Annotated in this window: 43 protein-coding genes and 1 riboswitch (2 of these 44 only partly in view); of the genes, 30 read left to right on the top strand and 13 right to left on the bottom strand. The window is 39.5% G+C overall.

What is annotated here, in order from left to right; genetic code table 11:
• A protein-coding gene (locus ABIB30_RS06740) for a CehA/McbA family metallohydrolase (RefSeq protein ID WP_354300462.1) crosses the window boundary here: on the top strand, nt 1-1,861 show its 3' end. Its footprint begins 3,338 nt before the window's first position; the window shows 1,861 of its 5,199 coding nt (coding positions 3,339-5,199); its start codon lies off the left edge, out of view; the stop codon is at nt 1,859-1,861.
• A gap of 13 nt (nt 1,862-1,874) precedes the next feature.
• The gene (locus tag ABIB30_RS06735) at nt 1,875-2,795 is read left to right on the top strand and encodes a PorP/SprF family type IX secretion system membrane protein (protein ID WP_354300460.1); all 921 of its coding nucleotides are present in this window, start codon (nt 1,875-1,877) and stop codon (nt 2,793-2,795) included.
• 74 nt (nt 2,796-2,869) lie between these two features.
• Here the strand turns inward: ABIB30_RS06735 and ABIB30_RS06730 are convergent, their stop codons facing one another.
• Nucleotides 2,870-3,601, bottom strand: coding sequence for an RDD family protein (locus tag ABIB30_RS06730; protein ID WP_354300459.1), 732 nt, complete (start codon nt 3,599-3,601; stop codon nt 2,870-2,872).
• Nucleotides 3,602-3,684: 83 nt separating this feature from the next.
• On the opposite strand from ABIB30_RS06730, the gene ABIB30_RS06725 reads away from it, so the two are divergent.
• The 6 genes from ABIB30_RS06725 to ABIB30_RS06700 are packed head-to-tail and all read left to right on the top strand — an operon-like array spanning nt 3,685 to nt 9,827.
• Nucleotides 3,685-4,644, top strand: a complete 960-nt coding sequence (locus ABIB30_RS06725) for a stage II sporulation protein M (protein WP_354300458.1) — start codon at nt 3,685-3,687, stop codon at nt 4,642-4,644.
• On the top strand, nt 4,637-5,512 hold the full coding sequence (locus tag ABIB30_RS06720; protein ID WP_354300456.1) for a hypothetical protein: 876 nt from the start codon (nt 4,637-4,639) through the stop codon (nt 5,510-5,512). The genes ABIB30_RS06725 and ABIB30_RS06720 overlap by 8 nt, the downstream gene beginning before the upstream one ends.
• A gap of 1 nt (nt 5,513) precedes the next feature.
• Entirely contained in the window at nt 5,514-6,314 is an 801-nt protein-coding gene (locus ABIB30_RS06715) for a DUF4129 domain-containing protein (protein WP_354300454.1), read from the top strand.
• The gene (locus tag ABIB30_RS06710; RefSeq protein WP_354300452.1) at nt 6,314-7,492 is read left to right on the top strand and encodes a DUF4350 domain-containing protein; all 1,179 of its coding nucleotides are present in this window, start codon (nt 6,314-6,316) and stop codon (nt 7,490-7,492) included. The genes ABIB30_RS06715 and ABIB30_RS06710 overlap by 1 nt, the downstream gene beginning before the upstream one ends.
• Before the next feature lie 2 nt (nt 7,493-7,494).
• Nucleotides 7,495-8,472 carry an AAA family ATPase gene (locus tag ABIB30_RS06705; RefSeq protein ID WP_354300450.1) on the top strand — a complete coding sequence of 326 codons (978 nt, stop codon included), beginning with the start codon at nt 7,495-7,497 and terminating at the stop codon, nt 8,470-8,472.
• Nucleotides 8,473-8,483: 11 nt separating this feature from the next.
• Nucleotides 8,484-9,827, top strand: a complete 1,344-nt coding sequence (locus ABIB30_RS06700; RefSeq protein ID WP_354300448.1) for a DUF58 domain-containing protein — start codon at nt 8,484-8,486, stop codon at nt 9,825-9,827.
• Here ABIB30_RS06700 and ABIB30_RS06695 read toward each other — a convergent pair.
• The gene (locus tag ABIB30_RS06695) at nt 9,824-10,777 is read right to left on the bottom strand and encodes a bifunctional helix-turn-helix transcriptional regulator/GNAT family N-acetyltransferase (RefSeq protein WP_354300446.1); all 954 of its coding nucleotides are present in this window, start codon (nt 10,775-10,777) and stop codon (nt 9,824-9,826) included. The genes ABIB30_RS06700 and ABIB30_RS06695 overlap by 4 nt on opposite strands.
• A 179-nt stretch (nt 10,778-10,956) precedes the next feature.
• Here ABIB30_RS06695 and ABIB30_RS06690 point away from each other — a divergent pair, with 179 nt between their 5' ends.
• The 5 genes from ABIB30_RS06690 (at nt 10,957) to ABIB30_RS06670 (ending at nt 17,918) form a co-directional block, all read left to right on the top strand.
• On the top strand, nt 10,957-11,889 hold the full coding sequence (locus tag ABIB30_RS06690; RefSeq protein WP_354300444.1) for a universal stress protein: 933 nt from the start codon (nt 10,957-10,959) through the stop codon (nt 11,887-11,889).
• Between the two features lie 213 nt (nt 11,890-12,102).
• Nucleotides 12,103-12,211: riboswitch (SAM riboswitch) on the top strand.
• A 133-nt stretch (nt 12,212-12,344) separates the two neighbouring features.
• On the top strand, nt 12,345-15,512 hold the full coding sequence (locus ABIB30_RS06685; RefSeq protein ID WP_354300443.1) for a SusC/RagA family TonB-linked outer membrane protein: 3,168 nt from the start codon (nt 12,345-12,347) through the stop codon (nt 15,510-15,512).
• Between the two features lie 5 nt (nt 15,513-15,517).
• Entirely contained in the window at nt 15,518-16,951 is a 1,434-nt protein-coding gene (locus ABIB30_RS06680) for a SusD/RagB family nutrient-binding outer membrane lipoprotein (protein WP_354300441.1), read from the top strand.
• A 105-nt stretch (nt 16,952-17,056) separates the two neighbouring features.
• Nucleotides 17,057-17,464: a guanyl-specific ribonuclease gene (locus tag ABIB30_RS06675; protein WP_354300439.1), complete on the top strand. Its 408-nt coding sequence runs from the start codon at nt 17,057-17,059 to the stop codon at nt 17,462-17,464.
• Nucleotides 17,465-17,468: 4 nt separating this feature from the next.
• Nucleotides 17,469-17,918, top strand: a complete 450-nt coding sequence (locus ABIB30_RS06670; RefSeq protein ID WP_354300437.1) for a barstar family protein — start codon at nt 17,469-17,471, stop codon at nt 17,916-17,918.
• Between the two features lie 70 nt (nt 17,919-17,988).
• Here ABIB30_RS06670 and ABIB30_RS06665 read toward each other — a convergent pair whose 3' ends face one another.
• The 3 genes from ABIB30_RS06665 to ABIB30_RS06655 all read right to left on the bottom strand — a co-directional run bounded on the left by ABIB30_RS06665 (nt 17,989) and on the right by ABIB30_RS06655 (nt 25,063).
• On the bottom strand, nt 17,989-20,244 hold the full coding sequence (locus tag ABIB30_RS06665) for a GH92 family glycosyl hydrolase (RefSeq protein ID WP_354300435.1): 2,256 nt from the start codon (nt 20,242-20,244) through the stop codon (nt 17,989-17,991).
• A 92-nt stretch (nt 20,245-20,336) separates the two neighbouring features.
• Nucleotides 20,337-21,947 (bottom strand): SusD/RagB family nutrient-binding outer membrane lipoprotein, encoded by a 1,611-nt coding sequence (locus tag ABIB30_RS06660; RefSeq protein ID WP_354300433.1) that lies wholly within the window; start codon nt 21,945-21,947, stop codon nt 20,337-20,339.
• A gap of 23 nt (nt 21,948-21,970) precedes the next feature.
• Nucleotides 21,971-25,063, bottom strand: a complete 3,093-nt coding sequence (locus tag ABIB30_RS06655; RefSeq protein WP_354300431.1) for a SusC/RagA family TonB-linked outer membrane protein — start codon at nt 25,061-25,063, stop codon at nt 21,971-21,973.
• A gap of 203 nt (nt 25,064-25,266) precedes the next feature.
• Here ABIB30_RS06655 and ABIB30_RS06650 point away from each other — a divergent pair, with 203 nt between their 5' ends.
• From ABIB30_RS06650 to ABIB30_RS06635, 4 genes are read left to right on the top strand one after another with little or no spacing between them, the layout of a single operon-like run.
• Nucleotides 25,267-25,899, top strand: coding sequence for an RNA polymerase sigma-70 factor (locus ABIB30_RS06650; RefSeq protein ID WP_354300429.1), 633 nt, complete (start codon nt 25,267-25,269; stop codon nt 25,897-25,899).
• A 53-nt stretch (nt 25,900-25,952) separates the two neighbouring features.
• On the top strand, nt 25,953-27,020 hold the full coding sequence (locus ABIB30_RS06645; protein ID WP_354300427.1) for a FecR family protein: 1,068 nt from the start codon (nt 25,953-25,955) through the stop codon (nt 27,018-27,020).
• A 43-nt stretch (nt 27,021-27,063) separates the two neighbouring features.
• A complete protein-coding gene (locus ABIB30_RS06640) occupies nt 27,064-30,393 on the top strand; it encodes a SusC/RagA family TonB-linked outer membrane protein (RefSeq protein WP_354300425.1) in 3,330 nt (1,109 codons plus the stop codon).
• Complete coding sequence (locus ABIB30_RS06635; RefSeq protein WP_354300423.1) at nt 30,390-31,988, top strand: SusD/RagB family nutrient-binding outer membrane lipoprotein; 1,599 nt, start codon at nt 30,390-30,392, stop codon at nt 31,986-31,988. Before ABIB30_RS06640 ends, ABIB30_RS06635 begins: the two co-directional genes overlap by 4 nt.
• An 8-nt stretch (nt 31,989-31,996) precedes the next feature.
• On the opposite strand, the gene ABIB30_RS06630 is transcribed toward ABIB30_RS06635, so the two are convergent.
• From ABIB30_RS06630 to ABIB30_RS06615, 4 genes are all read right to left on the bottom strand, one after another.
• Complete coding sequence (locus ABIB30_RS06630) at nt 31,997-32,506, bottom strand: UpxY family transcription antiterminator (protein WP_354300421.1); 510 nt, start codon at nt 32,504-32,506, stop codon at nt 31,997-31,999.
• 38 nt (nt 32,507-32,544) lie between these two features.
• Nucleotides 32,545-32,757 (bottom strand): hypothetical protein, encoded by a 213-nt coding sequence (locus ABIB30_RS06625; protein ID WP_354300419.1) that lies wholly within the window; start codon nt 32,755-32,757, stop codon nt 32,545-32,547.
• 290 nt (nt 32,758-33,047) lie between these two features.
• The gene (gene tkt, locus ABIB30_RS06620; RefSeq protein WP_354300417.1) at nt 33,048-35,057 is read right to left on the bottom strand and encodes a transketolase; all 2,010 of its coding nucleotides are present in this window, start codon (nt 35,055-35,057) and stop codon (nt 33,048-33,050) included.
• Between the two features lie 194 nt (nt 35,058-35,251).
• Entirely contained in the window at nt 35,252-36,205 is a 954-nt protein-coding gene (locus tag ABIB30_RS06615) for an endo-beta-N-acetylglucosaminidase H (RefSeq protein ID WP_354300415.1), read from the bottom strand.
• A gap of 310 nt (nt 36,206-36,515) precedes the next feature.
• Here ABIB30_RS06615 and ABIB30_RS06610 point away from each other — a divergent pair, with 310 nt between their 5' ends.
• Complete coding sequence (locus ABIB30_RS06610) at nt 36,516-37,376, top strand: glycoside hydrolase family 97 N-terminal domain-containing protein (RefSeq protein ID WP_354300413.1); 861 nt, start codon at nt 36,516-36,518, stop codon at nt 37,374-37,376.
• A gap of 6 nt (nt 37,377-37,382) precedes the next feature.
• The gene (locus ABIB30_RS06605; protein ID WP_354300411.1) at nt 37,383-38,486 is read left to right on the top strand and encodes a glycoside hydrolase family 97 catalytic domain-containing protein; all 1,104 of its coding nucleotides are present in this window, start codon (nt 37,383-37,385) and stop codon (nt 38,484-38,486) included.
• Here the strand turns inward: ABIB30_RS06605 and ABIB30_RS06600 are convergent.
• Nucleotides 38,476-39,828, bottom strand: a complete 1,353-nt coding sequence (locus tag ABIB30_RS06600) for an aminopeptidase P family protein (RefSeq protein ID WP_354300409.1) — start codon at nt 39,826-39,828, stop codon at nt 38,476-38,478. The genes ABIB30_RS06605 and ABIB30_RS06600 overlap by 11 nt on opposite strands.
• Nucleotides 39,829-40,279: 451 nt before the next feature.
• Here ABIB30_RS06600 and ABIB30_RS06595 point away from each other — a divergent pair, with 451 nt between their 5' ends.
• The 5 genes from ABIB30_RS06595 (at nt 40,280) to ABIB30_RS06575 (ending at nt 48,805) form a co-directional block, all read left to right on the top strand.
• Nucleotides 40,280-40,888 carry an RNA polymerase sigma-70 factor gene (locus ABIB30_RS06595; RefSeq protein ID WP_354300407.1) on the top strand — a complete coding sequence of 203 codons (609 nt, stop codon included), beginning with the start codon at nt 40,280-40,282 and terminating at the stop codon, nt 40,886-40,888.
• A gap of 68 nt (nt 40,889-40,956) precedes the next feature.
• Nucleotides 40,957-41,916 (top strand): FecR family protein, encoded by a 960-nt coding sequence (locus ABIB30_RS06590; protein WP_354300405.1) that lies wholly within the window; start codon nt 40,957-40,959, stop codon nt 41,914-41,916.
• A 136-nt stretch (nt 41,917-42,052) separates the two neighbouring features.
• Nucleotides 42,053-45,397, top strand: coding sequence for a SusC/RagA family TonB-linked outer membrane protein (locus ABIB30_RS06585; protein WP_354300403.1), 3,345 nt, complete (start codon nt 42,053-42,055; stop codon nt 45,395-45,397).
• 19 nt (nt 45,398-45,416) lie between these two features.
• Complete coding sequence (locus ABIB30_RS06580) at nt 45,417-46,940, top strand: RagB/SusD family nutrient uptake outer membrane protein (protein ID WP_354300401.1); 1,524 nt, start codon at nt 45,417-45,419, stop codon at nt 46,938-46,940.
• 14 nt (nt 46,941-46,954) lie between these two features.
• Nucleotides 46,955-48,805 carry an alkaline phosphatase gene (locus tag ABIB30_RS06575; protein WP_354300399.1) on the top strand — a complete coding sequence of 617 codons (1,851 nt, stop codon included), beginning with the start codon at nt 46,955-46,957 and terminating at the stop codon, nt 48,803-48,805.
• Nucleotides 48,806-48,868: 63 nt separating this feature from the next.
• On the opposite strand, the gene ABIB30_RS06570 is transcribed toward ABIB30_RS06575, so the two are convergent.
• Entirely contained in the window at nt 48,869-49,240 is a 372-nt protein-coding gene (locus ABIB30_RS06570; RefSeq protein WP_354300397.1) for a hypothetical protein, read from the bottom strand.
• Between the two features lie 57 nt (nt 49,241-49,297).
• Between ABIB30_RS06570 and ABIB30_RS06565 the strand changes: the two genes are divergently transcribed.
• The 3 genes from ABIB30_RS06565 (at nt 49,298) to ABIB30_RS06555 (ending at nt 52,152) form a co-directional block, all read left to right on the top strand.
• Nucleotides 49,298-49,705 carry a cysteine peptidase family C39 domain-containing protein gene (locus ABIB30_RS06565; RefSeq protein ID WP_354300395.1) on the top strand — a complete coding sequence of 136 codons (408 nt, stop codon included), beginning with the start codon at nt 49,298-49,300 and terminating at the stop codon, nt 49,703-49,705.
• A gap of 383 nt (nt 49,706-50,088) precedes the next feature.
• Nucleotides 50,089-50,922: a TlpA family protein disulfide reductase gene (locus ABIB30_RS06560; protein WP_354300393.1), complete on the top strand. Its 834-nt coding sequence runs from the start codon at nt 50,089-50,091 to the stop codon at nt 50,920-50,922.
• A gap of 123 nt (nt 50,923-51,045) precedes the next feature.
• Nucleotides 51,046-52,152, top strand: coding sequence for a C1 family peptidase (locus tag ABIB30_RS06555; RefSeq protein ID WP_354300391.1), 1,107 nt, complete (start codon nt 51,046-51,048; stop codon nt 52,150-52,152).
• Between the two features lie 75 nt (nt 52,153-52,227).
• Here the strand turns inward: ABIB30_RS06555 and ABIB30_RS06550 are convergent, their stop codons facing one another.
• Nucleotides 52,228-52,470 (bottom strand): isoleucyl-tRNA synthetase, encoded by a 243-nt coding sequence (locus ABIB30_RS06550; RefSeq protein WP_354300389.1) that lies wholly within the window; start codon nt 52,468-52,470, stop codon nt 52,228-52,230.
• A 228-nt stretch (nt 52,471-52,698) separates the two neighbouring features.
• Here ABIB30_RS06550 and ileS point away from each other — a divergent pair, with 228 nt between their 5' ends.
• From ileS to ABIB30_RS06535, 3 genes are read left to right on the top strand one after another with little or no spacing between them, the layout of a single operon-like run.
• Nucleotides 52,699-56,091, top strand: a complete 3,393-nt coding sequence (gene ileS, locus ABIB30_RS06545; RefSeq protein WP_354300387.1) for an isoleucine--tRNA ligase — start codon at nt 52,699-52,701, stop codon at nt 56,089-56,091.
• 5 nt (nt 56,092-56,096) lie between these two features.
• Nucleotides 56,097-56,480, top strand: a complete 384-nt coding sequence (locus ABIB30_RS06540; RefSeq protein ID WP_041885291.1) for a TraR/DksA family transcriptional regulator — start codon at nt 56,097-56,099, stop codon at nt 56,478-56,480.
• Nucleotides 56,480-57,082, top strand: a complete 603-nt coding sequence (locus tag ABIB30_RS06535; protein ID WP_354300385.1) for a lipoprotein signal peptidase — start codon at nt 56,480-56,482, stop codon at nt 57,080-57,082. The genes ABIB30_RS06540 and ABIB30_RS06535 overlap by 1 nt, the downstream gene beginning before the upstream one ends.
• 125 nt (nt 57,083-57,207) lie before the next feature.
• Here ABIB30_RS06535 and ABIB30_RS06530 read toward each other — a convergent pair whose 3' ends face one another.
• Nucleotides 57,208-57,671 carry the 3' portion of a hypothetical protein gene (locus ABIB30_RS06530; RefSeq protein ID WP_354300383.1) on the bottom strand. Its footprint extends 199 nt past the window's final position, so 464 of the gene's 663 nt are visible here — the last part of the coding sequence; the start codon falls outside the window, past its right edge; it ends in the stop codon at nt 57,208-57,210.

Genomic DNA, 57,671 nt, shown 5'->3' with positions numbered 1-57,671 from the left:
TTTTTATGCTTCCGAAGATTCAGCAGCAAAGGTCACTTTCTTATTGAATAAAGAGCAGGTAGGTAGTGTATTTACAGGGGCAGGGGCACCGGAAATCTCTGTGAGTACCGCAACTACAAGTCCTGTTTCCAGTATTAAATTACTTTATGGTACACCAGGCAGTGGAATTAATCCTGTTCAGGTAACCAGCAGCAGTTCGGGAACTTTAAGTTTCAAGCATGATACTTTAGCTAATTTGACCACGGGTTATTATTATGCGGATATTGTAGAGGCGGATGGCAGCAGAATCATTACTTCTCCTATTTGGTATAGCCGTGATGACAGTTATGTTAAAAAAGCACAGACCATCACTTTTGCTCCCCAAAGAAGTGCAACTTATGGAGATCCTGATCTGGAGATTGGTGCAAGCAGTGATCATCCAGCTATGAAGCTAACTTATACAACAAGTGATGCTAAAAAAGCGACAATCACTGATGGAAAAATACATATTCTCAATGCGGGCAAAGTTATACTGACTGCGAATCAAAAAGGTGATGCTTACTTTAGCGCCGGTACCGCACAGCAAGTACTGACTATCCTTCCAAAACCTATTCTTGTTAAAGCAGACCCTAAACAAAAATTAACTGGTACTGCAGATCCGGTATTCACTTATACTACAACTTCAACTTTATTGGATTCAGTTGCTTTTACCGGAAGTCTGACCAGAGAACCGGGAGAAACTCCAGGAAATTATGCGGTCCAACAAGGTACACTTGCTTTAGATTCTAATTATCTGATCAATTATACACCAGCAGCTTTAAAAATCCTGGAAAGACCGTCAGGTCACATCAGTGGTGATCTCAATACCAGTGTCAACGCACCATCCCCTATGGTTATTTTCACGGCAGCAAAGGGTACCGCGCCATTTACATTTACTTACCATATCAATAGTGGAGCGGATTTGACAGTGACGACCACTGGAAATACAGCGACGATCCCTGTTCCGACTGCAATCGCAGGAAGTTATATTTATACGCTGACCAAAATTGCAGATGCAAATAGTGCCGAAACACAAAATATGTCGTCAACAGTCATTGTGCACACTTTACCAACCGCTCAGATTTCTGGTACTGGTAATGTATGTATCAATGGTAAAGCGCCAATAATCACTTTTACAGGAAATAGCGGAATTGCTCCTTATACATTTAATTATACTTTGAACGGTAGCAGTAAAACGATTACAACCAGTTCAGCTGTTGCGACTTTAGAAGCGCCGGCAAACTATTCTGGTGTTTTTACCTATGCGCTGTTAAGTGTTTCGGATGTATATGGAACACAGGCTCAAACTGGAAATGCAGTAGTTACAATCAATGATTTACCACTGATTCAAATTGGCAGTAACAAGGGAGAAAGTATTTCTAAAGGAGATGTTTTACAACTTACAGCAACCGGAGGTACAAGGTATAGCTGGACGGGCAGTGAAATCTTAAGTGGACAGCTTAATGCAACTTTAACCATCAGACCAAAACAAAGCGGCACCTATAAAGTAACGGTCACTAATGCTAGTGGTTGTACGGCAGATCAGGCTATCAATATCACTGTTATAGATGATTATAAACTGGAAGCCGGAACTTTAGTTACCCCGAATGGTGATGGTATCAACGATAAATTCGTGATTAAGAATATTGACTATTATCCAAACAACACGCTTAAATTATTTGATAAAGCGGGCCGCGTATTTTACACTAAAAAGTCTTACGCAAATGACTGGGATGGTACGGTGAACGGTAGTCCGTTAACGGAAGGTACCTATTACTATATCCTGGACCTCGGCCCTGGTTTAGGGACATTGAAAGGTTACATCAATATTTTAAGAGACTAATTACGCCACAAACATGAGATTAATTATATATATAAAGCAAATCAGCCGTATAACTATCTGCTTATTTGCCGGAACGACAGTTCTATTTCTAAACACTGCCAAGGGTCAGATATTGCCGCTTAATGCGCAGTATTTCCAAAATAAATATTTCGCGAATCCATCCATGGCAGGGATTAACAGCGGGCTGAACATCAATGCCAGTTTACGCAAACAATGGTCTGATATTCCGGGTGCGCCTTTAACCCAGGGTATTACTTTAGACCAGCAATTAGACAAAGTTGGCTTGGGTGTTAATGTATACAATGAAAAAGCCGGAGGGATACAAATCACCAAAGCAGTGGCTACTTTCGCTTATCATTTACCGATCAATGGTGAAGATCAGCAATTGAATTTCGGGGTTTCATTCGGAACCAGCCGTGAGCGGTTCGACAGGGGCAGCATACAAAATAGTGATAGTAATGATCCCGCTATAGCCCGCTTCAATGACCGGGGATATTATCTGGACGGTGATTTTGGTGCTTCTTACACTTCTAACGGGCTTAATGTAGAGGCAACCTTACCTAACATGCGGTCTGTTCTGAGAAAGGACGACTCGAATTATGCTGATAAACCGACTTTCTATACGGCCATTAGTTATAAAATGGCTTTTGGTAGTGGTATGGATGGTGTCAATCTGGAACCTAAAGCAGTATACAGAGGAATAAAGAACTATAAAAACTTATGGGATGCAGGGTTAAATGCCAATTTCGCTGACGATAAGTTAACTGTAATGGGCATGTACCACAGTACTGAAAATGCAACGGTAGGCTTTGGTATCAATTACCTGAAAAGCTTATACATTATGGCCTATTACAATACAGCAACTTCTGCCTTGAAAGGTTACACAGGTGGGGATTTTGAGATTAACCTTCGTTTTAATATCGGAAAGAAGTAAAAAATCCAATAAAAAACCGGCTGGACAGTGATCCGGCCGGTTTTTTCATGAAACAGATTTATTGTGCGCTAGTTTTACTGCGCAACAGAAGTTACATGATTATAATCTTTGATAATTGTATTTAAGAAATCCAGTTCATGCATCCCTGCAGGTAAACTCACTCCCAGACGTGCCTTGATTTTATCGGCCATTGCATAAACCAGTTCGTAATGTGCGGTCTTATAATAAGTAGTCAGCACTTCATGGACCAGCTCAACTTCCTGATCATTGAGCAGATGAACATTGGTAAAAACAGGTATATATTCCTCTGCTTCAGGCACGAAGGCAATTTGATCGAGTGTGGTGCGTCCAACAGTTTTGATTACTGTAGTTCCTGCAACCAGGTCTCCGATCCTTTGTTTATGTTCAGATAAGGTTACACAAAGTAAGCCCCCTATTTGTCCGGTGAGCCAAAAATCGACCAATCTGAATAGCCAGCGAATAAAGTACTGGCCTATACCAGCCTGTCCGCCATCCAGGTTGATGACTTTAATTTTCATTAATTTTTTTCCGGGACTCTGGCCATTGAAGAAGATCTCAAAGATCAGATGGTAAAACACAAAGACGATACCATAAAGAACAAACAACCCGATAAATACCACATTCCACTTGGGAATAGAAATAACGCCAATAAAAAAGACAATCAATAAAAGTACTGCGATCAGCATACCAAAATCTATCATTCTTGCCGCTATACGTTCGCCTAAACCAGCTACAGGATAGTCAATATCCACATGCTGAGTAGTGTTCACCTTTATTGTTTCCATAAAAAACAAATATAATATTGATATTTAATTAATTATTGCAAAATCACTTTTTGTCAGTATTTTAACCGAAAATTAGATTCGCTATGAGGGAGGCCTTGTTCGTTAAACAGAATTCCGAAAAATGGAGGGCCTATGAGCATTCACCTGCTACTCATCCGGATGAAATCGCGGACCGTTTTATAGAGATCACCAATGATCTTTCTTATGCGAGGACCTTTTACCCTAAATCTAAAACGACCAGTTACCTGAATGGGTTAGCTTCAACACTGCATCAATCCATTTACAAGAATAAGAAAGAAGACAAAAACAGGTTTGTTGATTTCTGGAAATATGAACTGCCTGTACTTTTCTATACTTACCGGATGCAGTTGTTATATGCCTTCTTTTTTTTTGCAATTTCAGCTGCTATAGGGGTGCTCTCTGCAAAATATGATGATCAGTTCATCAGACTGATCCTGGGTGACAGTTATGTTAACATGACCAATGAGAACATTACTAAAGGTGATCCTTTTGGGGTATACAAACAGACTTCCGAATTCCCGATGTTCTTTTCTATCGCAGCAAATAATATTTATGTATCTCTGTTGATGTTTGTAAGTGGTATATTTTTATCCATCGGCCCGATTTTCTACCTGTTGCAAAACGGGGTCATGCTGGGTTCTTTTGAATATTATTTCTTTAGCAGAGGTCTGGGTATAGAATCTATCCTGGTCATCTGGATTCATGGAACTCTGGAAATTTCGGCCATCATTATTGCAGGAGCTGCAGGACTGGTACTTGGACATGGCTTGCTTTTTCCAAAAACATATACACGCTTTCAAGCTTTTAAACAAAGTGCTAAAGATGGAACCAAGATCGCATTGGGCATTGTCCCGATCCTGTTGGTGGCTGCCTTTTTTGAAGGTTTTATTACACGGCACACGGAAATGCCGGTATGGCTCAGTACTGGTATTTTGGCCTTGTCGCTTATTTTTATTATCTGGTACGTCATTCTATATCCATTAATCCTCTCCAAACGTAATTACGCCCACAAAAATGTCTGAAAAAGTAGAATTCAAAAAGCTCCGTGAATTCGGAGAGATTATTAACGATACCATCCGGTTCTTCAAAGAGAATTTCAAACCCTTGTTAAAAGTGTTCGTCTATTTTTGCGGGGTGTTTATTATAGCTGGAATGATTGCAGCAATTCTCCAGCAGATGGGCATGCAGCGTGCAATCAGAAATTTTGGTTCGGTAAGCACGTATGCCAGATTAACCGGCCTGCTCTCTGTCACTTACTTTTTTGTCGTGCTGATCGGAATGTTTGGCTATACAGCTTTAAATGTTTCTATCTTCAGCTTCATTGCTTTATACATAGAGAAAGGAAATGTCGCTCCTACAGTAGAAGAGGTCTGGGGTTATTTCAAGTATTATTTTCTTCGGGTATTTGGCAGTAACTTTTTGCTTGGTTTACTGTTGATAGCCGGGTTTTGCTTATGTGTGGTTCCTGGTTTCTATTTATTCCCGATTATATCACTGATGATTCCAATCATGATTTTTGAGAATGCAAGTCTGGGCTATTCATTCAGCCATGCCTTCAAGTTATTGAGAGAACAATGGTGGAATACCGCAGCAACGTTATTTGTGCTTTGGATCATTACTTATGCAAGTTCCTCTTTTGCTTCTTTACCAGCAATCATTTTAACTATGGTTAGTGCAATGACTAATGGGCCAAAAGGATTAGGTACGAGTGTAATTATTATTTCTACAGTCGTTCAGTATCTCTGCCAGGTTTTTATGATCATTCCGATTATTGGTCTCTCTCTTTGTTATTTTAATCTTTCTGAACGCCAGAACAGTACTGGCTTGATGGACCGTATTCAAAAAATGGGACAAGAACAAAACCCCTTCCCTAACCAAGAAGAATATTAAAATGCCGAAATACCTGGTTTCTTTTCTTTTGCTGTTATTCATTGTACAGTCTTTTTCTGTTCAGGCGGCTCAGCCCGTCCGGAGCGCTAAAGCTCCCGGGGCGGCTCCGCTTATCCGGAAAGATCAGGTTGTTCTGGTGAAAACTAATCAAACTGTTCCGGCAAAAGTCAAATTGCTCCGGAGTGATAGTAGTCAAATACAACTCAGAAATTTTGATGCGCAAAAACTAAAGTCGTATAGCCAGCAAACAGTTTTTAAATATGATCAGACACCAACGGTTGATAACAGCTTATGGAATCAGTTCTGGTCATGGTTCTGGAGAAAGCTTACCGGAGTTGCAAGAATCAATTATTCCGGAAATTTTTTCAGGTATCTGATCATCTCAGCTTTCATTGTATTCATTGTCTTTGTGGTCATTAAATTTACTGGCGTCGATTTTAAACTCTTTATGGGAAAATCGAAAGCGGTAGTTATTCCTTATACAGAGTCCACAGATAATATCCATGAGATAGATTTTAACACGGAAATAGATCAGGCAATTCAAAGTGCCAATTACAGGCTTGCGGTAAGATTGATGTATTTGCTTTCGCTGAAAAAGCTGGATAGCCGGAACCTTATTAACTGGCAGCCGGAAAAGACCAATCAGACTTATATCAGAGAAATTGCTGATTCACAGCAAAGAGAACAGTTCAGCTTGCTGACTACGCAGTTTGAGTATATCTGGTATGGTGAATTCTTCATTGATCAGGAGAATTTTAAGCAAGTACGAAATAGTTATGACCAGTTTAATACCGCGCTCTGATGAAAGAGATGAGATTATATCTTATTGGTAGTGCCATGGTATTAATTTTATACCTGGTTGCACAGTATTATAAACCAAAACCAACCGATTGGAGCCCTACCTATCTCAAAGAAGATAAGATTCCTTATGGACTTTATATTTTAAATCAGGAAAAGGAAACTATTTTCCCGGGAGTCCAGCTTAAAACAAGCCGGCTACCTGTATACAATACTTTGAAGGATCAGCATTATCAAAAGACAAATTATCTTTTCATAGCAGGGAGTCTTAAATTTGATAAGCTCGATTATCAGGAGCTGGTGAAATTTATGAACGCAGGAAATCAGGTATTCATTGCGGCTTTTAATCTCGGAAAAGTATTGAGCGACACCCTTAAACTGGAAACAAGCACAAATTTTTCTACCCGGATAAAGCCCTATTCTATCAACTTCGTGAACCCTGCACTGAAAGCAAAAAATGGTTATGTTTTTGACAAAGGATTAGGGGATCAGTTTTTTATCACTGTTGATACTTCCCGCTGTACAGTTTTGGGAAAAAACAACAATGGGGATGTGAATTTTGTAAAATATACTTTTGGCAAGGGAGCACTCTATGTATTACCTGATCCACAGTTATTAACTAATTATAGCTTATTAAATCCTGCGGGTGCAGCCTATGCTTCCAAAGCACTCTCTTATCTGCAACCTGCTAAAACACTGCTCTGGGATGAAAACAGCACCAGAGGTACGGAAGAAAGCGGATCTATCTTAAGGGTCTTTTTCAAACATGATCAGCTACGCTGGGCTTATTGTCTGGCACTGGCCGGCCTGTTGGCCTTTGTCTTATTTGAGATGAAACGCAGACAACGGATTATCCCTGTTTTATTACCTTTAAAAAATTCCTCTGCTGAGTTTGTGACGGTTGTTGGAAAAGTATATTATCAGCAGCGTGACAATAGTGACATCGCACAAAAGAAGATCAATTATTTTTTAGAATATATCCGGTTAACATACCGGCTTAAAACTTTAAAAACAGACGAAGAGTTCGTTTCCTCTTTAGTACTGATATCTGGTGCACAAGAAGAAACGACCAGACAGTTATTTACAGTTATCAATACCGTTCATCATGGGAGTAAAGTTACCGACGGCCTGCTGATTGAACTGAATAAATTAATAGAGAAATTTTATAATCAAGCGAAATAATAATGGAAGCGGAAACAGCTAATCAAAGAACCGACCTTACACAGCTTAATTCGGCAGTTGAACAGATCAGAGAATCAATTGGACAGCTCATTGTGGGTCAAAAAGATACGATCGATTTCCTGATTGCCGGTATCCTGGCCGATGGGCACCTTTTGCTGGAGGGCGTTCCGGGAGTCGCTAAAACACTTAGTGCCAAACTCATAGCAAAAAGCATTGATGCTGTCTTTTCAAGAATTCAGTTTACACCCGATCTGATGCCTTCAGATGTTTTGGGAACTTCTGTTTTCGACCCGAGAACAGCATCTTTTGAGTATAGAAAGGGGCCGGTTTTCGGAAACATCATTCTGATTGACGAAATTAACCGTGCTCCCGCAAAAACACAATCTGCGCTGTTTGAGGTGATGGAAGAGCGGCAGATCACTGTAGATGGCCAGACTTATCAGATGGATGAACCTTTTATGGTACTGGCTACACAAAATCCAGTGGAACATGAGGGGACATACAGACTGCCGGAAGCACAGTTAGACCGGTTTTTATTTAAGATAGAGATTAAATATCCTACGCTTGAAGAAGAGATCATCATCTTGTCCAGACAACATCAGCATAGGCTGGAGGATGACCTGAAAGAAGTTAAAGCCGTTTTAAGTATAGATCAGATCAAGACTTGCCGCGCACTGGTTAAAGCCTTACATGTAGAGCCTGAATTAATTGACTATGCGGCAAAGATTGTCCACGAAACCAGGAATAATAAGTCGCTGTACCTGGGGGCTTCGCCGCGTGCTTCTTTAGCATTGATTAATGGAGCAAAAGCCATAGCTGCAATGCAGGGCCGTGACTTTGTGACTCCTGAAGATATCATTAAAGTAGCAGTTCCTGTACTCGCGCACCGCATCATGCTCAGTCCTGATAAAGAAATGGAGGGCTTGACACCCAGTGATATCGTTGCTCAGATTATTCAAAAAATAGAGATCCCAAGGTAAACTGCAAAAGATTGAAACACTTATTCATCAAATATTATAAAGACCTTTTTCTGGGTAAAAGATTGTTTGCCGGTTTAGGCTTATGTATTAGCTTATTCCTGTTTGCTTTTTTTTTGCCATGGTTAGGTGACTTGCCTTATATCTGCTTCTGGGCATTACTGCTGCTGGTCTTTATTGACCTGGTTTTATTATTTAGAGGTAAGGGCGTGTTTTCACGCCGTGATCTTCCCGAAAGACTAAGTAATGGAGATGACAATGAGCTTCATATTTATGTAGAGAGTTTTTTCAACTTCCCTATTGCAATTGGGATTATAGATGAGATTCCTTTTCAATTTCAAAAAAGAGATTTATGGTTCAAAAGCAGGTTAAAACCCGGGGAACATAAAACAATCACTTATACCTTAAGGCCAGTCAAAAGAGGCGAATATGTATTTGGGCAAACCCGCTTGTATGTAAAGTCACCATTAGGCCTGGTTTCCCGCAGATTTAATTTCGGAACTACTTATGCTATTCCCGTTTACCCTTCATTTTTGCAGTTGCGCAAATATGAACTGATGGCGATCTCAAACAGGCTGACTGAGATTGGAATTAAGAAAATAAGACGTGTTGGACATAGTATGGAATTCGACCAGGTAAAAAATTATGTTCAGGGTGATGATTACCGCACGGTAAACTGGAAAGCAACTGCCAGAAAAGGTGAACTGATGGTAAATTCTTTTGTAGAGGAAAAAGCACAGCATATTTACTGTATCATTGACAAGTCGAGAGTGATGAAAATGCCTTTTGATGGATTGAGTTTAATGGATTACGCAATTAATGCAAGTTTAGTGCTGTCTAATGTGGCCTTATTGAAAGATGATAAAGCAGGGTTGATCACACTTTCGGAAAAGGTAGGGAGTATAGTGCCTGCAGACCGCAGACCTGGACAGCTGGGCAAAATAATGGAAGTTTTGTATAAGGAAAAGACCCAATACCTGGAAAGCAATATTGAAGCGCTGCACCTGGCTATCCGCAGTGTCATTAAGCAGCGGAGCCTGATTCTGTTTTTCACAAATTATGAAAGCATGTCTGCTCTACACAGACAGCTTCCTTTTTTAAAACATATCGCTAAATTTCATTTACTGATGATCGTCTTTTTTGAAAATACAGCTGTCAAATCCATGCATGACTTACCCGCCCGCGATGTGGAAGGAATCTACATTAAAACCATCGCAGAGAAGTTTGTCTACGAAAAGCGGCTCATGGTCAAAGAATTGGCAAAACATGGCATTCTCAGTATCCTGACTTCACCAGAAAATTTAACGGTCAATGTCGTGAACCGTTATCTGGCTATTAAAGCACAACAGAAAATCTAACTTAACACCAGTTCCATTTGTATATTACAACGTTCGTATGGAGTAATCCGGCCAGCTACTTTCACAAAACCTAATTTATGATATAAATTGATAGCTGGTTTAAGAACGGTATTACTTTCCAGGTATATTTTCTGAGCGCCCAATTCTTTTGCCTTCTGAGCGATCGCACTTCCCAATAACCAGCCAATACTTTTCCCCTGTACAGCCGGTGACACAGCCATTTTAGCCAGCTCATAATCATAATCCGGATCATTCATTTTGATCAGCGCGCATACGCCTGCAGGCTCACCTTCGTAAAGCGCAACTAATATATAACCTCCCTTATCCAGAATATAACCCTGAGGGTCATCAAGTGCGTTATAGTCTGCCTGCTCCATTTTAAACCAGGTGGAAATCCATTGCTCATTTAAGGCTCTGAATGCCTGCTGATATTCTGGTGTGTAATTCACGATAGTCACTTCTTTACTTTCGCGCTCTTTTTTAATTTCCTGCATACGACGTGAAATTGTTTTTTGTGCTAGTAAAAACTCCCATTCTTCCATAGCTTTCCATAAATCATTTCTGCATTGTGCCGCAATATCTTCTACTGCTTTATCCAGATCAACGTACAGACCTTGTATTTTTACATTGATTTTATCTCCTTCTGGAGAAAGACTGACCATATTTTTCCTGCCATCGGCTTCGTCTTTTTTCTCATCAACTAAACCTTTTTTTGCCATCTCTCCGATAATCTTACTCACCGAAGGATGAGAATGACCAATTTCTTTAGCGATCGCAGTAATGGTCATTGCTTCTCCCTGTGAAAGCACATAGAAAACCGGAAACCACTTTGGCTGGATATCGATATCATAAAATTGATAAATCTGAGCTGCATCTTCTGTAATCTTCTCTGTCAACATCCGCAACCTGCTTCCTATTGCCTTTTTACCTACCTGATTGAAAAACTCCATTGTATATACCTATTTACGTAACTGATTACGTAAATGTAGTAAGTATTTTTATAATTCAAAATATTCAGGTGAATTTTTTTGATCCTGATGACGAATGTCATTAGATAATATGACGGGCGTCACAGCTAAACAGCCTGTTTATCACCACTTTTACTCTGGTAAAATAAACATCCTTTGCTATGAACACGATAACCGTACTGACCGATTTTTCCGCCAATGCAGAAAATGCCGCACGCTATGCTTTACGCCTTGCACAACATCTTCATGCAAATCTTACACTTTATAATTCCTTTTTAGTACCAATGGCCGAACCTTTAGGAGGGCAGGTTTACTGGTCAATGGAAGATTACAATATTTTACAAAAGGATAGTGAAGAACAATTACGTGCGCTGGGCATAAGACTAGAAGAAGAACTCTCCACTTTACCGATTAATGCTTTCAGGCCCGTTATTGATTACAAGTGTCAGGAAGGACCTTTATACCGGTACATCAACAAACTATCAGCAAACAGAGATCTGATGCTATTGGTGATGGGCACCCACCGGAAGGGGCTGGGCTCCTTAATTATGGGTAATCATATGCGGGAAATTATAGGCGCTGTGCCCCTGCCTGTGCTGATTGTACCAGAAAACCAAAGTTTTAAGAAGCTGGATAAATTTGTTTTTGCAACAGATATGGATGATAGTGATCTGGATATTATTCAGGCGCTTACCGAATTTGCAAAACCATCTCATGCAGAGATTACGCTGGCGCATATACAACATCCGGAGATGCCAGAAGCTGATACTAAAAAATTAGTCACTGGCTTTCTGGAAGATGTAGCTAATAAAATAAATTATCCTAAAATCTATTACCGCGCAGTAGAACATGCTCCTGTTAAAGCAGGCTTAAAATGGCTTGCAGAAAACGTGACTTGTAATGTTTTTGTAATGGTACATCGCCATAAAACTTTTCTGGAGCAGCTTTTCAATTTAAGCAATACGCAAAAGATGGCGGCAAATACCAATTTACCGCTGCTGATCTTCCCTTGTGCAGAAAATGTTGCGCTGGGATTGAACGCAAATCTGGAATCTGGTTATCAGGAGAATATAATCGCTTCGGCGATCAGCTAGCTATAGCGCATGCTATACGTTAAGCCAATTTCTTAAGTCAATCCAAAGGCCATTCTCTAAAACAGAGAAATGGCCTTTTTTATGCCTCCAATCTGAACAAAATAATAGACGAATTGTCTGCCAAATCTCAGAATATCCTACTAATGAAATATATACTATAGATTTAGTAGTTTATTTATATATTTGCCCGACAATTAGCTGTTCATTGATTTCTACTTATCAAGAAAGACCGAGGGAAAGGCCCTATGAAGTCTTAGCAACCTATACACCCAAATTGTAAAAGGTGCTAACTCCTATCCACTTTAAGCGGAAAAGATAAGTGACAGATATACCTATAAAGTAAATTGGTCGCTGTCATCTCTTCCCTTAATATTCCTGATAAATAGAGCTGTTCAAAGAACGTTATGCGTAATAAATTGAATTAAACACACCAATTATATAACTAGACCATTAATATGTATAAAACTTACAAATACTTATTTGGGATCCTGCTATCCTTTATCATCGTACAGACTGCTGCGGCACAAACCGCTAAAATTACCGGGGTGGTCACCGAGAAATCTAACGGGCAACCCGTTCCTGGCGTAAGCGTTTCTGTTAAAGGAACAAATGCTGGTACACAAACTGATGGAAATGGTAAATTCTCTATCATCGCCAAACCAAATGATATTTTAAAAATTGTATCCATTGGCTATGCGACTCAAGAACTCAAAGTAACTTCAGCAAGTACGATAGCTATACAATTAGATGAATCTTCTAATGAACTGAGTGAAGTTGTGGTTACAGCTTTGAACATTCCTAAAGAGAAAAAATCATTAGGTTATTCAGTACAGGAGTTAAAATCAAAAGATATCTCTGAAGCGAAAGAGACCAATCTGCTGAATTCCATATCTGGTAAGGTAGCAGGTGTACAGATCACCAATAGCCAGGGAGATATGGGTTCTTCCAGGATCATTATCCGTGGGGAGACTTCTATATCAGGAAATAATCAGCCACTATTTGTAATCGATGGAGTACCGGTAGATAATTCACAAAATTTAGGTTCAGGCGGCTCACGAGATTTTGCTAATACGATTTCTGACATCAATTCGGAGGATATTGAATCTATGAGTGTCTTGAAAGGCCCCAATGCCGCTGCGCTTTACGGTTCCCGTGCTGCGGCAGGTGTGGTACTGATTACCACTAAGAAAGGTAAAAACTCTCCTGGCTTAGGAATCAGCGTGAACTCCAATGCAACCTTCTCTACTTTGTTAACTATTCCATCTTATCAGAATTCATTCGGACAAGGTGCTAATGGCCAATTCAGCTATGTAGATGGTAAAGGTGGGGGGCTGAATGATGGAGTAGATGAAAGCTGGGGCCCAAGATTAGACGGCCGTTTAATCCCTCAATTTAATTCTAACGGAGTAGCTGTTCCTTTTGTCGCACATCCAAATAATGTACGTGACTTCTTTAATACGGGTTATACTTTGAATAATGGACTTGCGATTTCAGGTTCAGGAGATAAATATGACTTACGTTTCTCTTATAACAACCTGGATCAGAAAGGTGTGATTCCGAACTCTTCTCAATCAAAAAACTCATTCTTACTGAACACAACTTATAAAATAACACCAAAGCTGACTTTCAATGCCTCAGCTAATTATGTAAACACAAGTGCAAACTTACCTGGTTCAGGAGGAAAAAGAGCAAGCAGCACTATGTTGCAGTTTACCTGGTTTGGCCGTCAGGTTGATGTAGACCAATTAAAAACCTATAAAGATGCGAATGGAAAAGATATCAACTGGAACAATAGCTATTATAGTAACCCATATTTTGTTGCCTACGAAAACACAGTGGGTCAGGTTCGTAACCGGTTGATTGGAAGTGCAGAATTGAACTACAAAATAATAGATGGTTTATCAGCGAACTTCAGAACGGGTAATGATTACTACAATGACCGCAGAAAGATAAAAATCGCTTATGGAACAAATGGTACACCTTTTGGTTCGTATGAAGAAGATGCTTATACTTTCAATGAGAACAATACGGAAGGAAGACTGGATTTCACTAAAAAGTTAAATGCTGATTTCAACCTTGATCTCTTATTAGGTGGGAATATCAGAACGACTACTTTTGAGAGCAATGATCAGAAAGCTCCTAAATTGGCTGTTAATAATCTTTACACGCTGAGTAATTCACGCGATCCGTTGATCTCTTCCAATATTTACAGCAAACAAAGGGTATACAGTACATTTGGTTCTGCTCAACTTGGTTTTAGAAATTATGCGTATTTGAATCTTACAGCCAGAAATGACTGGTCCTCGACGCTGCCTGCTCAAAACCGTTCTTATTTCTATCCTTCGGTCAATGCAAGTTTAATCCTTACCGAAGCATTTGACATCAAAAGTGATGTGCTGAACTTTGCCAAGCTTCGTGGCGGATGGTCTCAGGTTGGTAAAGATGCTTCCCCTTATCAATTGATTAATAATTATTCTTTCACTGCTCCATTTGATAGTAATCCGCAACAAAATCTAAGCGATACAGACTTGAATCCGAATCTGAAACCAGAAACGACCAAATCTACGGAAGCAGGTTTTGAAGTTGGCTTGTTCAAAAACAGAGTTCGTCTTGATTTCAGTGTATACAATACTAACAGTATCAACCAGATCTTAAGTCTGGATGTAAGCCCGACTACTGGTTTCCTTAAGAAATTGGTTAATGGAGGTACAATTAACAACAAAGGACTTGAAGCGCAATTAGGGGTAACACCTATTAAAACGAAAGACTTCACCTGGGATATCACTGTGAATTATTCAAAGAACCGCAGTAAAGTAAAAGATCTTTATCAAGGTGTACAAAGTTACCAACTGGGATCGGATGGATCAGTTCAGATTCTGGCTGCTGTTGGACAACCTTATGGTACAATTTTCGGAACTGCATATGATAGAAATGCTGCCGGAGATATTATTGTGGGCGCAGACGGAACACCACAAGCAAGTCCTTCTAAAAGGACGCTTGGAAAATACACGCCAGACTGGTTAGGCGGAATCACCAATAGTTTCACTTACAAAAGAATTAACTTAAGTGTATTGGTTGATGCACATATTGGCGGCAAAATTTACTCTGGAACCAATGCGACCGGTACTTATACAGGGGTATTAGCTTCTACCCTTCCAGGTCGTGGTGCTGAAAATGGCGGACTGACTTATTACAAGAATGCTGCTGGTAAAGCCGTACAAATTACTCCTGGTGCTGGAGCTCCTGCAGGTGCAACAATCTATGACGATGGTATGATTTTCAAAGGCTCTTTAGCAGATGGCTCACAAAACAATACGATCATCTCTGCCAGTCAATACTATAAATCGTTGAATAATATTGATGAAGCATCTGTTTACAGTGCAACTTATATCAAACTGAGAGAAATCAAATTAGGCTATACTTTACCTGATCAATGGATTAAATCTATTGGCTTGCAAAGCGCAACGATCTCGGCAGTTGGCAGAAACTTATTTATCCTGCATAAAAATGTACCTAACATAGATCCTGAGTCTGCGTTCAACACAGGTAATGGACAAGGTCTTGAAGATCTTGGACTGCCAACTGTACGTACTATCGGTTTCAATCTTAATTTCAAATTCTAATTCCCATGAAGACAAAATATATACCCCTTTTACTATCCGGTTTATTATTGATCACCGCGGCTTCTTGCAAGAAAGATCTGACAGACACCAATGTAGACCCTAATGCCTCAAAGAACGCACAACCTGAATTCCTGTTAACGGCTGCAATTAAAAACACAGCTGACACTTATTGGGGCACTACCAATAATATGAATTCAAGTTTGTTGTTTGTACAACATTGGGCTAAAATTCAGTACACAGATCCGGACAGGTATATTTTCAGTAATACAGCTTTTCAGGAGTTATGGACAACTGGTTACCGCCAGGGAATTGTGAACCTGAACCAGCTGATTAAACTGGCAGATGCGCAAGGGAATACCAACTACAAAGGTGTTGGTCTTGTATTGAGATCATGGATATTCGCTTTGGAAACTGATGCTTATGGCGATGTTCCTTATTCACAAGCTGGTGATATCACTGAATTCCTGACACCAAAATATGATGCACAAAGAGACGTATATCTGGGTATATTAAGCGATTTGAAAGCTGCACAAGCAAGTTTAGATCCTGCTGGAAAAGCAATTTTGGGCGATGTTATTTATGCGAATTCGATTGCTAACTGGAAAAAATTCGCCAACTCTCTGCGTTTAAGAATTGCTTTGCGTATTGCTGACCGCGAACCAGCATTAGCTAAACAGGTTATTGCAGATATACAGACAGAAGGTGGAACTTATATCAGTTCCAATGCTGAAAATGCACAATTGAACTATAAGACATCTCCAAATCAAAATCCAATCAGCAACCTTTTTGACACGCGTGATGACTATAGAGTCAGTAAGACCATAGTGGACCAGTTAACTGCTTTAAACGACCCTCGCCTGCCTGTATATGCAAGCAAAGCAGTAAAGACACAACTTTATACTGGTGTACCTAATGGCTTGCTTACTGGTGACGCTGCCGCGCTTGGTTTAACAAGTACTTCAAAACCGGGTGCTTATTTTATTGCGCCTACTGCCCCTGCTGTAATCATCAGTTATGCAGAAATATTATTTGACCGTGCAGAAGCTGCTGCCAGAGGATTTACAGGAGAGAATGCAGCTGCACTTTATAATCAGGCAGTAGAGGCTTCTTTATTGCAGTATGGTATCTCTACGACTGATATTGCGACTTATAAAGCAAGAGCAGATGTTCAATATGATGCCTCAAATTATAAAAAATCAATTGGAAACCAGAAGTGGATCGCCTTGTTTGGTCAGGGTTTAGAAGCTTTCGCAGAATGGAGAAGATTGGATTACCCTGTACTTACCCCGCCTGTTGCAGGTGCATTGAACGGCAAGATACCGGTAAGGTTTATCTACCCGGGGAACGAGCAGTCTTTAAATCCTGATGGATACAAAGCTGCGGTAGCACACCAGGGAACAGATGCTTTAACCACAAAACTTTGGTTTGATGTAAATTAGGGATCACTTTATAGATGTTTTATTGGGATTATCATTTTATTAAATCTTCAGAATCTTATAAATTTATCACATAAATCACTGATATTTAAGGAGACCGTTTAAATTATGAGAATTATATTTGCTTTAATTACCTGCTGTCTCCTGCTTTTTTCCTGCAAAGGATCTCATGCTGTAACAGACCAGGCTGCAACCCAACAGGAAAAAATAACTGCTGATAGTCCGTCTTCAACAGACGCAGATACTGAGGATAATGTGAAGGTAGCGGGTGTTCCGCAAAAGGCTTATACCGTTGCTGCTTATGTAGCTAAAAACAGCAAAGCTCCACAGGGTTATGTTGGCGGAACAGTCTTTAAGAACCGGGAAGGGCTATTACCGCAGGGAGTAGCTTATAAAGAGTATGATGTGAATCCCAAAGTCAAAGGACAGAACAGAGGGGTTGAACGAATTATAATTGGAGCAGATGCTACCCGGTATTATACTGGAGATCATTATAAAACATTTACAAAATTTTAAAGACATGAACGGATTTTGCCTCTTTGAAGCTGGAAAAGAAAAGGACTTGATTAAAGACAATGCACGTATCGTCAATATTAATGGACGTGAAATTGTTACTGTAGATGAATTTATTCACGAATTAGCCAGACAGCTTGACTTTCCTGATTATTATAGCAGCAGCCTGGATTCACTGGAAGAATTACTGAATGATTTAAGCTGGCTGAAAGAAACCCGGTTTGCTATTGTAGTCCGTAATTATTCCTTTTTCTTATGTGAGGAAAAGAACCCGGCCAGAAAAACAAATTTACTGGGTTTATTGAATGATGTAGCTGAACAGTGGGATAATGTGCCTAACTATCCCGGAGAAGAAGACTTCAGAAATAAAGCGGTCTTTAACATCTATATAGAAAAAGGGGCTGTTGCGGCGGCTGAACTGGAGAAACTAAATATCAGCTATAACGAGGTGAAATAAATTGTATTTAAAATAACATCTGATAAAAAAACCGGCCTTTTAAAAAGGCCGGTTTTTTTATGTGTGTAACTTATTCAGCTCCGGCAGATTCAGGCCGGTCTTCTAAATTCACTCCCCATGTAGCAGAAGGCTGATCGCCCATGTATAGGGTAAGCTCTCCTCCTGCAACAATAGCTGCATGTCTGAGATAATTCTTAGTATAAGGTTTGCCATTTAAAACAGCCTTCTGAATGTACTTGTTTTTCGGACTGTTGCCAATCACTTTAAGTTCAAATTTCTTTGCTCCCGGCAGGTTAATTACGGCATGATCGACCAGTGGAGAACCAAATACATATTCTCCGTTAGCTGGATTCACCGGATAAAATCCTAAAGCCGAAAACACATACCACGATGACATTTGTCCTAAATCTTCATTACCGCAAAGGCCATCAGGTTTAGAGGTATACAATGAATCCGTGATTTGACGTACTACTTGCGCTGTTTTCCATGGTTTTCCAGCATAAGCATATAGGTATGGTGTGTGGTGATTAGGTTCGTTTCCTTGTGCATACTGACCGATCAAACCACTGATATCAGGAGAACCACCTGCTTCTACAACAGAACTGATGCTGAATAAAGAATCCAGTTTCCTGGTAAAACCTGCTTCGCCACCAAATAAGTGTATTAAACCTTCAGGATCTTGTGGAACCAACCAGGTATACTGCCAGGCATTTCCTTCTGTATAATCATCTTCGCGGTGTTTAGAAGCTACCGGATCAAAAGGTTTGCGCCAGCTGCCATCTGCCAGTTTACCACGCATAAATTCTACCTGCGGATCAAAATATTCTGCATATAACTTAGCTCTTTTGCTGAAATAAACATAATCTTCTTCTTTATGCATTGCTTTTGCCATACGGGCGATACACCAGTCATCAATTGCATACTCCAGCCCTTTTGCAACAGCTTCATTTACTTTATCAGCAGGGATATATTTCAATTTTTGCGCATATTCTATTCCGTCTTCTTTTTGCATTGCAGAATGCTTGATCGCTTCGTAAGCAAGCTCCACATCATATTTTCTGTAGCCTTTTAAATAAGCATCTACAATAATTGGTACGGCATGGTAGCCTATCATTGTATTTGTTTCATTACCCATTAAGTGCCATACAGGTAATTTGCCCTGTTGTTTATAAATAGCCAGGAATGAACTGATAATGTCTGATACTTTATCTGGATGAACAATCGTAAACAAAGGATGAAAAGCACGGTAGGTATCCCAAAGTGAAAAGGTGGTATAGTTATCAAATCCGGGCTTATGATAAACTTTTTTATCTGTTCCGCGGTAATCTCCATTTGCGTCATTAAATAGCGTAGGCGCAATCATGGTATGGTACAGGGCAGTATAAAAAACTTTTTTGGTCTCTTTACTTCCCTCGATTTGAATTTTCGCCAGTTCTTTATTCCATTTAGCATCGGCCGATGCCGCAACTTTAGCAAAATCCCATGCCGGAATTTCGGCAGTTATATTGGCCAGTGCATTTTCATAACTAACCGGAGAAATACCCACTTTCATTTGCAGGACATTTTTCTCAATCGCTTTGAAATTCAACACAGCTTTCATCTTTCTGCCTTTTCCTTCGATACCTTTAGCAACCTGCGTGCTGTCATAAAGTGACATACTGTTTAAAGGTTGTGATAGTTTAACGGCAAAGTACAAGCGCTGATCTTTGGCCCATCCAGTTGATAAACGGTAACCAACCAAAGTCGTACTGTTTATTTGTTTGATATAAGTTTCCACTGGTTTATCCCAGCCTATTCCATCACTTAAATCCAGCATGACATGCGGATTATCTTGTTTTGCAGGAAATGTGTAACGGTGAAAGCCAACTCTTTCGGAAGCGGTAAGCTCCGCTTTGATTTTATATTTATCCAGAACAACGCTATAATATCCTGGTTTAGTAACTTCATTGGCATGAGAGAATGTAGAGACATAGCCGTTCTTCTGGTCAGTTTTAGTCCCTTTGTCTAATTCCACTTTACCAGTAGCCGGCATAATCAGCACATCGTTCAGATCACCAATTCCGGTACCGCTTAAATGTGTATGGGTAAACCCTACAATTGTATTGCTGGAATAGTGATAACCACTGCACCAGTCCCAACCATCAAAAATGTTTGTGGGGCCTAATTGAACTGCTCCGAAAGGAACATTCGCACCCACAAATACGTGTCCATGTGCATCCGAACCAATGATCGGATCTACGTACTGACTCAATTTATTCTGCGCGTTCAGATGAAGACTAAAAATGAAACTGCAAATAAAGATCAGACCTGTTTTTTTTCTACTCATTTTACTCATATAATTTGTAAAAATAAAAAAACACCGGCCTTTCTATGTCTGAAACAGACGATAAAAAGACCGGTGTGTGTAATTTTATTGTGTTAGAAATTACCTTTGGCTAAATCCCACCATACTCTCACACCACCATTATCTTGTCCACCAATTGATTGTATTGCCTTTGCAAGCTCCACACCATTGGAGGTCTTCTCATTCGAAGGATAAGGTAAACGGCGGATCTGAATTTGTGTATCGATCAACCCATTACTTGTATTGTTAACTACAGGGAATAACTTTGGATAGCCTGTACGACGGAATTCTGTCCATGCTTCTTGTCCTTCAGGAAAAACAGCCAGCCATTTCTGAGTCATGATACGTTCTAATTTCACTTCATTAGAAGCAGCATCATCCCATTTAATGGTCATCGTTGAAACAGCCTTAATATTATTTACAGTATTTTTCGGATCTACATAATCAGCCTGTTTGCTAGTTGCATCATTGATATATGCAGTTGCATCAGTAACTCCCCATTGTGACATAGATACTGTAATACCCTTTTCATAATTTGCTTTTGGATCACCTGCATTAGCCCAGCCTCTTAAACCTGCTTCTGCTTTTAAGAACCAGATCTCAGCAGCTGTCATTATTTGCTGAGGAGCCATAATTTTAAACGTTTTATCTACATTTAAACTTGCATAAGTGATATAGGCACTTTTAGAAGGAATATTAGAACCTATTCTGATTCCAATATATTGACCAGCAAAAGCGGGATCTGTCGCAGGGCTTGCAAACGATGTTAATCTCGGATCCTTATAACCCAAAAGATACGTTGCAAGTGTCGCACCTAAACGGCTGTCACTATAATCGTTAGTCAATTGAAAAAGATCATTAACTGAACCTGGAGCAACTGCAATAGCTGCATTGTCAGTAACATCTGTTAATAAACCACCCGCCGCACTCATTGCTTTCTCTGCTTGTAACTTCGCAGTTGCAGGATCTGCTTTAACAATATGCATCGCTAAACGCAATCTTAAAGAGTTTGCAAACTTGATCCACTTCGAGTAATCTCCATTATAAATCCTGTCATAAGCGGTGAATGGCTTTGCCCCAGGGTTTGCAGTCTGAAAAGTTTGCAGGTTGTTAACCGCAGTATCAAGCTCATTGAAGAATTGATTATATACACTTTGCTGACTGTCATAAGGTGTATTGGTTAATGTTTTACCAACAGCGCTATATGGAATCGGGCCAAATTTATCAGTAACCCTGTGCATCGCTTCTACTTTTACGATTAAAGCAATAGCCCATAAATCAGGATTAGCAGTTCTTAATCCTAATCTTGCCATTTTATTAACAGGAGCCATTACATAAGTGTACTGGTCATTAAAACCCGCCTTATCCCAATCATCAACCGGAGAATAATTCAGGTCATAATTAGCCTTAAAAGGATTTGGAGACATCATATATCCAGAGAAACCATCTGCACTTAAATTCTGTGCGATCTGATAATTCCTAAAGATAGCAGATTGTAATGGCGGAAGTAAAGTAGGTAATTTAATTTCACTGTCAGGGATACCTGTCCCATCAGTTGCATTTTTTTCAAAATTCTTTTTACAGCCTACCGCAGTAAGCATTAATAACCCAGATAAAATGACCGCACCAGAACGGGCAACTTTAGTCAGGCTGCTGTTATTTATTAATTTATGACTCGTGTTCATTTTTTTAATTTTAATAAAGGTTCTTAGAAAGTAACATTAAGGTTGAAACCAAGACTGCGGATAGCAGGCTGGTTAAATACATCAACACCTGAAAGTCCGTTTCCAGTAGAAAGTGTAAGTTCAGGATCATACGGAGCTTTCTTATAGAAATACAGTAGATTTCTTCCTGTTACTGCCAGTCTTAAGTTTTTAACAAACTTATCTTTAATCGGGAAGGTATAACCTAAAGACGCCTCGCGCAAACGTACTACCGTAGCACTGTACATATATTCACCTGTTACACCACTTCTGCCACCAATGGTTTTATACCATACCTGAGGATCAATCTGAGTAACTGCTTTTCCATTTGGATCAACACCATTTATAGCTACAAAACCACGGTCACGTGCTTCGCCGCTTACTTTTGAAACACCGTATTCGTCCAGCATTGCCTGAGTGATTGACATCACATGGCCACCAAATTTTCCATCTACAAGAAGACTCAGGCTGAAATTTTTGTAATTAAAATTGTTACTCCATCCCAATTGGAATTTAGGATTAGAATTACCTACATAACTAAAATCACTATTAGTAACAGGCGTGCCGTTTGAACCAATCAAAATACGGCCCTGATCATCACGTTTTAACGTTTTTCCAAAAATATCACCATAAGACCCACCAGTAGTAATGTGAGACTCATAACCATTGTTATAATTTCCGGTCATTATAAATTCATTGATTCCATCTTTAGAATCCACATCTATAATCACGTTTTTGTTCCTCGAACCATTGAAAGATGTATTCCATTCAAAATCAGAGGTTTTAATCGCATTATAGCCTAGCATAAATTCAAAACCTGTATTCTGTACGTTACCCGCATTTACATAACCAATAGAATAACCCGTAGCTACTGAAGGTGCGATCTGGATAAATTGGTTGTAGGTGTTTGACTTGTAATAACTGAAGCTCAAGCTTAATTTATTCTCTAAAAATCTCATATCAGCACCAAATTCCCACGATTTAGTCTTTTCAGGTTTTAATTTTGGAAATGGAGCTACTGTACTCACCACGATTGAACCACTATCATCAGTGTAGTTAACCGGGTTGGTCACATATTGAGGAACACTGTTACCAACCTCTGCATAACTACCTCTTACTTTAGCATAAGAGATTACATCTGGCAGATGAAACATCTGGTTCAGAATAAAAGTAAGACCAACAGATGGGTAGAAATAAGATCCGTTTGGTGTAAATGCAAGGTTAGAAGACCAGTCATTTCTACCTGTTACCGTTAAAAATGCCCAATCTTTATAAGAAAGGTTGGCATTACCGAAGATTGATTGCAACTGATTATCATTTGCAGGCAAAGTTTTTGCATTACTCACTGTTGAATTCAACACCGTATTTTGAGTAATAAATAGATTCGGTGTATTTAAACCTTGTCCAGCTCCGATATTAACTCCGGTTGTACGGATGTCTTTAATACTCGTACCCAAAATTCCGTCAAGCTTAAAATCACCCATTTTAGGCGCTGTGAAAGTAGCCAGGAAATCACCATATTTTTGTTCTACCGTCTGGTTATTCAAGATCATTTGTCCGTTCTCTTTAGAAAGAACCCCAGTTGTACCTGAGTAAAGATCTTGTTCGTAACTATCAGCAGTTCTGTCTAAGTTTCCTCTTACTTGCAAACTTAACCAGTTGTTCACATCATATTTAACGCTACCGTTTAATAAAATACGGTTTCTGTTACTGAAGTTTAAGTTACGATTAGTGATCCACCATGGATTTTGCTGCACATCATTCTTTGATATAAACCAATTCTGTCTGTTGTAACCTTGCTGGTCACCAAGTTCATATTGATTTTTATAAGGAGTGATATCATTTCCTCTAGGGAACAGGTATAAACCTGTAAGCGGATTGAAATATAGTCCAAGCCCTGGAGTGTTATCAATTTTTTGCGCGATATAATTGATATTTCCATCAACAGTCAGTTTATTATCCAGGAAACGAGCTGTTTCGCGCATATTAAAATTATGTCTGCTTAATTTATTTCCAGGTTGAATGCCTCTGGCAGCTGTATTTGCATAAGATACATATGTCTGCGCATTTTCAGTTCCTCCTGATAAGTTGATCGAATTCGTGAAGTTTGTTCCCGTCTGAAAAAACTGTTTCAGGTTATCCTGACCTCCATTAGAAATCTTCGGGCCATAACTATCAGTTGATCCTGCTGAGGTCTGTCCATAGTTATTTTGAAACTCTGGCTTGAAGGCAGCATTGTCTACTTGTAAAGAGCTGGAGTAATTGATAATTGCTTTTCCAGCTTTCCCTTTTTTAGTCGTGATCACAATTACACCATTTGCTGCATCACTTCCGTATAAAGCAGAAGCAGAAGCACCTTTTAGTACACTCATGCTCTCAATATCGTCAGGATTCAGATTGGAGATTCCGTCACCACCGTCTACGTTGGTATTTCCACCCATGGTATTTGTTGGCTGACTGTTACTGTTAGCACCATTAGACATTGGTACACCATCAATCACATATAAAGGTTGATTGTTTCCAGCGATTGATCTGTTTCCACGCAAAATTACTTTTGCAGAACCACCCACACCAGAAGCGCTTGGCGAAATTGCCACACCAGCAATTTTTCCGTTTAGTGAATTCATTAAGTTATCACTTTTCACCGTTGTCAAATCTTTATTAGAGATTTGCTGGGTAGCATAAGTAAGTGACTTTTCTGATTTCTTAACCCCCAAAGCTGTTACTACTACCGTATTCAATTCTTGTGCACTAGATTTCAACACAATGTCAACAGTAGCCTGAGTACCAACTGTGACTTCTTGTTTATCATAGCCTATATAAGAGAAAACGATGATATCGCCCGCTTTAGCAGTTATACCATATTGTCCGGACGCATTGGTTTGCGTAACCAGCTTAGTTCCTTTGACCTGCACTGATACTCCTGGTAAAGTTGTTCCGGTTGCATCACGCACTGTTCCCTTCACCTCATCGGCAGCAGAGAAACCTGGAATGTTCATTAAAGGAGTTAATAGTTTAGGATGATCTGACTTTACCGTTGCAAAAGCATGCGACGAAGCGTAAAGTAGTAAACACGTCAATTGTAATGTTTTTTTCATTTTTGCTGATTACAGTTAAATATTTTGGTTAGCTCTTTTGTCTTCAATAATCCGTGAGGACAAACCCGGTATTTTGATAAAAAAAAATACGCGTTAAGGTAGAGACCCCTTTTTAACAGGAATTGCCTACAAGAAAATTGTTTTTATTATTTAACTTGCCCCTTCTTATTACTATTCTATTAATCAATTAACTACTAAAGGCTTTGAAACCTGATTTATCTCCTTTATGGACAAAGGTTTGCGTGGAGGATGATGTTAAAGCTTTTGAAGTTTTATATTATCTTTTATTTAACAAGCTGATCAAATTCTGCATCTATTATGTAGGCAGAAAGGAAGTAGCCGAAGAGATTATCTCCGACATCCTTGTGAGATGCTGGGAAAACAGAAAAGCAGAAACTGTTATTCTGAACCTTGAAACTTATCTTTTTACAGCTGTCAGGAACCAGTCCCTGAAGTATATTAAGAAAAACGCCAATGTTCATTTAGTAGAAATTGAACCTGCCAATGAATTCAGGCTGATGGACAATACTGATCCTGAAAAACAGTTGGAAAATAAAGAATTGCATCATAAATTAGATCAGGCAATTGACAAGCTTCCGCAACAGGCCCGGATCATCTTTAAGCTCATTAAAGAAAACGGGATGAAATATAAAGAGGTCGCGGAAATTCTGGAGATTTCACCAAGGACAGTACAAACACAATTATTCAGGGCAATAGATAAATTAAGAATAAGTCTTAAGGCTTATCACCATATTTATACAAAATATAAGCCTGACGATAATACAATCGATTTAACAGTTTTAATATTTTTTTTACATATTTTTCATTTCTTGTAAGCAATTTTAACAAAAAAGGGTACTACTATATATAAAGCAATAAATAACGTCCAATGACTGATCAAAAATTCACTGAATTACTTAGCGAAAAATTATCGGGTGAAATCTCCGCCGATGATGATCAGGGTTTTATGGCGATGCTTGCAGCAAATGAAGATTACAGGCGTGAATATGAATCTTTAAGCGCCTATTTTCAAAGGAAAGAACAACCTTACGAGAACATAGATATCTTATTTCAACAGATCAAAGAGCGGATCAATGTGGTTGGCTCAAACCCTAAACCGATTTTCAAACCAGCATCAGAAAAACGCTCATTTAAGCAATGGTATCGTATTGCCGCTATTTTCATTTTTGGCCTTTGCACTTTTTTCGCTTACCAGTTTTTCAAGGCAACAAATGTAGCCGGGCCTCCTGCAACTATGGCCTGGAAGAAATCAGCTACCCCGGGCAGGCAAACCTCTACTATTTTACTTGCCGACGGCAGCAAGGTTACTTTAAACGCCGCGAGTGAGGTTAAATATCCCGCATCATTTAAAGGCAAAACCAGAGAAGTCTATTTAACCGGTGAAGCATTTTTTGATGTCGCCAAAGATCACCAGCATCCATTCATTGTACATACCAAAAACATTAGCGTCAAAGTGCTTGGTACTGCCTTTGATGTAAAGTCTTATCCTGATGAAAGTGCAACAGAGACTACATTGCTTAGAGGAAAAGTAGAAATCACACTGAACAAAAGACCTGAAAAGCATATTCTGTTAAATCCTGCAGAGAAATTCACGTTAAAGCAAGCCGCTGACCCCAGCATTGAGCATTTGAACGGAGACATTTACAGCATTACACCGATGACTTATTACAAAGATGATAAGAATGCAATTCTGGAGACGTCATGGATGAACAACAAACTCCTTTTCAGAAATGAAACGTTCGCTGAGCTAAGCCTGCGTTTATCGCGATGGTACGGGGTAGACTTCGTCTTTAAATCCGATAAACTGAAGGATTATAAGTTTACCGGAGAATTTGAGAAAGAGAGTTTATCAGAGGCCTTAAAAGCGTTACAGTTCATTACTCCTTTCGAATATAAAATACAAGGAAAAACTATCTATCTTTACCCTGTGAAGTAATATCGCTAAAGCGATATAGCTAACAGAAGCGTAAATGTTATAGATGAAGACCGTAGTAAAACTGCTGATTTTTTTTGCGCTGCAGGTTACCCTGAATGCCTATTCACAGATTAAGGTAACACTGAAATTAAAATCTGCTGGTTTTGAACAGGTCATTGATGCCATACAAAATCAAACTCCCTATCATTTTATCTATAGCGAAGCGAAGATTCCGACGAAAAAAGTCACGCTGAAAGTTCGCGACAAGGAAGTCTTTTCGGTACTTGATCACTTGTTAAAAGGAACTGACTTCACCTACAAATTACTGGAAAATAATCTGATTGCAATCCGGCCGTTAGCAGAAGCGAGGATCTATACGCTGGTTAAAGGTAGAGTAACTGATGAAAATTCGGCTCCTATTACCCTAACTTCCGTTAAAGTTAAAGGTACAAGACTCAGTACTAAAACAGATCAGAATGGTGAATTTTCCGTCCTTACTGCTCCAAACTCAGTATTGGTATTCAGCCAGGTCGGTTATCAGTACCGGGAGTTCCCCCTCAAAGACCTGACCTCAGTGCAGGTCTCTATGCATCCGTTGCAGAATGATCTTGATGAAGTGATGATTACTGCTTTGAATATTCCGAAAGAAGAACGGAAAATCGGCTATGCCATTTCTGCCATTAGTGGCTATTCTTTAACAAAAGCAAGAGAATCGAATATCGTCAATGCGCTGGAAGGACAAGTTGCCGGTCTGAATATCAGCGGTGTAAACGGGGGGCCAAGTTCATCTGCAAGAATATTACTCCGTGGAGCAGCAAGTATGACTGCCGGATCTCCTTTATTTGTTGTAAACGGGGTTCCGATTGACAATACTCAAAGGGGGAGTGCCAATGAATATGGAGGGCCGGATTATGGAGATGGGATCAGCAATATCAATCCGGACGATGTAGAAACGATCACCGTTTTAAAAGGTTCAGCAGCCTCAGCACTTTATGGAGCGCGTGCAGCAAATGGTGTGATCCTGATTACGATTAAAAGTGCCCGGAAAAACTCCGGTATGGCCATAGAGTACAATACCAATCTATCTTTTGATAAAGTGATTAACAATACTGATTTTCAATATGTATATGGGCAGGGTACACAAAATAAGCGGCCTGAAACTGTTGCTGCTGCCGTAGCTTCTGGTCTGTACAGCTGGGGGGAGAAACTGGATGGCCAGCCAACGATTCAGTTTGACGGTAATATGCATCCTTATTCCGCAGTAAAAAATAATATTCAAAACTTCTACCGGATAGCACCGGCTTTTACCAATACCATTTCAATAAGTAATGGCAGCCAGAATGGTTCTGTTCACTTGTCAGCCTCCAATCTTAACCAGCAATCCACGATCAGAAATAGCAGTCTAGACCGGAAAACAGTTAATCTTTATACTACGCACGACCTGACTAAAAATTTAAGTATAACTTTTAACGGAAATTATATCCGCGAGTATAATAAAAACAGATCTTATCTAAGTGACGGTCCTTTGAATGCAAATTATGGTATTGCTGCACTGGCAACAAACATAAATCAGGCAACGCTGTCTCCCGGATATAATCTGAAAACGGGTGCTGAAACTCCATGGAATGACGATGAATATAAAACCAATCCTTATTTTATCCTTAACAGACAGGCAGATTATTCAAGCCGTAACCGCTTTATCTCCTCTGCTTCTGCAAAATATAAATTCAACGATTGGATTTACCTGCAGGCCAGGCTGGGTTATGATAAAAGTGATGATGATATTCTGAGTGTTATCCCAACAGGAGCCGCCTTTTCTGTAAATGGCGAAGGAGGAATCAATTCTTCGAAGAAATCCAGTATTTCTGAATTAAACAGCGACTTTTTACTGGCAGCGAACAGAAGTCTGAGTCATGATCTTAATCTGGATGTTTCTATAGGAACCAATTTCAGGAAAAGGGAAGTCGAATCGGCAGGCTTAATGGGTTCCAGATTCATTATTCCTTATCTGTATACTGCTTCTAATCTGATTACCGTCATTAACAATAATACCTATGCTAAAATAGTCACAGAATCGGCCTACTATACAGCAGATTTAAATTATAAAAACTACATGAATTTATCTGCAACAGGCAGATATGATGTCTATTCTACCCTTCCACGTAATAACAGAGGCATATTCGTTCCAGGTGTTTCGGCAAGTTTCGTTTTTTCTGACCTGCTGAAATTAAAGGGGCTGAATTATGGTAAATTAAGGGCAAGTTTTGCAAAAACCAGTGGAGAACCCATACAACCTTATACCACACAAACTTATTATTCAACTACCAGTGATGTCAATGGAGTTCCATTAGGTAATTTTTCCAGAGATCTGCCTAATTATAATCTCCGTCCGTTCACCTTGAATGAATTTGAAACCGGGATTAATTTAAAAATGTTGAATAATCGCCTGTTCTTTGATTTCAATTATTTTCACCGGATTACGAACAATGAGATTATCAATGCCAAACAATCTGTAACATCGGGCTTCACTTCTGCCTATGTCAATTTAGGGACGACCCGTAACACCGGAGTTGAAATACTTTTACAGGGGATTATAATTGACCACAAAGATTTCAAATGGAGAACAGGCTTTAATGTGAGCCATATTGATAACCGTTTACTATCAATTGATGGTTCAAGTAAGTATGCTTTAGCTGGTACTTACAGACCTTTAAATGCGTATACAGCTATGGTTGTTGGAAAGCCGATTACACAGATTATGGCTTATGACTATCTGCGTGATGCAAAAGGAAATATGATCATTGGTTCTGACGGTATACCCATGCGTGGGGATCTAAAAGCGATGGGCAGCACACTACCCAACGTTTATGGCGGTTTCAGCAATAATATTTACTATAAGAATTTCAACTTCTCCATGCTGATTGATTTTAAATACGGGAATAAGATTTTGTCAGCAACAGAAAATTATTCTTACGTGTTTGGATTGAATAAAGCAACGCTCGAAGGAAGAGAAACAGGTATTGTAGCGCCCGGTGTACATCCTGATGGTACAGTGAATACAACGAATGTTCCTGCCTATAATTATTATCCGCAGCTGGCAACTAATATCTCTGCATTGTCTGTACTGAATGGTAGTTTCATCAAGGTCAGACAAGTTACGCTGGGTTATACAATTCCTTCGAATAGTTTAAAAAGAACACCTTTCAGCGCTATCTCTATTGACCTGGTTGCCAGAAACTTATTTACATTGGTCAAATACACGAAAAATATCGACCCTGAGTCTGAGTTCTCTTCCAGTTTGAATTATGCTGGTATTGAAGGGGCTTCTTTTCCCGCTACCCGGACTTTCGGTATCAATGTCAATTTCAAATTTCAACAAGGAAAAAAACCATGAAGAAATACGCTAGCCTCCTGTTAAGTTTTTTAATCGTTACCCAGTTTGGTTGCAGCAAGGCACAGCTGGATAAAATCAATACTGACCCAACAAAATTACCAGGAGAATTGTATAATCCTGATGCATTGCTTTCGACAGCACAATTCAAATCTTCTAATAAAGGATATTATCAATTGCTTTATCAAAGTACAATGATGCAGCTATTGGCCTCTACTTATGTTTATTATAACAATGGGGATAAATATGTGAATGCGGGTAGCTTTACAGATTATCAAGGTAGAATATTTGAAGAAGGTTATGCAGATGCTTCTACCATCAGAGAGATGCAGCGTCTTGCTAAAGAAAAAGATCCTGTTGCCTATTCAAATCTGATTAACATCGGTGATATTATGTTTGTCCTGATCTTACAACGGATCACTGATACTTATGGTGATGTGCCTTATTCACAGGCTTCAAAAGCAAGAGAAGGAATTAAATACCCGGTATATGATCGGCAAGAGGATGTTTATAAAGCTATGTTAGCCGACCTTGATAAAGCGATCAATGGTTTAGATCCGGCAAAACCGAAGCCAACAGCAGATCTGTTTTATCAGGGAGATATTAGCAAGTGGAAGAAATTTGGTTATTCGCTGATGCTAAGAGTGGCCATGCGTTTGACAAAGGTTGCACCTGATCTGGCAAGGCCCTGGGTGGAGAAAGCGGCAGCAGGAACATTTTCTGATAGTCATGATAATGCGATAGTCATCACTGATGAGTCAAATCTCGACGGTCAGAATGGAACGTCTCTGGCTTTACGAACGGTCTCTGATTATAGAGAGGTACGCTGGAGTAAAACACTGATTGAGGAGCTGAGAAAAAATAATGATCCCAGATTGGGAGTCATTGCTGAAGTTCCGCAAAATGGTCTGGCGAATAATATCAACGAAAATCTTGCGGGGAATACTGATGTAGCGGCACAAATTGGCTTACCTAATGGCTATGATTTGTCTGGTGGCGCGTTTGACATCAGCAAATATGCAGGATATCCGGGTGGAACTGGAACGGGTGCTGATTTTGCTCCGCTTGGAAAGTATTCAAGACCCCGGACTGCAGTCTACTTAAAGTTGGGAGGGCCGAATTTTGTCATGACCTATGCGGAGGTTGAATTATTGAAGGCCGAAGCAAAGGTAAGGGGCTGGAATATTTCAGGGACTGCAGCCGGACATTACGCAAATGGTCTAAGAGGTAGTTTAGAGGCGATGGCACAGCTGGATCAGGTTGCTGCAATACCGGATGGGGTAATTAGTGCGTATGTAGCAAAGCACCCACTGGATGAATCAAGTCAGGAAAAGTCTTTTGAAATGATCAATACGCAGTATTGGGTGAGTACAGGTACTTGTTTTAATTTTATAGAGAGTTGGCTGAACTGGAAAAGGTCAGGTTACCCTGTACTTCTTCCAGTTAATTATCCGGGCAATGTGACGAATGCAACGATTCCAAGAAGATTGATTTATTTATCTACAGAAATATTGAATAATACAGATAATTATCAGGAAGCCGTGAGCAGATTACCGGGAGGAGATTTACTGACTTCAAGAGTTTGGTGGGACAGATAATCACTTGATTAATTGCTACAGATATATTGATCCTGAATATAGGGAATGATTATGTTTCTCTCTATTACGCCGCCCCGGACTAACATCTTTTTTCTGCCCATTATTTGAATTATTTCGCAAGACAAACCTTTGAGTGGCCCCTGTTGAATGTTTATTTTCTGGCCTGGTTTAAAATACATATCCGACACTTCTATATCAGTTTCATTTTTCAAGACTAATTTTAAATCCATAATCACATTTTCACAAACTTTTACCGGTTCCTTTCCCATTCTTACATAGGATAAAACACCCGTTATATTTTGTCCACGGAATAAGTCCATTTTATCGTTCAGATATATAAATACATAGGAAGGAAAAAGTGGTGTATCAACATACTTTTTCCGGTCGCTCCATATTTTAAGTTTTTTAGTTACCGGGAGAAAGAATTGAATGTTCAGACTTTCAAGAGAATCGCACACCTTTTTTTCATAGCGAGGTTGCGTATAAATCACATACCAACCATTGGTAAAATTTTTCATAAGGTTGTTCTTTTAAGAAATAGGAGATCAATAAAATTTTAATTTATTTTGCCTGCCGCTCTACTGTCTTTTGATGGTTGGAATAAAAAGACGAAATAAAGCATTTTTTCGAGCAGTAACTTTTGAGATTTTACTTTCATAATCAGGAAAGACAGGGGTAATGTATCATTCAATTTATCACGCTCAGTCAGGGTCGTTTTTCTTTTCTGGTTTTCTGATAATTGTTCATAATACATATCAATCTTTAGCATTTATGATAAAAAGATAAAAAAATAATGCTTTAAACTAATTTATTACACAAAAAGCAATATTAGTTACACCAAATGACTTTTTGTAAGGATAAATCATGTTGAAATAGTAATCACTGATACAGAAAGAATATTTATGTCCTTAAATTGAATCCAAGCAACATTACTTTAATCGCTCCATAATCTTTAACACTTAATTAACAACAGGAATAGTTGCTACTGACAGATCATCCCATAAAAAAAGCCCCTCAATTATCATTGAGGGGCTTTTTTACAGTTTTTAAACGCTGTTTTTATTTACCTAGCAGCGCTTTTGCTTTAGTCACTACATTATCAATCGTAAAACCGAATACTTTGTAAAGTTCTTCTGCAGGAGCAGATTCTCCGAAAGTATGCATAGCGATGATATCTCCTTCGTCGGTTACATATTTATGCCAGCCTAATGGCGAACCAGTTTCTACTGCCAAACGCTTACGAATAGCTTTTGGGAACACTTTTTCCTGATAAGCGGCATCTTGTTTTTCAAAGAGCTCCCACGACGGCATACTGACTACACGCGCAGCAATTCCTTCTTCTTTCAGTTTTGCCTGTGCGTCCAGGATTAAAGCGACTTCCGAACCGGTTGCGATCAAGATAAGCTCTGCTATACCTTCAGCCTCAGAAAGAATGTAAGCTCCTTTTTCAAGGTTTTCTGCTTTACCATATTTCTCCTGGTCCAACACAGGTAAACCTTGTCTGGTAAAAACTAAAGCAACTGGCCCATCTTTATGTTCAAGTGCTACCCTCCACGCCTGAGCCGTTTCATTGGCATCTGCCGGACGGATTAAAGTTATGTTTGGTATAGATCTTAAGGAAATGAGTTGTTCCACAGGCTGATGCGTAGTCCCATCTTCTCCCAAACCGATGCTGTCATGAGTATATACAAAGATAGGTCTGATTTTCATGATGGCAGCTAAACGGATCGGCGGACGCATATACTCCGAGAACATCAGGAAAGTTGCCCCAAAAGGAATCACCCCTCTGGTTAAAGCCATTCCTACTAAAGCTGAACCCATCGCATGCTCACGGATGCCAAAATGGAAGTTACGTCCTGTACGGTCTTCCGGTGTAAAGGAAGTATATTCTTTAAGATTTGTATCCGTAGACGGGGCTAAATCTGCCGAACCTCCTATTAATCCAGGTAAACTGGCAGCGATTGCATTCAGCACTTTTCCTGAAGCCTGACGAGTTGCCATTTTATCTTTAGAAGGAGCAAATACAGGCAAGGATTTTTTCCAGTCTTTTGGCAATTCGCCTTTAAACGCTTGTTCGTAAGCTTCCGCAAGCTCAGGATGCGCCACTTTATACTGGGCAAATAACTCATCCCATTTTTCGTTAGCCTCAGTTCCTTTTTTTCCGGCAGCCTGATAGAACTCCTCAACTTCTGGTGGCACGAAGAATGATTTTGCAGGATCAAAGCCAAAAAACTCTTTAACCAGCTTAATTTCATCTGCCCCTAGTGGAGATCCATGGGACCCTGAAGTATTTGCTTTATTAGGGCTGCCATAAGCAATTTGTGTACGGACTTTAATTAATGACGGACGATGAACTTCCGCTTTGGCATTCCTTACCGCATTGATAATTGCTGTAATATCATTTCCATCACTTATTTCCTGTACATGCCAGTTATAAGCTTCAAAACGTTTGGTCACATCTTCTGTAAAGGCAATATCAGTATCTCCTTCGATAGAAATATGATTGTCGTCATATAGATAGATCAGATTACCTAATTCCAGATGGCCAGCTAAAGAAGCAGCCTCAGAAGTTACCCCTTCCATCATATCACCATCACTACAGATGGCGTAAATTTTATAATCAAATAAATCAAATCCCGGTCTGTTGAATCTTGCTGCAAGGTGTCTTTGGGCGATTGCGAAACCTACACCATTTGCAAACCCTTGTCCCAATGGCCCGGTAGTGACATCAACACCGTCAATTAAACCATATTCAGGGTGACCAGCAGTTTTACTGTTCAGCTGCCTGAAATTCTTAAGGTCATCAATAGTTACATTAAAACCAGTAAGGTGCAATAAACTGTACTGTAACATACAACCATGCCCTGCTGAGAGAATAAACCTGTCCCTGTTAGCCCAATCCGGGTTTTTAGGATTATACTTCATATAATGCGCATACAATACATGTCCCATTGGCGCAGCACCCATAGGCATACCCGGGTGTCCGGAGTTCGCTTTCTGTACAGCATCAATTGATAAGGTACGTACAGTATTAATTGCTAATTCTTCAATGTTAAGATTCGAATCCATTTTTAAGTATTTATTGTGATACTTTTACTACGATCGCTATGCCCGATTTGTTTTAAACAAATGCATTTTTTACAGAATACCGATAAACAAAACAGGGTACTGATTTTTAATCAGTAATACTCAAAACCTTAAACAAAAAAAGGAGCGCTATCAGCGCCCCCTCTTTCATTCTTGGTGTGTGTGTTACAGAAATACTATGGAGTATAGGTTGTAGCCTGACCACCGTATAATGCTTTTGATATACTTGATAAATAAGTGCTTTTATTAGTACCTGTCAGATTATAGTACAGATAAACACCATAGCCCTCGTTTACAGTTCTGGTTGCATTCGTAGTTGCAGTATTTACGCTGGTGGCCTGGATATCAGTTGCCGCAGGGCCTAACTGGCTTTTAGTCAAACCTGGAATATTAGGAACAGAATAAGTACTGTAATATGGGTTCCATGCATAGTTCACTTTAGAACCAACCGTTACGCCATTGTAAGATAAGTTAGAAGCTGAAGGTCCGATATTATAGAATGATATAATTTTATTTGGCATTAACTGACGAAGCGCAGTAACCAGGTATACAAAAGAACTTGAATTTGGTTGTCCCGTTCCATTGTTACCATATTCTGAATATTCATCATCAAAGTCAATCCCGTCTAAACCATAAGTAGTCACCGCATTACTCAATTGTTGTGCAAATGCCTGTGCAGCTGCCTGATTAGGGAAGTTAGCAAAACCAGCTCCCTGGTGATTACCTAAAACAGAAAGCATTACTTTAATGCCTTTATCTTGCAACGGTTTAATTTTAGTGGCTTTGTTATTTAATACACTGGTAACTTGTGGGTTAAAAAACAACTCTGCTTTTTGTGTAGTCGTGTTATAATTAATGTTGGCAGCGAAAATTATTCCGATATCAAATAACTGTTTGCCATTTGCCAGTTTGTATTTACCAACCTCTAACATATCATTGCTGTTTACTTCTACATAACAAACCCCAACAGGGCCGGCCTGGCCTATGGCATTAGTTTGATTGGAAGAAAGGTTCTGATCAGGAGTTTGATTTACTGGTTGATCCTTTTTACATGCTGAAGCCATTAAAAGGACAAGACTTACCGAAGTAATTGCAGTCTTCTTTAAGATTGCATTGATTTTTTTGTTCATACGAATTAATTTGGTAGATGATTAATTGTTGTTTAAATATTTGGTTATTGTTGAATAAAATCTGCCGGAACGTTCGAGTAGATAAAACGTTTAAGCATAGCTAAGTTAGGAGATTGATTTGAACAAACCAATAGCCTGATTTTCTTTTACCACAGGTACTGAATGAGCAGTAAAAGAGACCGTTGAACAGTTGCTTTTAAACATTTCTGACCTTCGAATAAATAATTATATTTATCTAATAATCAACACAATAAGCTAATATGTTTTAGTGACATCTAACTATTTACGCATCTCAACAACCAACTCCGCTATGTTAAAAACAATTCAATTATTATGCTTTGCGCTGTTCTTTCAGACAGCGGCATTTTCCAAAAACTACGTTTTAAGGTCGCCTGATAAAAAAATCACTATCAATATTTCGGTTGGCAAAAACATTACCTGGTCAGTGCTCAAAGATCAGGAGATACTGATTAAACCCAGCGCAATGAGTATAATTTTAAAAGATGGCAGAAACCCTGGCATTATACCTGTGGTGTCTAAAACTATCAGTAAAGCTGTGAATCAAACTATTGTCTCTATTATACCGGTCCGCAACAAGCTCATCCCCGAAGTATATAATGAACTGAGGCTTCAGATGAAGGGCAATTATGCTATCGAATTCAGAGCTTATAACGATGGTGTTGCCTATCGTTTTGTAACTGAATTGGGCCCGAAGCCTATTGAGGTCAATTACGAAGAAGTAGCTTTCAACTTCCAGGAGAACTGCCAAGTCTATCTTCCTAAGGATGATAATCCCGAATTGCAATCCCATTATGAAGGGGATTTTAAGCCTGCAAAACTTCAGGAAATTCCCGCTGAGCAATACGGTTATCTGCCTTTGTATGCCGCTACCCCGGCAGGGACAAAAATGGTCATTACAGAGGCCGATCTTCATGATTATCCCAACCTCTTTTTGTATGGAACTGGTACAAAAACCTTAACTGGCCGTTTTCCTAAAGTTATTCTGGAGGCCAGTCCAAAGCCAAACTCAGATCGTGCAGAGGTTATTGTCAGAAAAGCGGCCTACCATGCAAAAACGACCGGAAACAGGACTTTCCCCTGGAGAACAATCATCATCACTTCTTCTGATAAGGAATTACTGGAAAATGAAATGGTTTACAAACTTGCCTGACCGAACGTGCTGGCCAATACAGCCTGGATCAAACCGGGTAAAGTAGCCTGGGACTGGTGGAATGACAACAATATTTACGGTGTAAACTTTAAATCAGGTATGAATACTGAAACCTATAAATATTATGCAGACTTTGCTTCAGCTTACGGCCTGGAATATATTATTCTTGATGAAGGCTGGTCAAAAGCTACTACCGACCTGCTTGCACCAAACCCGCAGCTGGATATTGAAGGGCTGGTTAAATATGCTGCCACCAAAAATGTAGGGGTAATTTTATGGGCACTATGGAAACCACTCGATCAGAATATGGAGGCCATTCTGGATCAGTATCTGAAATGGGGTGTTAAGGGCGTAAAAGTAGATTTCATGGCAAGAGCAGATCAGTATATGGTCAATTTTTACGAGAGAGCAGCTCAGGAAACTGCTAAACGAAAACTTTTGCTGGATTTGCATGGAGCTTATAAACCAGTAGGGCTCAACCGGGAATACCCCAATGTTATTAATTATGAAGGGGTCAAAGGCATGGAAAACAACAAGTGGGAAGAAACCATCACTCCTGTTCATAATACAACCCTGCCCTTTACAAGAATGGTCGCCGGGCCGATGGATTATACACCAGGGGCCATGCTAAACTCGAATAAAGATGAATTTCATGTCAGCATGACTTCTCCGATGAGCAGAGGAACCAGAGCGCACCAAACTTCGATGTATGTTTTGTATGACAGCCCATTGCAGATGTTATGTGACAATCCTTCCAATTATTTAAGAGAGCCTGTTTATACCCATTACATTGCCCGTTTCCCTACAGTTTGGGATAAAACAATTGCATTGGAAGGTAAAATATCGGAGTATGCAGTTGTCGCCCGCAAAAATGGAAACAACTGGTATATTGGCGGGATGACCAACTGGGATGCAAGGGGTTTTGATATCCCCCTGACTTTTCTGGATGGTAAAAAGTATAAAATTGAAATCCTTCAGGATGGAATTAATGTCGGCAAACATGCTGCCGACTATCAAATCATCAGTAAAGAAGTAGCTGCCGGAGAAATCCTGCACATCGATATGGCAGCAGGTGGCGGATATGCCGCTATTCTGACTCCTATCGGTTAGCGTGCAACTCTTCTACAGTTTTGATCAGCGGGGGGCCTAAAAGACGGCTTCCCGTTGCTGTAATCAGGAAATCATCTTCAATCCTTATTCCACCAAAATCTCTGAACTGCTTCACTTTATCATAATTAATAAATTGAGCATGCTTGTTTTCTGCAGCCCATAAATCTATTAATACGGGTATAAAATATAACCCTGGTTCAACAGTAACGACAAAACCCGGTTCAAGCGCTTTACCTAAACGCAGCGACTTTAACCCAAAGTCTTTACTCTTTTTCAGTTCAGCTGTATAGCCTATATATTCTTCTCCCAGATTCTCCATATCATGCACATCAAGCCCCATCATATGCCCCAGACCACATTGAAAGAATAAAGTATGTGCTCCTTCTGCAACTGCCAGTTTAGGATCACCTTTCATCAGGCCTAAATCAGTTAGTCCACGGACTAAATGCTCACTTGCCAGCAAATGCACGTCTTTATAAAGTACACCGGGTTGAAGTGCTTCTATTGCTTTTAACTGTGCATTCAGAACAATATTATAAACATCTTGCTGCAATGGGGTGAAAGTTTTACCTACCGGAAAAGTACGTGTTAAATCTCCCGCATAAAACAGATCATTCTCTGCTCCACAATCACATAAGACCATTTGTCCATCCTTCAAAATAGTATTACCCGCATGGTTATGCAGAATTTCACCATTTACGGTAAGAATGCTTGGGAAAGAAAGCTGACCGCCATTCGCAATAGCTACTGCTTGTAACTGCGCTGCAACTGCATTTTCAGTAACCCCCGGACGCGCGATCTCCTGTGCTTTCAACTGCATCAGGGTACTGATATGAATCGCCTTTTCTATTTCTTGTATCTCCTGCTCACTCTTGATCGAACGTTGTGCTACAATTGCTTTAATTAACGGTACCGAAGCTTCACCGGTTAATCCCCAATCCATCAATTTCAGAGAAGTTTCCGCTCTGTAAACTGGAAGAAAATGAACTTTCCTGTTACCAGCCAAAGCATTAATAACTTCAATTTTCTTTCTTGTAAAAGCAATACCCGCCTTTTCCGCCTGAGCTTCTATAGTTTCCAGTGCACCCGTCCATACGATATCGTCTACCGTAAGTTCATCCCCGAATAAAATCTCCTGGTCGTTATCAATGTCAATGATCAGGCACAAATCCGGCCTGCTGATCCCTGTAAAATAAAGAAAACAACTATCCTGACGAAAATGATAAGTATTATCCCTGAAATTCATCCCGCTTTCCCCATTCCCAGGCAGAAGGATAATTCCTTCCCCTATCTCTGATTTAAGCTTATTTCTTCTTTCCTCGTAGACTTCTTTAGCGAACATATCTGATTGTTTATAAGGTCAAATTTATCAAATAAAAGTTAATCTTTTGCTATCCGACTATTACATCGGCCGTTTGATAGATTTCTGAAAGCTATTAGAGTTGCTCTCTGATTCCTTCAATAATAGGTACCTTAAGTACTCTCCGTATATAACAGGCATCTTCCGTGCTGTTGTGGCTGAGTTTGACACGGGTTTCAAACCCGCTTCAAACTCAGCCACAACCTGGCCAGAACCCTATCAGAATAAAAGGTAGTCATGAAGCTAAAATTGTCTGTTATAGGATTCGTCAAAACTCTTCTTTATCTGACAATAACAATCCTCTTTCTCCTTTAACAAGTCACAATCTCTGTCTCCTCCACGCACAACCACGCACTTTTTACGCACGTTAAAAACAAGCATAGTATATTTTTGAACTTGTTACTGTTTCTGGGAACGCCGGCAAAAATATATTATGCTTGTTTTTAAAGTAACATTAAGACAACACCCCCAGAATATCTTTGCGAAAAAATCACAACCAATGGATCTGATGACTTCCTTAAAACAAGGCGATCAAACCGCAATGGACACCATTTATAAGACACACTGGGAGCAAGTATTTGACGCTGCCTACAAACGTGTTGGTACAGAAGACATTGCACAAGACATCACCCAGGATATCTTCATCTCCTTGTGGGAAAAACGTGAAACCCTGGAAATCAGGGAAACCCTTTCCGCATACCTGTTAACCTCCGTAAAATACCGTGTCATTAACTACTTCAAAGCGAACCTGACCAAAGAAAAATACACAGAAGACCTTTACGCCCTGATTGGCAACACCTCTCCCCTTCACCCCACTAACGAACTGGCAGTCAAAGAAATTCACAAAGAACTTGATCAAGCAATAGCTGAACTACCTGAGCGCATGCGCCAGATCTTTTCCATGAGCAGGAAACAGGAAAAATCAAACAATGAGATCTCCGCAGAACTTAACCTTTCCATACAGACCGTTAAAAACCAACTCACCGCAGCATTAAAAATTATCAGAAAAAGACTGGCCTATCTGACTCTGTTCTTCTTTTAACAAAACCGTAACCTAACCTTAACACCATCACCCGGTACCACTGCTCACTTTAGCTGACTTGTTGGTAGATGGAAGACAAAAAGCTTGCAGAGCAGCTGCTCAAAAAATATTTAGATGCTAAAGCGACCCCTAAAGAAATTAAACAGGTTGAAAACTGGTACAATTCCTATGAGGAAAAAAACAAAACACTAAGTCAAAACCAGAAAGCCATTATAGAACGCCGGATGCGTATTACCCTGCAACAGCACATGCAGCAAAAGCCTGAAACTAAAACAGCCTTCATCCGCAGCAACACTTTCCTTCAAATTGCCGCATCCCTCCTGCTGGTTTGCAGCATTGGGTTGGCCTGGTGGAAAACCGTACCCCATCCACAGCAAAAAACACAACTAATCCTGCGCATTGCCAGTACAAAAGCAAATGAGAAAAAGACGATCACCTTAGCAGACGGTTCAGAGATTACGCTGAGTCCATCCAGCAGGTTATCTTACCCGGCAAAGTTTGCCGCTTCTTTCAGAGAGATCGTTTTAGAAGAAGGAGAAGCATTTTTTAATATCACTCATGATGAAAAACGTCCATTCAACGTACAGTTACCAGGAAAACTTTATACAAAAGTGCTTGGTACATCCTTTACTATCCGCGCATTTAAAGCTTCCAATGCCCTGAATGTTTCAGTAAGCACCGGTAAAGTAGCTGTAGGAAATAAAAGCCAAATATTTGGTACACTGACCAAAGGTCAGCAAATCACTTACGACAAAAACAAAGAAACAGCGATCATCAGCCAGACACCAGTTCCAGATAACAGGATCGAATTTGAAGGCATAAACCTGCGTCAGGCGCTGCAAAAACTGGAGTACATTTATTCCATAAAAATAGAACTGAATCCAGCTTCCCTGGGGGATCTCGGCTGTACAGCAACTTTCCACAGCAAACAAAAACCAGAAGAAATTCTGAACATCATTTGCAGCCTATACAATCTTAAATATGAAAGCAATCCTGCTCATCAATTATTTAAAATCTATAAACAATGAAACACTGATACAAACCTATTAAACGGCAATGTTCAATACAGCCCCCTCAAAATCAATCATTCAATTAACGCGCTAACAATCAATTAACAACATGAAAACACCCTCCTGTAAGAGGTTAACAGCCCTTTATAAAGCCATGAAGTATTCTCTATTAATTTTCACGGTCATTTGCACATTTTGCGGAACACTCTTCGCTTCTGTCACTATGGCTCAGAAATTAGACCGTGCCCTGGTATCGCTAACGATCACCAAAGACAAATCGCAACAAGCTATCCTGAAAGAAATAGAAGCGAAAACAGGTCTTCATTTTGTTTACAATCAGGATCAGTTGTCGATCAACAAACCAGCACTGAATGAAACCTTTAAGCAAGAGAAGGTAGAGAAAGTCTTACATAAACTAGGATTTGAATGCCTGGAAAAAGGAGACTATGTGATTCTCAAAAAAATACCAGCACCTGTAAAAAAAGCAGACCGTACAGTTTCCGGTACCGTAAAAGATTCCACCGGTTTAGCGATGCCGGGCGTATCGGTAAAAGTATCAGGCACAACTTTAGGAACGACAACTAATGCGGATGGAAAATACAGCATTTCAGCACCAGAAGAAGCTGCGCTGATTTTCTCGATGATTGGTTATAAAACTCAACAAGTAAAAATTGAAGGAAAAGGTACCATCAACATTATCTTAACAGAAGATAATTCACAGTTAAACGAAGTTGTAGTAGTCGGTTATGGTACACAAAAGAAAATCACCGTTTCCGGAGCAGTAGCAGAGGTATCACTTGATAAATTAAATTCAAGATCTGTAAATGATATCGGTAGTATTTTACAAGGAAAGGCTCCGGGTGTAGTTGTAGTGAGCGAAAGTGGAGATCCTACTGCCACCGCTAAAGTAAATATCCGTGGACAAGGTGGTATCAATGGAGAGAATCCTTTATATGTAATTGACGGTTCATTATTTTATGGCACGCCAGTGCTGAATCCAAATGATATTGAATCTATTTCCGTACTGAAAGATGGAGCAGCGGCAATTTATGGTGCAAGAGCTTCTGGAGGAGTTATCCTGATCACGACTAAAAAAGGAGCTAACCAGAATTTGAATATCACTTTTGATGCTAAAGTAGGCACGCAAACTGCCTGGAAAAAGTTAAAATCACTAAACGCAAAAGAATTTGCTGATGTTTCAAATCTGGCTGCCGATAACGCGGGCATACCAAGAAAAGATGCTTTCGATGCGGTAAAATATCCTGATGGACAAATTACCCGTGCAGACTGGGTAGATGAAATTTTCAGAACGGGATTGATCCAGGACTATAACATGGGCATCACTGGTGGAAATGACAAATCAAGCTTTTACCTGAGTTTCAATTACCGTAAAGCAGAAGGGACTTTATTGAACACTTATGGAAACCGTTATAATTTCAGGATTAACTCTGAACACCGCATCAATTCATGGATGAAAGTAGGAGAAAACTTATTCTATGATTATACCAATGGAAACGGGTCGAACTCAAATGCACCTAACATCAATGGAGCAAACACAAAAAGCGCCTATACTGGAACAATTATTTCAGCGATATTCTATCCTTCGAATGTTGCCCCATACACTGCAACAGGCGGATTTTCAGGTTTACCATTAGCTTATGCAGGTGCTTACGGAGATATTATCAATCCTGTAGCATATCTGAAAAGATTAGATGTAAACAACCCTGTTAATACAATTGTAGCAAATCCTTATGCAGAACTTGATTTAGCAAAAGGACTTAAGTTCCGTTCCAATTTGTCTTTCACTAAAAGGATTAATGACTCTAAAACTTTCCAGACCAAGGTTCCTGAGATTGGTAAAATTTTCGACTTTAATCAGCTGACACAGACTTCCAATACCAGCAATGACCTGCTAGCAGAACAGGTATTGACTTACGACAAGTATTTCGGTTCACATCACCTGAACGTAATTGGTGGTTTCTCTTACCAAAATACACATGCTGAGTACCTGTCTGTTTTTGCACAAGGCTTTGATGATGAATCTCCAAAGTACCGCTACATGGTGAATGCGACTAAACCTTTTTTACCTGAAAGTAATGTATCCAGTGAAACATTAACCTCATTCTTTGCCCGTGCAAATTATGATTACAAAAGCAAATACCTGCTTTCGCTAATTGGAAGACGAGATGGAACTTCTTTGGTCGCACCACAAAATCGTTTTGCTAATTATTACTCTGCATCAGCAGGATGGGTAATTAACAGAGAAGATTTTCTGAACAAAGTGGACTGGATCAGTAATTTAAAAATCAGAGGTAGTTATGGTCTTTTGGGTAACCTGGCCAGTGTAACCAGCCAGGCAGTGAACCCTACCCTTTCTAAAACTACAATCTACATGGGTCAGAACCCGGCGCAGCTTTTAGGTTATTATGAAAATGTATTGTCTAATCCTGACTTAACCTGGGCAAAATCTAAACAAACCAATATCGGTCTTGACCTCGGTATCTTTAAAAACAGGTTAAACCTGGTTGCTGATTATTTCATTAAGGATACGAAAGATATGTTGATCTATCAGCCCTTATCAGGAACTACCGGTGTAGATGGACAATGGAAAAATGGTGGTTTATCCAGAGATAAAGGAATTGAGGTTGGATTGAACTACAATAACAAGCCAGAAGCTGCATTCCAGTACAGCATTAATGCAACCTTCACTAAAATGAATAATAAACTGGTTTCTTTGCCAGCAGGTTTAACAAGTCAGGCGGTAAATTTTAATGTACGCGGTACATTGACTCCTGTTCTTTTACAAGTTGGAGAGCCTTTATATTCTTACTATGTGGTACAGACGGCAGGAATTTTCCAGTCGGATGCAGAAGCTAAAAACTATAAAAACGCGAGTGGAAATATGATTCAGCCGAATGCCAAAGCTGGAGATTTCCGTTTCGTTGATAGTAACAACGATGGTAAAATTGACAACAATGACAGGGTATTCAGAGGTAGCGCTTATCCTGATTTCTCTTATGGATTCAGCTTTAATGCGAGTTACAAAGGGTTTGATCTGAATTTATTTGCACAAGGTGTAAAAGGCAACAAGTTATTTAATGCTTTAAAATATACAGGACTGAATGCAGGAAGTGGTCAGAACTATAACTTACTAAAAGGGGTATTAGATGCATGGAGCCCAACCAATACAGGAAGCAGCCTTCCGCGTATATCGGCAAGTGATGCAAATGGAAACTTCTCTACCACATCAGATTTCTATCTGGAAAGTGGTTCTTATTTAAGATTAAAGAGTGCAACCATAGGTTACACCTTCCCTAAAACCCTTTTAAAAGCAGCTAAAATAAGTAATCTGCGTCTTTACGTGACTTCTAATAACCTGTTTACGATTACTAAATATTCTGGTTTCGATCCTGAAGTAGGCATGGATCAGTATGGTGTAGATGTAGGCCGTTACCCACAAGCAAGAACATTCCTGTTTGGTGCAAGTCTGAATTTTTAACACGTATTAATCAACAAAAATGAAAAAGAATTTACTCCACATATTAATAGCTGGCTTAACCATCGTTACGATCAGCTCTTGTAAAAAGCAATTAGATATTACCCCTGAAGGTGCTCCTTCGAAAGGAAATTTCTGGAAAACCAGTACGGATGCGGTGAAAGGTGCCAATGCGATGTACGACCTTTATGACGATGAAAATTTTTATGGCCGTGGTTTCTTCTGGTTTATCAACGCAAGTGATGACATGATTACCGGACGTGTAAAAGCGCAAGGTGATAACGTAAGAGACTTCAACTCTGCTTATATTGGTGGAGATTATACCGAAGGACAATGGAAAATGAGATATGCAACAATTAAAAGAGCAAATGATGTGATTCGTTATGTGCCTTCAATTGATATGGATGCTGCTTTGAAAAAGAGATTGATCGGCGAAGCGTATTTCACAAGTGGTTATATGTATTTCCAGTTAGCTTCCAATTATGGTAATGCTAAAGCCGGAGTACCTATTGTAACCAGGGCAAATATGGATGATCCGAATCCGACGCCCAGAGCAGCCAACGTAAATTTGAACTATGATTACCTGATTAGTGAATTACAACAGGCAGCAAATTATCTTCCTTATTTTGATCAGTTGGGTGCTGCAGATTACGGTCGTCCGCATAAAGTGGCTGCATGGGCTGTATTATCTAAAGCCTTCTTGTATAAAAAAGATTATCCTAACGCAGAAAAATATGCTGACTCTGTCATCAACTTCGGTAAACGTGACCTGATGCCAAATTTTGCTGATGTATTTAAAGCACCAAATAACTGGGGGCCTGAATATATCTGGTCGGCGGTCTCTACTCCTTCTGGTGCTGCTGGCTGGGGAAGTATTCTGCCGGGCGTGATGCTTGAAAATAAAGGCTGGGGAAAATACAATGGATGGGGATATTACGTTCCAACCAAAGAATTATATGATTCTTATCAGCCAGGTGATATCCGCCGTGAGGCAACGATCTTAAAACCGGGAGATCATTTTATGTTCTTTGGAGCAGACAATGTTTATGCTTCTGTGAATAGTTTATCTGGTTTCCAGTTCAGAAAATATATGGATCCGTTCAGTTTTGCAGATCCGGTAGGGAAACACATCAGTCCAAATGGTGACCACCCGACAACAGATTTAAACCTTCCGTTATTACGTTTTGCAGAAGTGTTATTGATTAAAGCTGAAGCGGCAATTATGCAGCGTGGTGCGGGTGCGGGTGATACAGAGTTAAATAGAATCAGGGTAAGGGCAAAACTTGCAGCTGCAAGCGGAATGACACTGGCAGACCTGAAAAGAGAACGTCGTAGTGAACTGGCTGGCGAATGGGCAGATAGGCACCGCGATATGGTGCGCTGGGGTGATGCAGCAGCAGCTTATGCGCAACCGGCCCACGGATTCAGTGGAGCAACAGTATGGCCTGCCAGAAAATTTAATCCTCAGGTACATGATGTATGGGCAGTTCCACAAAAAGAAATTGATAATAGTGGCGGTGTTATTAAACAAAACGCTGGCTGGTAAATAAATTTAAACTCATGAAGAAACTATTTTGCGCTACTGCATTTACCTTGTTTTCATTGGCGGCTCTTGCACAGTCACCGCAAACACTGTCATTTAATTCAGGGCATAGCCACAATGATTACAAACAAAACATCCCTTTACTGCGTGCTTATTATGCAGGAATGGGCTCTATTGAAGCTGACGTTTTCCTGAAGGATGGCCAGCTGTTCGTAGCTCATGAATTAAGGGAGATTAAGCCGGGAGCGACACTATTGAAACAATATCTGGAGCCTTTATATCAATTGTATAAAGAAAACGGAAATCATCCTTACGCCAATCACCAGTTAAAGTTGCAATTGGTGATTGATATTAAAGAAGATTATCAGCATGTTTTACCGCAGCTGCTGAAAGAGCTTAAACCTTTCCAGGATATGGTAAACAAGCCGGTTAATCCGGATGCGGTAAGTATCGTAATCAGCGGAGATGTACCAGCACCTGAAAACTTTAAAAACTATCCTGCTATAATTTCTTTTGATGGCCGCCCGGCTAAGGTTTACACAGAAGAGCAATTGAAGCGTGTGGCTATGATCAGTGATGATATTAAGAATTACACGGTTTGGAATGGTAAAGGAACGCCGACAAAAATTGATGAGGATAAGCTTCTAAGGGTAATTAATGCGGCACATCAGCAAAATAAACCTTTCCGTTTCTGGGCCACGCAAGACAGTCCGAATACCTGGCTGGAGCTGGAGAAATTCGGAGTGGACTGGATCAATACAGATGCCCCTGAGAAGCTGCGTGATTTCTATTTAAGGAAAGATAAACTGACTTATACCAATCCTGTTCCTTATCCTGTTTATCAGCCAACTTATAAATCTGATGGCTCAGTTAAAAAAGTGAAAAACGTGATTCTGCTGATTGGCGATGGAATGGGTTTAGCTCAGATTCACGCGGGCTGGATTGCGAATCATGGAAACCTGAATATCACAATGATCCGCAATAGTGGTTTCTCTCAGACTGCTGCCTCTAATTCCGGAAATACGGATTCCGCAGCTGGTGGATCTGCAATTGCCATGGGCGAAAAAACAAATAACCGCTATATTGGTATGGGAACTGATGATAAAAAACGCACAAACCTGGCGGATACTTTAGCTGGTTATGGTTTAAAAAGCGGGATTATCAGTGTAGGCGATATTACGGATGCTACTCCTGCTGTGTTTTATGCGCATCAGTTAGACCGTTCGTACAGCGAGGCGATAGCGAAAGATTTCCTGGACAGCCATGCAGATATTTTAGTAGGTTCTAATCAAAAGAGCTTCCTTCAAAATCCAGATACTGATTTAATGAAAAAACTGGAAGCTAAAGGTTATACTTTGAGTAAATCGGTAGCAGACTTCAAGCAGAAAAGCAGTGGTAAGCAATTGGTTTTATTACCAGATTCTGCCACCCGTCCAGTAAAGGATGGCAGAGGAGACATGCTTGCACAGTCTTTAAAACAAACGATCAAATTGTTATCAGCTAACAAAAAGGGTTTTTTTATTATGACTGAAGGTGCTCAGATTGATTATGGAGGTCATGTCAATGATTTAAAGTACGTAGTTACTGAATTGCATGATTTTGATAAAACTGTAGCTGAGGCTTTACGTTTTGCTGATCAGGATGGAGAAACTTTGGTTTTAATTACCGCAGATCATGAAACTGGAGGATTGACTTTACTGGATGCTTCGGCAGCGGAAGGCAGAATTCAGGGAGAGTTTAGTACGAATGACCATACGAATATCATGGTGCCTGTTTATGCTTATGGCCCGCATTCGGGAGATTTTACAGGAACTTATCCGAACAATGAGATTTTTAAAAAGATAATGAAATTGTTTACAGGTAAATAGTAAGTTCAATATTTATAAATGATCCCGTAGGCGTCTTTTCAGAAGCTTTCGGGATCGTTTATTTTAAAGTGTTTTTATTTGAAACCTAAATTCTGGCTCTTCGTATTTCAAACTAGAATCTTCCAAATTTAACTTCCCTGATTTTATCATTTCAAAGTCTAACATCCATTTATATAATAAATTAAGCCTGATTGGCGAATCCATGTTAGTATCAGGAGAGGCCGTAAGAGAACCTGGATGGCTTCTTCTGATATAAAGAAATTCATCAATATTCCGTATGGTATCCAATATGAAATAACTGTGTAATAGAAATTTGGTATCGTTACCGAAAACCCGCTCTTCTAACAATTTTCCACATAAATTAAATGCATTTCTTGTGATAGCAGAAGTTGGATGAAGTAACGAATGTCTTGGTCCTTCATCTAATGCAGTCATTACATTCTTTGGGTATCTGATTGCACGTACCGTTTGATCATTTAAGAAATCAATTATATGATAACAAATATTTTTAACAATGAAACAAGTAATATTGCGGGAGTAACTCATCAATTACTTAACTCTTTAAAAGTTAAAGTAAATAGAAGTACACTTTTGGCGAGTCTAGAATCTCATCCAGATTATCCAAGTTTATTGACGATTAGTGATAGCCTGAGAGAATTTAAAGTTGACAGCCATGCTTATCAAATTGATAAAAAAACATATAACCCATCCAATTTTTCATTTCCCTTCATCGCGTACGTTTCTACTCGTGGTGGTATTTTTATATTGGTTCACAATATCATTAATGGACACGTTATTGTTTCTGATGAGAAAAATAAGAATCAGCTTATACTGGAGTCTGAATTCTCAAAATTATGGGGAGGCGTATTATTATCTGCAACGCTCCGTAAAGAGAGTTGAGAGGTGAATTTTCTTCAGAACAGAACAAGATCTCTTATTCAAAAAGCGGCTTTACCAATCTGCCTGCTCACTTTTTTCAGTGTGTTAGTTTCGATCTTCAGCTTACATGCCTTCAACTGGTCCGTTTTCCTCTTGTGTACAATTAAATTAACTGGAACAAAGCAACTACTAATAACCCTTTAAATGGTTACAAGGTAGTTTTAACCAATGTTTTACCAGACACTGATCTTATATTATTTAGAGATACAACAAATATTATTAATAATAAATTTGAATTCAAGGGTAAAATTAAAGGTGCTTGTCAATTAGGCTTACTCATATTCGTCAGTCCGAAAAATGAAAAGTATTTGTATAATTTCGCCCTTGATAGTGGAACAAACAATATGAAACTAGAGTTGATAACTGCAAAAAAGAGAGTTAATCAGACAGCAAAAAAATCGAGATCTAATATGATCCATGAAACTCTTGATAGCATCATGAGAGAAGAATACATTAGCCACAAGAAAAATAAAGACGATATAAATGAGCTTCATCAACTTATCTGGGAGCAAGCAATCAACGTAAAGAAGAAATATTTTGATGTGTTATCAACTTATCCTAATGATTATTATAGTTTAATGAGATTGATAGATTTAAGCAAATTTGCTGAAATGGTTAATCAGGAGGAAATGATCTTAAACTGCTATAATACGCTAAGTGATAGTTTAAAATCATCTGAAACGGGAAGAAAATTCTTTCAAATAATGCTAAATCGAGTCGAAGGAAAGAAGAATGCCAACCCCGGCTCAAGGATTATTGACTTTACAGTCAAAAATTTTGATGGATCAACCTTTACCAATAAATCATTATCAGGTCAGCCTTATATCATTGTCTTTTCTGCAACATGGTGTACTCCTTGTCAGCAGCAACTCTCTAAAACAATAGAGTTATTCAACAAATACAAAGGCATCGGGCTAAAATTAGTTTATTTCAACATGGATGATAACAAGAAGACATGGGCAGCGCATATCGCTAAACATCAAACAACGTGGATTAATGTATCAGAAGGTACAAAATTCAGCAATAGTCCAATTGCTAAACAACTCCACGTTACTCATGTTCCGACATATTTTCTAATAGATCGTGACGGAAAAATTGTTTTCAACTCTGATGCCATGAAAGGCGACCAGGATGACCTGGAGCTATATATTCCAAAAGTTTTAAAAACATCAAAATAAAATCGCATTATTTCATATTCTTATAAAAAGCGGCTGTATCTTAAATGATACGGCCGCTTTTATGCTTAAGATTTTTCATATTTTAGCATCCACAAAAAGATTAATCAAAAACCTATAATTGATATGTTGAAAAGAATTCTCTTTCTTACTATTGGAATTGGCGCTGGCTTATGCGTACAAGCTCAACAAAGCCCTTTAAAAACTATTAAGGATAATGCTGCAACAGCTGTTAAAAGCCAGGGGAAAACAGGAACCTGCTGGAATTACTCTGCAACCTCACTGGTAGAATCAGAAAGTCTGCGCAAAGGACTGGGTGAATTTAACCTCTCAGAAATGTACATTGCGCGCAACATCTATGTAGAAAAGGCAAAGAACTACATTTTGCGTCAGGGTAAAGCACAATTCAGTGAAGGTGGCCTGGGTCATGACCTGATCCGTGGTATTTCACTCTATGGCGCTATGCCACAAGAAGCTTTTCAAGGCGTTACTGGTGAAATCCCTAACCACACCGGCTTAATGGATACACTGAAAACATACCTTGATGACGTCCTTAAAAAACGTCCGATTGCTGCAGACTGGCAACAAGGTTTTGAGAAAATCCTGAATGAGAAATTAGGTAATCCACCAGCTAATTTCGACTATAAAGGAAAAAACTATACCGCGAAGACTTTCGCTAAAGATGTACTGAAATTTGATGCCAATGATTATGTAAGCGTGACTTCATTTACCCACCACCCTTATTATTCACAGTTTATTTTAGAAGCTCCCGATAATTTTGCAAACGGTTCTTTTTATAACCTGCCTTTAGAAGAAATGGTTGGACTAACCAAAACAGCTTTGAAAGATGGTTATACAGTGATGTGGGATGCCGATGTAAGCAGTAGAAACTTTCAGCAGAAAAAAGGGTATGCGATTTTATTCGCTGATACCGCTGATGCAAAAGCAGCTGTTATTAATCCAACGGTCAAGGAACAAGCTTATACGCCAGAATTGCGTCAGCAATTATATGAGAACTTAACGACAGAAGATGACCATTTGATGCACCTGATTGGTTTAGAACAGGCAGCGGATGGAAAGTCCTTCTTTAAAGTTAAAAATTCATGGGGTGAAGTAGGTCCTTTTAAAGGATATATAGAAGTCTCAGAACCTTATTTCGCGATTAATACAGTGAGTTTAGTTCTGCCAAAAGCAGCATTGACTAAAGAATTGAAGAAAAAACTAGGTTTATAAGCTGATCTTATACGAAAAAGCGGCTGTATCTTTTACGATACAGCCGCTTTTTTATGTGGAATAAAATTTAAATTCCTAATCTTTCACAGGTTCTGCCGTTTCCACTGGTGCTTCCGGATCTAACTCTACACACCCTTCTTTATCTTTTCTTGCAAAAAGTATAGGGTAAAGAAAAAGAAGAGCACTCAGCATCAGGAACAATCCCGAAGCTTCCAATATATATTTGCTCCATTCTACCTCTTTGGAACCTAGAATCAGGTAAGCGACAAGGGCAATTATAGCTAAGATCAAGGCAATTACTGCCTTCTGAAGTTTCATTACTTTTATCATGACCGTTGAGATTGTTGTTGTTAATTTATGCGATTTAATACGCCAAAAATCCGTCTGATATATTTTTATCCTCCGAATTAAAATCGTTTTAAAATATCAGCATCAAAAACCAAACCAATTTAAGTTTTTGAAGATCAATGTATTTCCTTAATACCTACCTTTTTTTAATTCTTAATCCTTAACTTTGCATCCTCATTTTTTTAAGATACTGGATTGATGTATAGGGAATTTAAACAATTAGAACTACCTAAGATAGGCGAAGAGATATTACAGTTTTGGAAGGAAGAAAATATATTTGAAAAAAGTATTTCTACCCGTTCAAAAGCTAATCCATTTACATTTTATGAAGGCCCGCCTTCAGCTAACGGCATGCCTGGTATTCACCACGTCATGGCTCGTGCCATTAAAGATATTTTCTGTCGTTATAAAACTCTTAAAGGTTTCCAGGTGAAACGTAAAGGTGGCTGGGATACGCATGGTTTGCCTATTGAGCTTGCTGTAGAGAAGAAACTGGGTATCACGAAAGTTGATATTGGTATTAAAATTACAGTAGAAGAATACAATGCAGCCTGCCGTGAAGAAGTAATGCGTTATACCGATATCTGGAATGACCTTACCGAGAAAATGGGTTATTGGGTAGATCTGGAGAAACCTTATATCACTTACGAAAATGAATATATTGAGTCTCTGTGGTGGATTCTGAAAACCTTTTATGACAAAGGACTTTTATACAAAGGATATACCGTACAGCCCTACTCTCCTGCTGCAGGAACAGGTTTAAGTTCTCATGAACTCAACCAGCCGGGTACGTACAAAATGTTAAAAGACACTTCGATCACTGCACAGTTCGCTGTCAAAAGGGAGCAGCAGCATCCGGCAATGTCTTCCATATTTGAAAACGATACAGAAGATACTTCTTTTATCGCCTGGACAACTACGCCCTGGACTTTACCGTCTAACGGCGCACTGGCAGTTGGCGCAAAGATCAATTATGTAAAAGTTAAAACTTTCAATCAATATACTTTCTTACCGGTCAGTGTAATATTGGCGAAGGATTTAGTCGGAAAACACTTCAAAGCTGAAGCAAAAGACATTTCTTTTGAAGACTATAAAGGTGGTGACAAACTGATCCCGTGGACTATCACGGCTGAGTTTACAGGTAAAGACCTGGTTGGTGTAGTTTATCATCAGCTGATGCCTTACGTAACCAATACCGAATTAGAAGCCAAAGCTTTCCGCGTTATCCCTGCTGACTATGTAACTACCGAAGATGGTACGGGTATCGTACATCTTGCAGCTGTATTTGGAGCTGACGATTTTCGTGTTGTCAAAGAGAACGACATGCCTTACGTGATGGTGAAGGATGAACAGGGCAACGAGCTTCCTTTAGTGAACAAGCAAGGTAAATTCGTTGATGAGGTTACTGATTTCGCTGGTTATTATGTGAAAGAAGAGTATTATAGTGATGAAGAGCGTAAAGCGCCCGATTTCAAGCCAACGGACGTTCTGATCGCTATTAAACTGAAAGAAGACAATAAAGCGTTTGACGTTAAGAAATATGAACACAGTTATCCGCATTGCTGGAGAACTGACAAACCTATTTTATACTACCCTCTGGATAGCTGGTTTATTAAAACTACTGCTGTAAAAGATAAAATGGTAGCGCTGAACAAGACCATCAACTGGAAACCAGAGGCTACCGGAACAGGCCGCTTTGGTAACTGGCTGGAAAACCTGGTGGACTGGAATTTATCACGCTCGCGCTATTGGGGAACTCCTTTACCGATCTGGAGAACTCAGGATGGTACAGAAGAAAAATGTATCGGTTCTATTGCAGAGCTGAATGCAGAGATCAAAAAGTCTGTGGAAGCTGGTTTTATGGAAGCTGCTTTTGAATTGAAAGATATGCACCGTCCTTTTGTGGATGATGTGATCCTGACTTCTTCAAAAGGCGAAAAAATGACCCGCGAACTGGATCTGATCGATGTATGGTTTGATAGTGGTGCAATGCCTTATGCACAATGGCATTACCCTTTTGAAAATCAGGAAGAGTTTGAGAATGCTTATCCTGCAGATTTTATTGCTGAAGGTGTGGATCAGACCCGTGGATGGTTCTTTACTTTACATGCGATTGCTGTGATGCTGAGTGAAACCAGCGAAGAGATCAAAGCAGTAAATGAGCGTATCGGCAATAAAGGTATTGCTTATAAAAATGTTGTTTCCAATGGATTGGTACTGGATAAAAACGGTAACAAAATGTCTAAACGTTTAGGCAATGGGGTTGATCCTTTCCATACGATTGATACTTACAGTGCTGATGCAACCAGATGGTATATGATCAGCAATGCTTCTCCATGGGATAACCTGAAGTTCAGTACTGAAGGTCTGGATGAGGTAAGACGTAAGTTCTTTGGAACACTATACAATACTTATGCTTTCTTCGCTTTATATGCGAACATTGATAAGTTTGAGATTGATGAAGAAAATGAAACGCCTGTAAAGGATCGTTCTGAGCTTGACAGATGGATTTTATCGCTGTTACAAAACCTGATCAACGAGGTGGATGATAGTTATAATACTTATGAGCCTACTAAAGCGGCGAGAGCTATTCAGATTTTTGTAGATGAGCATTTAAGTAACTGGTATATCCGTTTATCACGCCGCCGCTTCTGGAAGGGTGAAATGACTGCGGATAAAAAGGCTGCTTATGAGACTTTGTATACTTGTTTGATGAGTGTATCTCAGTTAATGTCTCCGGTTGCGCCTTTCTTCGCGGATTGGTTATACCAGAACTTATCAGTTAATAAAAAAACTGCTGAACAGTCGGTGCATTTGAGCTTGTGGAAAGAAGGTGATACTTCACTGATCGACACAGAATTGAATGAGCGTATGGAGCTTGCACAAAATATTTCTTCTATGGCGCTTTCGTTAAGGAAGAAATCAAGCATCAATGTGCGTCAGCCATTGGCCAAGATCTTATTACCTGTACTGGACAAAACGTTCCAGGAAAGAGTGGAACTCGTGAAGGAAATCATCTTATCTGAGACTAATATCAAGGATATTGAATACATCACTGATACTGCTGGTTTCATCAAGAAAAAGATCAAACCGAATTTCAAGGCGCTCGGACCAAAAGTTGGTAAGGACATGAAATCGGTAGCGGAAACAATTAGTAACATGAGTGCTGAAGATTTAAGCAAATTTGAAACAGAAGGTTCTTATCTTGTACCGGGTACCAGCTATGTAATTTTGCTGGAGGATGTGGAAATCATTGCTGAGGATATCCCTGGATGGCAGGTAACAAATATCGGAAACCTTACAGTTGCTTTGGATGTTACGGTCACCGAAGTATTGAAAGAGGAAGGTTTATCACGTGAATTGATCAACAGAATCCAGAATTTAAGAAAAGAGCTTAATTTCGAAGTGACCGATCGCATTACCGTGAGTTTACAAAACGATAATTTGATCGCCGCAGCGGTAGCACAGAATAAAACATACATTTGCGCTGAAATATTAGCGGATGATATTAATTTGATAACTAATTTAGATAAAGGAAACACAATCGTAATTGATGAGGTTGAATTACTGATTTCAATTGCAAAACAATAATTAATATGGAAAAACCTACAAAAACCCGTTACTCAGATAACGAGCTACAAGAATTTAAAGAACTAATCCAGGATAAACTGCGTATGGCGAGAGAGGAATTTCTCAACTTAACGAATTCTTTGAGCAGCCCGAATTCTAATGGTACAGAAGATACTTCTGGTACTTACAAGACTTTGGAAGATGGTTCGGCCACATTGGAGAAAGAGCAATTAAATCAATTAGCTGCACGTCAGAAAAAATTCATTGAGAATTTAGAAGCTGCTTTGGTACGTATTGAAAACAAAACTTATGGTATTTGCCGCGAAACTGGTAAATTGATCCAAAAAGAACGTTTACGTGCTGTACCTCATGCAACTTTAAGCATGGAAGCCAAATTGAAGCAAGCATAATGAAAGGCTATTCTAAACCTTTGCTGGTTATCTTCCTGGTCCTTTTAGTGGATCAGGTGTTGAAGACCTGGATTAAAACTAATATGTATGTGGGTCAGGAGTTCAAAATTATTGGCAACTGGTTCATTATACATTTTACGGAGAACAATGGAATGGCCTTCGGAATGGAGTTTGGTGGTGAATTCGGAAAACTGGCTTTATCGTTATTCAGAATTGCTGCGGTAGCGGCAATTGGCTATGGTTTACATTACCTGATCAAGCATAAGTACCACAGAGGGCTTGTCCTGAATGTGGCTTTGATTTTTGCTGGTGCATTGGGTAACATCATTGACTCTGTAGCTTATGGCAAGATATACGGCTATTCTACGTTGTTTCATGGCCGTGTAGTGGATATGTTTTACTTTCCGATACTGGAAGGCATCTTCCCTAAATGGGTGCCTATATGGGGCGGAGAAGACTATATTTTCTTCAGACCGGTGTTCAATGTTGCAGATGCTGCCATATCTGTTGGGGTAATCGCTATTCTGATCTTCCAGAAAAAGTATTTTAAGGAAGAGGTGAAGGAAGAGATTGGACCGAATAATGAGGTCGTTGAAGATTAAAGTATTTAAACTAATGGAATGGCTTTCTCTAAGGGGAAAGCCTTTTTTTTTGAGGGGTTGTGGAGGGGAAATCACACATTGCTGGGAGATTAAAAGGCATTGCCCTTGTGAAAGATGGAATCAGGTTAATAGCTGGATGCTTTAGAGATATTATTGAGCCGTTTATGGATTTCTTCCAGGTCTTCGGGGTTTGAGGCGTTTGGATGTTGTTTCCAATAGTCAAGGCCTTTTTGCAATGCCTGAAGGGATTTTTCGGAGTTATCGGCAAGCTGAAAGAAATCACTGGCTTTGTGGTGGTCGCTGTTTTTTGAGAGGAAGTTATTGGCCGCATTTTCCCAGTCAGAGAAATGGTTCAGGGTAGGTATTCCAATGGTAAGGATGTTGTTCTTTAGCATGGTCAATACTTCTGGTCTTTGCGTTTCTTCTATGATTTGGGAATAATATTCTTGTTTGTTATTGATGAACGGGAATTCCCAGTTTTCGATATTCCAATCCGGTTCGGTAAATAAGTGGTCATTCAGGGGTTTTGTTCCGTACTTGGCTTTATACCATTTTGAGTATGCTTTTGAAGTTATGCTCCATATTGTCC

Source organism: Pedobacter sp. UYP1 (assembly GCF_040547305.1).
Classification (GTDB): domain Bacteria; phylum Bacteroidota; class Bacteroidia; order Sphingobacteriales; family Sphingobacteriaceae; genus Pedobacter.
The sequence above is the reverse complement of the archived record's forward strand: the minus strand, read 5'-3'. Positions and strand labels throughout refer to the sequence as shown.

Coding starts and splice junctions, on each gene's coding strand:
- ABIB30_RS06695 (WP_354300446.1), bottom strand. CDS start 10,777: ATGGAGTTTTTCAATCAGGTAGGTAAAAAGGCAATAGGAAGCAGGTTG.
- ABIB30_RS06640 (WP_354300425.1), top strand. CDS start 27,064: ATGAAGACCGTAGTAAAACTGCTGATTTTTTTTGCGCTGCAGGTTACC.
- tkt (WP_354300417.1), bottom strand. CDS start 35,057: ATGGATTCGAATCTTAACATTGAAGAATTAGCAATTAATACTGTACGT.
- ABIB30_RS06705 (WP_354300450.1), top strand. CDS start 7,495: ATGGAAGCGGAAACAGCTAATCAAAGAACCGACCTTACACAGCTTAAT.
- ABIB30_RS06565 (WP_354300395.1), top strand. CDS start 49,298: ATGATAACAAATATTTTTAACAATGAAACAAGTAATATTGCGGGAGTA.
- ABIB30_RS06660 (WP_354300433.1), bottom strand. CDS start 21,947: ATGAACACGAGTCATAAATTAATAAATAACAGCAGCCTGACTAAAGTT.
- ABIB30_RS06725 (WP_354300458.1), top strand. CDS start 3,685: ATGAGGGAGGCCTTGTTCGTTAAACAGAATTCCGAAAAATGGAGGGCC.
- ABIB30_RS06595 (WP_354300407.1), top strand. CDS start 40,280: ATGCTTGTTTTTAAAGTAACATTAAGACAACACCCCCAGAATATCTTT.
- ABIB30_RS06575 (WP_354300399.1), top strand. CDS start 46,955: ATGAAGAAACTATTTTGCGCTACTGCATTTACCTTGTTTTCATTGGCG.
- ABIB30_RS06730 (WP_354300459.1), bottom strand. CDS start 3,601: ATGGAAACAATAAAGGTGAACACTACTCAGCATGTGGATATTGACTAT.
- ABIB30_RS06540 (WP_041885291.1), top strand. CDS start 56,097: ATGGAAAAACCTACAAAAACCCGTTACTCAGATAACGAGCTACAAGAA.
- ABIB30_RS06610 (WP_354300413.1), top strand. CDS start 36,516: ATGTTAAAAACAATTCAATTATTATGCTTTGCGCTGTTCTTTCAGACA.
- ABIB30_RS06585 (WP_354300403.1), top strand. CDS start 42,053: ATGAAGTATTCTCTATTAATTTTCACGGTCATTTGCACATTTTGCGGA.
- ileS (WP_354300387.1), top strand. CDS start 52,699: ATGTATAGGGAATTTAAACAATTAGAACTACCTAAGATAGGCGAAGAG.
- ABIB30_RS06600 (WP_354300409.1), bottom strand. CDS start 39,828: ATGTTCGCTAAAGAAGTCTACGAGGAAAGAAGAAATAAGCTTAAATCA.
- ABIB30_RS06630 (WP_354300421.1), bottom strand. CDS start 32,506: ATGAAAAATTTTACCAATGGTTGGTATGTGATTTATACGCAACCTCGC.
- ABIB30_RS06535 (WP_354300385.1), top strand. CDS start 56,480: ATGAAAGGCTATTCTAAACCTTTGCTGGTTATCTTCCTGGTCCTTTTA.
- ABIB30_RS06720 (WP_354300456.1), top strand. CDS start 4,637: ATGTCTGAAAAAGTAGAATTCAAAAAGCTCCGTGAATTCGGAGAGATT.
- ABIB30_RS06645 (WP_354300427.1), top strand. CDS start 25,953: ATGACTGATCAAAAATTCACTGAATTACTTAGCGAAAAATTATCGGGT.
- ABIB30_RS06710 (WP_354300452.1), top strand. CDS start 6,314: ATGAAAGAGATGAGATTATATCTTATTGGTAGTGCCATGGTATTAATT.
- ABIB30_RS06690 (WP_354300444.1), top strand. CDS start 10,957: ATGAACACGATAACCGTACTGACCGATTTTTCCGCCAATGCAGAAAAT.
- ABIB30_RS06615 (WP_354300415.1), bottom strand. CDS start 36,205: ATGAACAAAAAAATCAATGCAATCTTAAAGAAGACTGCAATTACTTCG.
- ABIB30_RS06625 (WP_354300419.1), bottom strand. CDS start 32,757: ATGCTAAAGATTGATATGTATTATGAACAATTATCAGAAAACCAGAAA.
- ABIB30_RS06555 (WP_354300391.1), top strand. CDS start 51,046: ATGTTGAAAAGAATTCTCTTTCTTACTATTGGAATTGGCGCTGGCTTA.
- ABIB30_RS06550 (WP_354300389.1), bottom strand. CDS start 52,470: ATGAAACTTCAGAAGGCAGTAATTGCCTTGATCTTAGCTATAATTGCC.
- ABIB30_RS06655 (WP_354300431.1), bottom strand. CDS start 25,063: ATGAAAAAAACATTACAATTGACGTGTTTACTACTTTACGCTTCGTCG.
- ABIB30_RS06570 (WP_354300397.1), bottom strand. CDS start 49,240: ATGACTGCATTAGATGAAGGACCAAGACATTCGTTACTTCATCCAACT.
- ABIB30_RS06580 (WP_354300401.1), top strand. CDS start 45,417: ATGAAAAAGAATTTACTCCACATATTAATAGCTGGCTTAACCATCGTT.
- ABIB30_RS06715 (WP_354300454.1), top strand. CDS start 5,514: ATGCCGAAATACCTGGTTTCTTTTCTTTTGCTGTTATTCATTGTACAG.
- ABIB30_RS06685 (WP_354300443.1), top strand. CDS start 12,345: ATGTATAAAACTTACAAATACTTATTTGGGATCCTGCTATCCTTTATC.
- ABIB30_RS06590 (WP_354300405.1), top strand. CDS start 40,957: ATGGAAGACAAAAAGCTTGCAGAGCAGCTGCTCAAAAAATATTTAGAT.
- ABIB30_RS06560 (WP_354300393.1), top strand. CDS start 50,089: ATGAAACTAGAGTTGATAACTGCAAAAAAGAGAGTTAATCAGACAGCA.
- ABIB30_RS06670 (WP_354300437.1), top strand. CDS start 17,469: ATGAACGGATTTTGCCTCTTTGAAGCTGGAAAAGAAAAGGACTTGATT.
- ABIB30_RS06635 (WP_354300423.1), top strand. CDS start 30,390: ATGAAGAAATACGCTAGCCTCCTGTTAAGTTTTTTAATCGTTACCCAG.
- ABIB30_RS06680 (WP_354300441.1), top strand. CDS start 15,518: ATGAAGACAAAATATATACCCCTTTTACTATCCGGTTTATTATTGATC.
- ABIB30_RS06735 (WP_354300460.1), top strand. CDS start 1,875: ATGAGATTAATTATATATATAAAGCAAATCAGCCGTATAACTATCTGC.
- ABIB30_RS06665 (WP_354300435.1), bottom strand. CDS start 20,244: ATGAGTAGAAAAAAAACAGGTCTGATCTTTATTTGCAGTTTCATTTTT.
- ABIB30_RS06675 (WP_354300439.1), top strand. CDS start 17,057: ATGAGAATTATATTTGCTTTAATTACCTGCTGTCTCCTGCTTTTTTCC.